General features: G+C 59.4%; 38 protein-coding genes and 4 pseudogenes (1 of these 42 running past the window's edge). 21 read left to right on the forward strand and 21 right to left on the reverse strand.

Annotated elements, in window-relative coordinates; genetic code table 11:
* The first annotated feature begins 956 nt into the window (after nucleotides 1–956).
* From AAC645_RS07205 to AAC645_RS07225, 6 genes and pseudogenes are all read left to right on the forward strand, one after another.
* On the forward strand, nucleotides 957–1,520 hold the full coding sequence (locus AAC645_RS07205; protein WP_340314901.1) for a VOC family protein: 564 nt from the start codon (nucleotides 957–959) through the stop codon (nucleotides 1,518–1,520).
* Nucleotides 1,521–3,007: 1,487 nt separating this feature from the next.
* Nucleotides 3,008–3,325: pseudogene (locus AAC645_RS20410) on the forward strand (TonB-dependent receptor plug domain-containing protein); the annotation flags it as partial.
* Between the two features lie 120 nt (nucleotides 3,326–3,445).
* The gene (locus tag AAC645_RS07210) at nucleotides 3,446–5,500 is read left to right on the forward strand and encodes a TonB-dependent receptor (RefSeq protein WP_340314903.1); all 2,055 of its coding nucleotides are present in this window, start codon (nucleotides 3,446–3,448) and stop codon (nucleotides 5,498–5,500) included.
* Between the two features lie 338 nt (nucleotides 5,501–5,838).
* Nucleotides 5,839–7,545 carry a CocE/NonD family hydrolase gene (locus AAC645_RS07215; RefSeq protein ID WP_340314904.1) on the forward strand — a complete coding sequence of 569 codons (1,707 nt, stop codon included), beginning with the start codon at nucleotides 5,839–5,841 and terminating at the stop codon, nucleotides 7,543–7,545.
* A gap of 106 nt (nucleotides 7,546–7,651) precedes the next feature.
* Nucleotides 7,652–9,244 (forward strand): tannase/feruloyl esterase family alpha/beta hydrolase, encoded by a 1,593-nt coding sequence (locus AAC645_RS07220; RefSeq protein WP_340314905.1) that lies wholly within the window; start codon nucleotides 7,652–7,654, stop codon nucleotides 9,242–9,244.
* A gap of 9 nt (nucleotides 9,245–9,253) precedes the next feature.
* A pseudogene (locus AAC645_RS07225) lies at nucleotides 9,254–9,450 on the forward strand (Tn3 family transposase); the annotation flags it as partial.
* Nucleotides 9,451–10,418: 968 nt separating this feature from the next.
* Here the strand turns inward: AAC645_RS07225 and AAC645_RS07230 are convergent.
* The 4 genes from AAC645_RS07230 to AAC645_RS07245 all read right to left on the reverse strand — a co-directional run bounded on the left by AAC645_RS07230 (nucleotide 10,419) and on the right by AAC645_RS07245 (nucleotide 17,107).
* Nucleotides 10,419–12,806 carry a TonB-dependent receptor gene (locus tag AAC645_RS07230; protein ID WP_340314908.1) on the reverse strand — a complete coding sequence of 796 codons (2,388 nt, stop codon included), beginning with the start codon at nucleotides 12,804–12,806 and terminating at the stop codon, nucleotides 10,419–10,421.
* A gap of 398 nt (nucleotides 12,807–13,204) precedes the next feature.
* Complete coding sequence (locus tag AAC645_RS07235) at nucleotides 13,205–14,491, reverse strand: alpha/beta fold hydrolase (protein ID WP_340314909.1); 1,287 nt, start codon at nucleotides 14,489–14,491, stop codon at nucleotides 13,205–13,207.
* Between the two features lie 145 nt (nucleotides 14,492–14,636).
* Entirely contained in the window at nucleotides 14,637–15,812 is a 1,176-nt protein-coding gene (locus AAC645_RS07240; protein WP_340314911.1) for an alpha/beta hydrolase, read from the reverse strand.
* Nucleotides 15,813–15,868: 56 nt separating this feature from the next.
* On the reverse strand, nucleotides 15,869–17,107 hold the full coding sequence (locus tag AAC645_RS07245) for an acyl-CoA dehydrogenase family protein (RefSeq protein WP_340314913.1): 1,239 nt from the start codon (nucleotides 17,105–17,107) through the stop codon (nucleotides 15,869–15,871).
* 208 nt (nucleotides 17,108–17,315) lie between these two features.
* Between AAC645_RS07245 and AAC645_RS07250 the strand changes: the two genes are divergently transcribed.
* Nucleotides 17,316–17,723 (forward strand): nuclear transport factor 2 family protein, encoded by a 408-nt coding sequence (locus tag AAC645_RS07250; RefSeq protein ID WP_340314914.1) that lies wholly within the window; start codon nucleotides 17,316–17,318, stop codon nucleotides 17,721–17,723.
* 263 nt (nucleotides 17,724–17,986) lie between these two features.
* Here the strand turns inward: AAC645_RS07250 and AAC645_RS07255 are convergent, their stop codons facing one another.
* Genes AAC645_RS07255 through AAC645_RS07265 form a run of 3 tightly spaced genes read right to left on the reverse strand, consistent with a single transcriptional unit; the run spans nucleotide 17,987 to nucleotide 21,023 of the window.
* Nucleotides 17,987–18,688 carry an NIPSNAP family protein gene (locus AAC645_RS07255; protein ID WP_340314915.1) on the reverse strand — a complete coding sequence of 234 codons (702 nt, stop codon included), beginning with the start codon at nucleotides 18,686–18,688 and terminating at the stop codon, nucleotides 17,987–17,989.
* Entirely contained in the window at nucleotides 18,685–20,385 is a 1,701-nt protein-coding gene (locus tag AAC645_RS07260; RefSeq protein WP_340314917.1) for an FAD-dependent oxidoreductase, read from the reverse strand. The genes AAC645_RS07255 and AAC645_RS07260 overlap by 4 nt, the downstream gene beginning before the upstream one ends.
* Complete coding sequence (locus AAC645_RS07265; protein ID WP_340314918.1) at nucleotides 20,382–21,023, reverse strand: VOC family protein; 642 nt, start codon at nucleotides 21,021–21,023, stop codon at nucleotides 20,382–20,384. Before AAC645_RS07265 ends, AAC645_RS07260 begins: the two co-directional genes overlap by 4 nt.
* Before the next feature lie 201 nt (nucleotides 21,024–21,224).
* Here AAC645_RS07265 and AAC645_RS07270 point away from each other — a divergent pair, with 201 nt between their 5' ends.
* Both AAC645_RS07270 and AAC645_RS07275 read left to right on the forward strand, forming a co-directional pair.
* Nucleotides 21,225–22,733, forward strand: a complete 1,509-nt coding sequence (locus AAC645_RS07270) for an AMP-binding protein (protein WP_340314919.1) — start codon at nucleotides 21,225–21,227, stop codon at nucleotides 22,731–22,733.
* A 312-nt stretch (nucleotides 22,734–23,045) separates the two neighbouring features.
* A complete protein-coding gene (locus AAC645_RS07275) occupies nucleotides 23,046–23,993 on the forward strand; it encodes a flavin reductase family protein (protein ID WP_340314920.1) in 948 nt (315 codons plus the stop codon).
* A gap of 36 nt (nucleotides 23,994–24,029) precedes the next feature.
* On the opposite strand, the gene AAC645_RS07280 is transcribed toward AAC645_RS07275, so the two are convergent.
* From AAC645_RS07280 to AAC645_RS07310, 7 genes are all read right to left on the reverse strand, one after another.
* Nucleotides 24,030–24,878 carry a helix-turn-helix transcriptional regulator gene (locus AAC645_RS07280; protein WP_340314922.1) on the reverse strand — a complete coding sequence of 283 codons (849 nt, stop codon included), beginning with the start codon at nucleotides 24,876–24,878 and terminating at the stop codon, nucleotides 24,030–24,032.
* A gap of 119 nt (nucleotides 24,879–24,997) precedes the next feature.
* Complete coding sequence (locus tag AAC645_RS07285) at nucleotides 24,998–25,396, reverse strand: EthD domain-containing protein (protein ID WP_340314923.1); 399 nt, start codon at nucleotides 25,394–25,396, stop codon at nucleotides 24,998–25,000.
* Between the two features lie 144 nt (nucleotides 25,397–25,540).
* Nucleotides 25,541–26,149: a 3-isopropylmalate dehydratase small subunit gene (leuD, locus tag AAC645_RS07290; protein WP_340314924.1), complete on the reverse strand. Its 609-nt coding sequence runs from the start codon at nucleotides 26,147–26,149 to the stop codon at nucleotides 25,541–25,543.
* Nucleotides 26,150–26,151: 2 nt separating this feature from the next.
* Nucleotides 26,152–27,576, reverse strand: a complete 1,425-nt coding sequence (gene leuC / locus AAC645_RS07295; protein ID WP_340314926.1) for a 3-isopropylmalate dehydratase large subunit — start codon at nucleotides 27,574–27,576, stop codon at nucleotides 26,152–26,154.
* The gene (locus AAC645_RS07300) at nucleotides 27,573–28,493 is read right to left on the reverse strand and encodes a hydroxymethylglutaryl-CoA lyase (protein ID WP_340314927.1); all 921 of its coding nucleotides are present in this window, start codon (nucleotides 28,491–28,493) and stop codon (nucleotides 27,573–27,575) included. Before AAC645_RS07300 ends, leuC begins: the two co-directional genes overlap by 4 nt.
* Nucleotides 28,490–29,716, reverse strand: a complete 1,227-nt coding sequence (locus AAC645_RS07305; RefSeq protein WP_340314928.1) for a CaiB/BaiF CoA transferase family protein — start codon at nucleotides 29,714–29,716, stop codon at nucleotides 28,490–28,492. Before AAC645_RS07305 ends, AAC645_RS07300 begins: the two co-directional genes overlap by 4 nt.
* A 91-nt stretch (nucleotides 29,717–29,807) precedes the next feature.
* Nucleotides 29,808–30,746, reverse strand: a complete 939-nt coding sequence (locus AAC645_RS07310) for a LysR family transcriptional regulator (protein ID WP_340314929.1) — start codon at nucleotides 30,744–30,746, stop codon at nucleotides 29,808–29,810.
* A 372-nt stretch (nucleotides 30,747–31,118) separates the two neighbouring features.
* Here AAC645_RS07310 and AAC645_RS07315 point away from each other — a divergent pair, with 372 nt between their 5' ends.
* The gene (locus AAC645_RS07315) at nucleotides 31,119–32,339 is read left to right on the forward strand and encodes a cytochrome P450 (RefSeq protein WP_340314930.1); all 1,221 of its coding nucleotides are present in this window, start codon (nucleotides 31,119–31,121) and stop codon (nucleotides 32,337–32,339) included.
* Nucleotides 32,340–32,699: 360 nt separating this feature from the next.
* Here the strand turns inward: AAC645_RS07315 and AAC645_RS07320 are convergent, their stop codons facing one another.
* Nucleotides 32,700–33,197 carry a nuclear transport factor 2 family protein gene (locus AAC645_RS07320; protein ID WP_340314931.1) on the reverse strand — a complete coding sequence of 166 codons (498 nt, stop codon included), beginning with the start codon at nucleotides 33,195–33,197 and terminating at the stop codon, nucleotides 32,700–32,702.
* Between the two features lie 295 nt (nucleotides 33,198–33,492).
* Entirely contained in the window at nucleotides 33,493–34,311 is an 819-nt protein-coding gene (locus AAC645_RS07325; RefSeq protein WP_340314933.1) for an SDR family NAD(P)-dependent oxidoreductase, read from the reverse strand.
* Nucleotides 34,312–34,753: 442 nt separating this feature from the next.
* Between AAC645_RS07325 and AAC645_RS07330 the strand changes: the two genes are divergently transcribed.
* Nucleotides 34,754–35,146 carry an EthD domain-containing protein gene (locus AAC645_RS07330; protein WP_340314935.1) on the forward strand — a complete coding sequence of 131 codons (393 nt, stop codon included), beginning with the start codon at nucleotides 34,754–34,756 and terminating at the stop codon, nucleotides 35,144–35,146.
* Nucleotides 35,147–35,279: 133 nt separating this feature from the next.
* Here the strand turns inward: AAC645_RS07330 and AAC645_RS07335 are convergent, their stop codons facing one another.
* Nucleotides 35,280–36,257: a zinc-binding dehydrogenase gene (locus AAC645_RS07335; RefSeq protein WP_340314937.1), complete on the reverse strand. Its 978-nt coding sequence runs from the start codon at nucleotides 36,255–36,257 to the stop codon at nucleotides 35,280–35,282.
* Nucleotides 36,258–36,897: 640 nt separating this feature from the next.
* Between AAC645_RS07335 and AAC645_RS07340 the strand changes: the two genes are divergently transcribed.
* On the forward strand, nucleotides 36,898–38,046 hold the full coding sequence (locus AAC645_RS07340) for a homogentisate 1,2-dioxygenase (protein WP_340314938.1): 1,149 nt from the start codon (nucleotides 36,898–36,900) through the stop codon (nucleotides 38,044–38,046).
* Nucleotides 38,047–38,297: 251 nt separating this feature from the next.
* On the opposite strand, the pseudogene AAC645_RS20415 reads toward AAC645_RS07340, so the two are convergent.
* From AAC645_RS20415 to AAC645_RS07355, 4 genes and pseudogenes are all read right to left on the reverse strand, one after another.
* Nucleotides 38,298–38,444, reverse strand: a pseudogene (locus AAC645_RS20415) (Arm DNA-binding domain-containing protein); the annotation flags it as partial.
* Between the two features lie 614 nt (nucleotides 38,445–39,058).
* Nucleotides 39,059–39,307: pseudogene (locus AAC645_RS07345) on the reverse strand (TetR/AcrR family transcriptional regulator C-terminal domain-containing protein); the annotation flags it as partial.
* A gap of 1,018 nt (nucleotides 39,308–40,325) precedes the next feature.
* A complete protein-coding gene (locus tag AAC645_RS07350) occupies nucleotides 40,326–41,729 on the reverse strand; it encodes an aldehyde dehydrogenase family protein (protein ID WP_340314939.1) in 1,404 nt (467 codons plus the stop codon).
* Between the two features lie 180 nt (nucleotides 41,730–41,909).
* Entirely contained in the window at nucleotides 41,910–42,668 is a 759-nt protein-coding gene (locus AAC645_RS07355; protein WP_340314940.1) for an SDR family NAD(P)-dependent oxidoreductase, read from the reverse strand.
* A gap of 541 nt (nucleotides 42,669–43,209) precedes the next feature.
* On the opposite strand from AAC645_RS07355, the gene AAC645_RS07360 reads away from it, so the two are divergent.
* The 9 genes from AAC645_RS07360 to AAC645_RS07400 all read left to right on the forward strand — a co-directional run.
* Nucleotides 43,210–44,193, forward strand: a complete 984-nt coding sequence (locus AAC645_RS07360) for a cupin domain-containing protein (RefSeq protein ID WP_340314941.1) — start codon at nucleotides 43,210–43,212, stop codon at nucleotides 44,191–44,193.
* A gap of 156 nt (nucleotides 44,194–44,349) precedes the next feature.
* Nucleotides 44,350–46,812: a TonB-dependent receptor gene (locus AAC645_RS07365; protein ID WP_340314943.1), complete on the forward strand. Its 2,463-nt coding sequence runs from the start codon at nucleotides 44,350–44,352 to the stop codon at nucleotides 46,810–46,812.
* Between the two features lie 401 nt (nucleotides 46,813–47,213).
* Nucleotides 47,214–48,701 carry an NAD-dependent succinate-semialdehyde dehydrogenase gene (locus AAC645_RS07370; RefSeq protein WP_340314944.1) on the forward strand — a complete coding sequence of 496 codons (1,488 nt, stop codon included), beginning with the start codon at nucleotides 47,214–47,216 and terminating at the stop codon, nucleotides 48,699–48,701.
* 360 nt (nucleotides 48,702–49,061) lie between these two features.
* Nucleotides 49,062–49,508, forward strand: a complete 447-nt coding sequence (locus tag AAC645_RS07375) for a nuclear transport factor 2 family protein (protein WP_340314945.1) — start codon at nucleotides 49,062–49,064, stop codon at nucleotides 49,506–49,508.
* A gap of 294 nt (nucleotides 49,509–49,802) precedes the next feature.
* Nucleotides 49,803–50,477, forward strand: a complete 675-nt coding sequence (locus AAC645_RS07380; RefSeq protein WP_340314947.1) for a pyridoxamine 5'-phosphate oxidase family protein — start codon at nucleotides 49,803–49,805, stop codon at nucleotides 50,475–50,477.
* A gap of 791 nt (nucleotides 50,478–51,268) precedes the next feature.
* Nucleotides 51,269–52,726 (forward strand): MocR-like pyridoxine biosynthesis transcription factor PdxR, encoded by a 1,458-nt coding sequence (pdxR, locus tag AAC645_RS07385; RefSeq protein WP_340314948.1) that lies wholly within the window; start codon nucleotides 51,269–51,271, stop codon nucleotides 52,724–52,726.
* A gap of 633 nt (nucleotides 52,727–53,359) precedes the next feature.
* Nucleotides 53,360–55,363 (forward strand): hydantoinase/oxoprolinase family protein, encoded by a 2,004-nt coding sequence (locus AAC645_RS07390; RefSeq protein WP_340314950.1) that lies wholly within the window; start codon nucleotides 53,360–53,362, stop codon nucleotides 55,361–55,363.
* A gap of 17 nt (nucleotides 55,364–55,380) precedes the next feature.
* Nucleotides 55,381–57,168: a hydantoinase B/oxoprolinase family protein gene (locus AAC645_RS07395; RefSeq protein ID WP_340314951.1), complete on the forward strand. Its 1,788-nt coding sequence runs from the start codon at nucleotides 55,381–55,383 to the stop codon at nucleotides 57,166–57,168.
* Nucleotides 57,169–57,466: 298 nt separating this feature from the next.
* A protein-coding gene (locus tag AAC645_RS07400) for an AMP-binding protein (RefSeq protein ID WP_340314953.1) crosses the window boundary here: on the forward strand, nucleotides 57,467–57,671 show its start. 1,385 nt of this gene lie beyond the right edge of the window; 205 of the gene's 1,590 nt are visible here — the first part of the coding sequence; the start codon lies at nucleotides 57,467–57,469; the stop codon falls past the right edge of the window.

Raw genomic sequence — 57,671 nt, forward strand, 5'->3', positions numbered from 1 at the left:
CGCGGTCTGGACAATATTGGTCAGCGTCTCGGGGGTCAGGTCATTGAAGGATTGCGGCACAAGCATGTCATTGTCCTCAAGTCTTATTATTATCGAGTAGCAGTTGGTCGTCACCCGATTGGGGCCGGCGCCATTCCATATATTTCCGTGGCGAGAGCGTCCATCTCCCGGTCGGGCCGGGCCTTGCGTTCCGCTATGGGGTACTCTGCATCCGCCCCGAGAAGGTAACGCGGTTCTGGATCGGGATCTCGATAAGCCGCGCCGATCTTTTCGGCGACCTGCGCGGCAGAGCTCATCTGCGACCAGTCCGCTCCTTCCGAAAGGGCGACGAATTCCATACACTCTCAGAAAGGGTAGAGTGATCCGGTCGCTGGTGGAACTGACGAGGACCAACCGGCCATGCTGTCGTCGAAGGGCCGGCATGCTTGCTTGATACACCGCAAGGCAGGCCAAGGCGTTTATCTCCAGTGCCGCTCGTGCCGCGGCGAGAGGAATGGTCTCGAGGGGACCCTGCCCATCGGTCGCTGCACAGACAATGACACCGCCAAGGTCGCTGTTACCGCCACTCAACAGAACGGGTTGTTTCACATCGAGCCTCTGATTCCACGTCTGAAATTCCGCATTTCCGGTCAGCCCGATCGCTATTGTGGTTGCGAGGCCTCACGCTGTCGCGCCCCAGGTGCTCCTTTCGCTATGTTGTTTTGGAGTTGCGACCGCACCGATGCAATCTCGCAGCTTTGACACTCGGTCCACTTTGTCAAACAGATCGACCTCTACCGTTGACGAGTGGCGACCGCTGAAGGAATTACACCTTCGCAGATAGCCACGGCGATGCCTCGTTATGATGATCGGAGGCAGTTCTTGCAGGGCCCATATGGAGCGGGAACACTGATAACAGCCTCCGGCCAATTGCGCGGCAAAAAGAAAACCTGAATGGTAAAGAGAGAGAGTAAGTTATGAGCAGATTTTTCGGCTCCGCAATGCAGACTGCATTCGTTGTTCGCAATATCGACGAACAGATCCATCGCTGCGTTGAGGTCGGCATCGGCCCCTTCTTTGTCGATCCGAATCTGATCCTGCGCATGCGCTATCGCGGTCAGCGTCGCGAAGTTCCGGTTTCCATAGCCATCGCCTATTCGGGCTCGATGATGTACGAATATCTCCAACCGCTTGACAACACGCCGTCTCCCTACAGTGATTTCCTGGCGGAACATCCTGAGGGCGGCATGCATCACCTCGCCTATTTCTGCGATGATTACGATGCGGCCCTCGCCCAGGCCAAGTCACGCGGCGGGGATTTTGATATCGTCATGGAACTTTACACTGCTGATGGCAACCTGATGGAAACCTACCTTGGACCGAAAAATCGTCCCGACGCGATCCTGTCGCAGTTGAACGTGGAGAGCGTGTTCGGCGATTTTTTCAAGAAAGCGGAAGCCGTCGCGGCCGAATGGGACGGAACGCGTCCAGTGCGTTCATTCATCGACCTGCTGCCGGTTTTGCCGCCACCTGCGACCTGACGGCTGACACGTTCAAATCTATTCACCTTTCAAGGACGCTGCGTTCAGCGTGGTGCAGGATATCTATAATTTGGTGGGCCGTGATCTGACCTCACGCCGGGAGGAAGGCTGCCGACGCCTTCAGTGTGGTTATTCCATCAGTGCTTGGCTTTGCCGCATCCGAATTGCCCGGTGGATACGTAACGCGGCCCGTAATTACGGCCAGATGCGTCCGCGCCAGGCTTAGCAGTCGGTGACTGAACGGCCTTGGCGCGGCTCTTGGGCTGAGCTCAGGGTAAGCTCCTCCGGAAAGAATAATCCATCATTTTGCGTCCATAACTCCTTTGGCCTCTCTGGACCAAGTTCACAAATCCGTTCACGCCCCTCGCCGAAAGGCCCCCCACGCTGATCGGGCATCGGCGCGAAGATTCTGGTCTAACACGCGGAATGGCACATCCGGGATTTTTGACCCGGGTCAGCATCTTTTTGATCAGCTCACGCTCAACAGCCCAGAAGGCTGAATCTCCATTCCCATTTCGGCACCGAGTGCGAGAGCCTTAATGGTTGAGGGAGTCACTGGGCTGCTTTGCCTACCGCGTGACATCGCTGAATATGCGGATCATAGCAGGCAGCAGGTGGATCGCGATGAACTGCGTGTCCAAATGGGAAGCGCAGCTCCGCAGGCGAGCCAGGCATTCGCATGGGACGCATCCCAAGCTGAGTTGATGCAGGAGCTTTCGATCAACATCGGTTCAAGCGGCTCGCGAGCTCCGATATCATACCACGCCACCGCCCTGCCGTTGCTCCGCGGGCTTTCAACCGGCGTGCGCGTGGCGCCAAGCCGACGCGGACGAAGCGGCGGCCTATAAGCGGCGTAGAAACTGCCGTTGTCGCTAGCCTCTCAACGATGTGCGGCCACCTGTTCGTCTTCGACGCGCTGCAATCCGAAAAACCAACCTTGTCTAATGCGGCGGGGACAGCATTGCAGCGCAAATGCCTTCATTCAGATAACGGCTCCGGTTTGTGAGGGCCCCGGATTGAATGTCGCGTTTTACGACTGCTTTCCGGGCGTAGTGGGATTTGTTCAATCAGGGGGAGAAGGACATCAACCGTATCGTACCTTCTGCGGCAGCCGGTGCCCTGAGTCGGAAATCGCCAATCTCGCGCTGGCCGCCCTTGGATGTCGGCTACGCGCAGATCCTCAAATCATTCTGCGCGGGAACAGAATTTTGATCCAAGGCAGCGGCTTCAGCGCGCGCGCTGCATGGGAGGTTACGTGCCCCGACGTCGATGCTTGTACTGTAGCAACCGCGTCTCTGGCTAAATCGAGCGGCAGGGAAAAGATCCGCCGCTAATCACATCGAGAGGGGATGATCATGATAGCAAGGAATTCATGCCTGTTTACACTGGCGACGTTGGCAAGCCTTTACCCGGCTCATGCCCAATCGGCGGCCGTCACGCGCGGGACCTCTGAACCGCCTTCGGCCACGAGCGACGAGATTATCGTCATGGCGCGGCGCCGCGCGGAGAATGTGCAGAGTGTGCCGATTGCCGTAACAGCACTTAGCGGCGCTAAACTCGATGCCCTTGTCGTGAACAACCCCAACGATCTGAACAAAATCTCCGGTCTCGCGACCAACACTTGCAATTACGGCCGAGACTGCTTCAATCCCTCCATTCGTGGACAGGGCGCCAGCTTCAACACCGGCCAACAATCGGTGGTAGCCTATTTTGCCGAAGTGCCAAACTTCGAGCCATCCTTCTACGATCTCGAGAGCTTCCAGGTTGTGAAAGGGCCCCAGGGCACCCTGTTCGGCGAGACGGCGACCGGCGGCGTCATCCTCTTCCAGCCGCGCAAACCGACCGACGAGTTTTCAGGTTATGCCAGCGGGCAACTCGGCGACCGCTCCTATAAGCAGTTCGAGGGCGCCGTCGGCGGTGCGATCGTGCCCGACAGGCTGATGGTCCGGGTCGCCGGGCAGTGGCGCAAGCGCGACGGGTTCACCACCGGGATACCGTCCTACACTCCGGAACACACGAAGCTTGACAACATCGATAAGGCGCAGTGGCGGGTATCCGTGATCTGGCGGCCGACAGATACCATCGAAAACTACACGGTCTACGCCGGCAGCCACACGCGTTCCAACGGAAATGGCGCGGCACTCGTCTATTCAGACCCCCGCTTCCAGAACCCTTTCGCGCGTGATTTCGCGCCGGCGACGTTCCCCTCGACGGCCGCGGCGTTCGAGTTTCTCGCGGGCTATGCGCCGCCGGCTGGCAAGACCTACGCCCAGTTCGCAACCGACGCGCTCGCGCGGCAGACTCTCGCAGGACCGCGAAAGACCTTTTATAATTACAATTTGCGCGGTCACAGCAGCTTCACCGGCTTCGTGAACCAGACCCGATGGGAGATCACGCCCAATGTGACGCTGAAGAACATATTCGGAGTTTTCTGGAGCAAGTCGACGAGCCCGGGAGCAGATATCGATGGCGTGGATGTCCCACTTCTCGATACTCGCGGCTTTTTTGCAGCCGGCACCACTTCCAGCACGTCTGGACGCCACAATACGCGCGGCGGTTTCCCCTCACGACAGTGGCGCAACGAAATTCAGCTGCAAGGCAAGGCTTTCGACAATCGCCTCGATTGGCAGACCGGCTTCTACTACCGCCAAAACGCGATCCGAGACTGGAATCCGAATCAGGGATTTCTCGTGGCCTATGGCGGCGTGATCGGCGATCCGATCAATGGCCCCATCAACCCCGCCGACGGGACATGTGCCGCGGCCCCAGACGGTATTTGCAGGACGACGTTGGCGCGAAGTTCCGCAACGAGTTACGCCGCCTATGGCCAGGGCACCTTCGCGATCACGCCCGAGGTGCACGTCACCGGTGGCTTCCGCCATACCTGGGACCGCAGCCGTTCCGACATCACGCTGACCCAAAGCTATCTGGTCAACTTCAAGGGCAATTATTTCAGCCTGCCGGTCATGGGCCGCGATTCGCTGCCGGGCGCGCCGATCACTACGACCAGGGCGCCCACGGCTACCGCGAACACCTATACGATTGGCGCCGACTGGCAGGTCAGCCGGGGCTTGTTCCTGTACGCCACGCACCGCACCGGATACAAGGGAGGCGGAATCAACGGCAATGCTCCCCTTAATAACCCGCTTCGCATCTTCGGGCCGGAGAAAATCAAGGATGTGGAGATCGGCGCCAAGGCCGATTGGGAACTCGGCGGCATGCGCGGCCGCACGAACATCGCCATCTACAAGGACTGGTACAGCAGCATTCAACGCAATGTGATTCTGCCCAATGGCGGCGGCCAGACGGTCACCAGCAACGTGGCCGACGCAACCATCCAGGGCATTGAATTCGAGACTTCCGTCAATCCGACGCCGTGGTTCCAGCTATCCGGAAGCTTCGTACTGACTGACGCCAAATACTCCAAGTGGATCGACAATACGACGTGCGCTGCCAACTATTGGTATGAGCATTGCGCCGGGCTGCCCGGAACTACACCCGTCGTGATTGATCATGCCCGCGGAAACCTCACAATCGGAAGCTTTAGCAAGAAGTTCAAGCCTGACGTCTATGGTGATACTTCCAAATACATGTGGAATATCCAGCCGTCGCTTCTATTAAAGCCTTGGATCGATGAGGACATCACGCTGACGGCGAATATCTACCATAAATCCAGCTTCATCGGCGGTGACAATCCCACCAACACCTCCGTTCTGGCCGACACCTCTCCTCTTACGGTGCAAAGCGCGCTCGGTCCGAACAGCGATCCCTATCTCCGCAAGGGCTATACAATAATGGATTTGCGGTTTGATTGGCGAAACATTCGGGGCAGCCGATTCAGCGCGGCTGGCTCGATGACCAATGTCACCAATAAGACGTACATCGTCAGCGGCATCAGTTCGTTCACCCTCACCGGAACACAATATGCTCAGCTCTCCGAGCCAAGGAGCTGGTATCTTCAGCTGCGCTATGACTTCTAGAGCAGCCGAACGCCGGGTTCTGCCCTAGGACTGGAGCGGCCCAGCGGATAACGCTGGGCCGCTCAAGCACCTTCCCACTGACCGCGCCTGATTGAACCGTGGCATCAAGCGTCAAATAAATGCAGCCACGTGTGAGCCCCGGCCTATCACCGCGACCGCGAGATCGGAGAATGGAAATGGCGGACTCAAAGAAGAAGACGATGTTGATGGCGGCAGTACTGCTCGCGTCGTCTGCGGCACCGGGAATTACCCAGGGTCCGACCGCCGGCGATATCGCCGACTATCAGCCGGGCGCGGCAACCTATAACGGCTGGGTAAAATCATCGGAATATGTCTCGATGCGCGACGGGACGAGGCTCGCCGTAGAAATCTACCGTCCAACCGACCGCGGTGTGGTGGCATCGGTGCCTCTGCCGGTGATACTGCACGCGACACCTTATCATCGAGCAAGCGACGATCCTAAGACGCTCAGCCTCTCCTCCGGCGCGTCGCTTGCTAACGAACTGCTTCGGCACGGTTATGTGATCGTCTCGGCCGATATTCGCGGGCGTGGCGCTTCATTCGGTCAAGGGGTGATGACCAACTTCGGCGACACCGAGCGCAACGACATGTACGATCTCGTCGAATGGGGGGGGCACCAGCCGTGGAGCTCGGGCAAGGTCGGAACGATGGGGTGTTCTTACCCCGGTCTGACGCAACTTTGGGCTGCGAGCGCGGCACCGCCCAGCATGAAGACCATGGCGGCGAGCTCGTTCGTCATCGACAGCTTTCCCGCTTTCATGGTCAACGGCGCGACACAGACCGCGTTCTTCGATGTCGTTGAGAAGACCATGTACAGGCTTGACGTTACGAACGCGGGGCCGCGGGTGGATACCGATACTGATGGCAAGCTGCTCCAGGCGGCGACCGAGGATCACAAGCGCGGCTGGGCTGCGGGGACGCCATCGATGCAGAAGGTGCGGGAAGCAGCGCCGTTTCGCCTTGACCCGGTTACTGATCCAAAGCTCGCCCGCCCGCTGGCCGATCATTATACGATGATCCCCAACATGCGCATGGCAGGCATCAGCGAACTGCAGTTCTCCGGTTGGCGGGATATCGCCACTGATCAGGCATTTGCGTTCTATGGCACAGCTGCCAGCGCCGGAATCCGCCAGAAGATGATAATTGGGCCATGGAAACACTGTGAGTGGTATTCGTCTGACAAGTATAACTTGTCGGCGGAACATCTTCGCTGGTTCGATTATTGGCTGAAGGGCACCCAAAACGGAGCGATGGACGGGCCGCCCATCCGCTATTACGTCGGCGGATCCCCAGCCGGGCAGGAATGGCGCACCGCCGACCGCTGGCCCATTCCAGATGTGACGCCCACCAGCTTTGCCCTCTGGAGCGACGCGGCGGGTGACGCGGGCGGCGCGCTTCTGCCTGCCGCCAGCGCCAGCGCCCGCCGCGGGCGCTATACCTATACCGCAAACTACGAAGCTTCGACGCGCGCTATCCGCGGACGGTTCAATTTGTTTAGCGATCCGGCGCACCCTCTCACCGACGACACCGCGACGCTCGACGCGAACGCGGTCCTCTTCGCTACTGAGCCATTCGCGACGGATACCGAGATCATCGGCTACCCGCTGCTCAACCTCTGGATTTCGTCGACGGCCAAGGATCAGGATTTCTTTTTCTATCTCGAGTCCGTCGATCCGTCAGGCAAAGCGGAGCTGATCGGGGACGGGGCGATCCGGGCATCCAATCGCGCAACACGGCAGGCCCCGTACGAAACATTCGGACTCCCCTGGCATTCGAGCATGCGCGCAGACCAGAAGCCGCTGGTGCCGGGTAAGGTGGAGAAGCTCGAGGTCGCGCTCTATCCGATGGCGCAGCGAATCCGCGCCGGTTATCGGTTGCGGCTTGCCATCACAAATTCTGATAAGGGCAATTTCGATACGCCCGTCGTCACGCCAGCACCGAAGGTCACGATCTACTTCGACAAGGATCACCCGTCTGCGCTCACGCTTCCAATCAAACAGGCAAGTCAAAGCGCAAGCCGCTAAGCTCCCGGCGCGCCACGGAAGCCCCTGACGCCGTGGCGCGACCGGAGCGGCAAAACCGCCTTTCATTCGCCAGAGTCCTAATCACACGCTTTGCTAGGAGAGCGATATGTCAAAGAAGCGCATCAGTCTTTATGTCGGTGGATTGACTTTGATGGCGGGCGCAGCCGTCCCGGTGCAAGCCGCTACGCCAAGCGGGCAAGGCAGCGATGCCGGACGCTGCGCAGCGCTCAAGGACATCGATCTTGGGCCAGACACACGCGTGACAAACGCGACGATGGTTCAGACCCAATTCAAGATTCTCGAACCCGATTATGGGAGCGGAGAGGCAACGCCGCCGCCCGCCACCACAAAGCCGTTTTGCCGGGTAGAGGTGCTCGCTAAGCCTGACCAATCGGAGATCCATTACGAGGCATGGCTGCCGGTGCCAGCGGACTGGAACGGCCGCTTCTATGGGGTGGGGGCGGGTGGCTTCGGCGGGAGCATATCGCTCAGCGGCCTGGCGAAAGCCATGGATCAGGGTTACGCCGCCATGGCGACAGATTACGGCCACCGCTCCGCGCCCGCTGGGCTGATGTGGGCAGCCGGGCAGCCGCAAAAACTCGCCGATTTCGGCTATCGAGCGGTCCACGTCTCGACGACCGGCGCAAAGCGGATTGCAGAGAAGTTCTACGGCAAAAAGCCGAACTATTCCTACTGGAACGGCTGCTCGCGCGGCGGAGCGATGGGGATGGTCAATGCCCAGCGCTGGTCTGCGGATTACGACGGGATCGTGGCGGGCAATGCAGCGCGCGACTGGATCCGCTCGATAACATCGTCATCCGCCTATATCTTGCGGCAGGTGCGCGATCCGGCGGCGCGTATCCCGCCGGCGAAAATTCCATTCATCCATGCCGCCGTGATGCAACAGTGCGACGCAAGGGACGGCCTGAAGGATGGCCTGATCAGCCAGGCCGGTCAGTGTCACGTCGACACGAAAAGGCTCCTCTGCAAGGCCGGCGAACGGGAGGATTGCCTGACCCCGGGGCAGGCAAGTGCTCTCGACGAGATTTACACCGGTATCCGTAGGAGCAATGGAGACCGGCTCGCCTATCCCTATATGCCAGGTTCCGAGCAGGGCTTCGTGTTTTTGGGAGCGACGAGCTTTGCTCCGGGCGGTTTCTGGGGGACGTCAGCGAATGCGGAGTTCTGGGCCGGCTTTCTCTATGAAAATCCGGCCTTCGATCCGGGCAAGTCGCTCAATCTGGAAGAAGGCTACGACTATGCCATGAAAAAGCTGAGCTGGATACTCAGCTACCAGGATCCCGACCTCTCGCCGTTCAAGCGCGCGGGTGGCAAGCTCATCATGTATATGGGTGAGGCCGATCCGCTGCTTTCGCCCCTCCTAGCCACCGAATATTACCAGGATGTCGTTAAGACCATGGGACAGGAGGCGGCAGACGAGTTTGTGCGCTACTACGTCGCGCCGGGGGTAGGCCATTGCTCGGGCGGCGATGGTCCCGATGTGTTTAACATGCTCAAGCCAATTCAGGACTGGGTAGAGAAGGGGATCGCGCCAGCGGCGGTGATCGCATCGAAGTTCAACAAGGAAGGTCAAGTCGTGCGCACTCGTCCGCTCTGCCCCTTCCCGCAGGTCGCGCGCTACAACGGCAAGGGCAGTGTCGATGACGCAGCCAGCTTCTCCTGCGCCAAGCTCGACTAGCAGGAGCAACTCGTCAACGTCGCGCCGCATGCGGCGCCCTATGTGCTCGACGGCCTCGCAAGCCATGGAACCGATCTGAGGATCGTCGAGCACTATAACCGCCACCGGCGGTGCGATCGATTATACTTCGCCCTTTGCGCCATGCTGAACTTTCGCTTCTGCCCGCGCCTGCAGGATATCCGGACAGGCGCCTCGCGACGCTCGCCACGGCCGGGAAGATCGACCTGAGCTTTTCTCCAAGAGCGGCTCGGGGCGATCTAGGAGGATAGAACCCATCCAACGCCGCCGTCGACACGACTGGATAGCAGGGCTGGCGATCCTCAAGCACATGACGATCTCGAACGATACCCTGTGTGCCCACCGGCTCGAGAAGCGAAGAATTCTTCCAGCACAAGCCACCGCCGACAGTTCATAGCTGACCCGCGGGCACCAGCGCGTGGGCGAGGAACGGCTGATCGCGGTGGTCCAAGAGAGCCTGAGCGTCGCTACCCGGACCGGAGAGGCCAGGCTGCCGGAATTTTCAGGGATCATCGTCGATACGGCGGTGCAGGCCAAGAACGTGATAATTCCGACTGACGCCCGCGGATGCAGCTGGCGCTCGAGCGGCTGTGCGGCTCGCCATGGTTCATGGCAGCATCCGCTTGGGGCAACCCGAGGTCGAATGCATCGGCAAAGGCAAGGCGGGTGTGCCCTATGAGTTGGGCGTTTAGGTCGGCGTGACCAACCTAATGGCCGCTGCAAGGGCGGCCAGTTCGTCGCCCAGGTCGCAGCGCTGCCGGACAATCCGCAGCCTGTCCCCCGGCGACGGCCATAGCATCGTCAAGGTCATTCCCGCCGGCGAGGCGCAGATCGGCGCCGGGCACGCCCGGATCGTCGCCGATGCCGGCTACCGCGGCCACAACGCCCCCGAGGTATCGCTTCCGGTCTTCACCTCAGACCGGAAGCGCGCGTCAACCAGACCATCAAGCGCGAGTTGCGACGACGATCCGCCGTCGAACCCTTCATCGGCCTGCTCAAGGCCGAGCCCAGCGGGCCGCAACTATCTCGCCCATCAATCCGGTGATGCCGCAAACGCCATCTTGCCGCAGCCGGATACAACGTCCGGCTCCTGCTCAAGTGGATGGTCCTTCTTTCGAATGGCTTCTCGGTGATGGGCGAACCGCCCGGCCTTCTGTTAGAACTTGAGCACCCCCTGTAGACGAATTTGCCGACCGCGCAGCACAGGTGCCGCCAAATCCGCCTGGCCACCCGCCGTCGCCGTACCGGTACGAGCAGCGACACCCGTAAGTGATACGCCATTGGCGTCCGTGAATACGGCCTGATTGGTCAAATTCTCTCCGATCAGGGCGAGTTCGAAACGATCCTCGGCCAGACGGAGACGCGCGCTAGCGCTGAGCGTCACATAGTCATCCTGGTGGCTGCCCGCCGCGAGCGACAGGTTGGTCCAGTAGCCCGAGTTGTAATTCGCGTCAGCTGTTATAGTCAGCCCCTTACCTCCGGGCAGATCCGTTGAATAAGAGAACCCGGCCGCACCCGTCCACGTCGGGGCGAGCCGCAGCGGCCTGCCCTTTAGATCCTGTTTTTGAAATTGACCGGTGGCCTTGGGAACAAGATTGCAGCCCTCGGCGATAGTCTGACCGGTGAAGCAATCGGCGATAAAGAACGTGTAGCGCGCCTTGTTGTAGTTGGCGCTGCCGTGGATCTCGAAGCCTGGCAGTTCGCTGGGACGATAACCAAGTTCGGCCTCGATTCCCTTGATCCGCGCTGCGCCAGCGTTGGAAACATTCTGGACGAGAGTGACCGGATTAAAGGCCGAGACCTGCAGATCGGAATATCTGTAGGTGTACCCGGTCAGGCCAAATCGGAACGCACCGCGCACGCCCTTGATACCCGCTTCGAAACCACGCGCTTTTTCGGGGCGGTATGACAAATCAAGATTTGGAGTGCCGCCCGTATTTGCGGTGTTGAAGCCTCCCGAGCGGAAGCCATTCCGGAAAGCGCCGAAAATGTTGAGCTGCCTGTCGGGGCGCCACGAAAGGGTAACTTCAGGAGAGAGATTGTCGAAGGAGACGTTCGGCTTCGCCGTGGCCAGCAGAATACCGCGCTGGAACGGGCTGAGCTTCTTCTTTTCCTTGCTCCAGCGAGCACCGCCCGCCAGTTCGAGTTGCGGAGTGATAGCCCAAAGCCCCTGACCAAAGAATGAGTAGGCCGTGCCGTTGATCCGAAACTCGCTGTTTGCCGTCAACCTTCCGGTCCCGGGAGCGGGCGCGGCTCCCAACGCAAAGTTGTCGAGGATGATATCTATTCTATTATAGTACTTCAGGTCTTGGTAGAAGGCGCCAATCGTGAAGTTGACCGGCCAATCCGAGCGAGACGTAACGAGGCGAATTTCCTGGGAAAGCTCTCTACGCTTGGACTGCGGATTCACCATCGCAAGCGCAACCGGCATATACGTGGCATCGCCGATGTTGCGCTCCTTCAAATCGTAAATACCGGAAACCGATGTGAAGGCGATCTGCGGTGCCACATTGTAGTTAATCTCAAGGCCGCCCAGGTGCTGGCGCGATCCCAGCCCGTTGCGGCGCAGCGAACCCGGAAATTGAGCGACGATGTTAGGGCTTGGGTCAGCGACATAATTGACGAAGTCTGGCTTGCAATCGTCGACGGCGACAGGGAGACCGACGACTTGCGGCGCACCTCTCGGGCAATAGATGCGCTGGTTCATGGCCAGCGTCGAAGATCCCTTGAGACGATTGTAGGAATATTTCGCCCGAACCAAGAGATCGGACGAGGGGCGATAGAGTGCGGTGCCCCGGACAAAAATCTCGTTGGCGGCCGGATTCCGGCGCCGACTAGGCTCAAACGCGAGATTGGGAACGAGCGGCGATTTGTTGACGATATACCCTTCCATGTCGCGGTACGCGACCACGGCCCGGACACCCAACTCATCGGTGATGGGGCCGGAAGCGATAAATTGGGCCGTCTTCTCCCGCGCCTCGAACTCATAGTCGACCTTGGCTCCAAACTCCGTCTTCGCTCCCGGATCGGCGCTTCGCATCGATATAATGCCGCCAGGGCTGTTCTTCCCAAAGAATAGCGCCTGCGGACCTTTCAAGACTTCCATCTGCTGAAGATCGATCAGGCCGAGGCGAACGAAGTGGCCAGTGCCCACCGGAACGGAATCTATGACAAACGAAACGGCCTGATCCGTGGACGGGTTGTTCAGTCCGGTCGTGACGCCTCGGACTGCCACACCGCCGCCAGAGCCAGAATTGGCGCTCGTCACGACGAGACCGGGCGTCTGGCTGCTCAGGGTGAGCAGATCGGACGCCCCATATCTTTCCAGTTGCTCGCGCCCCAACGCCAACATGGAGACCGGCACCTGGATACTGGTCTCGTTGCGCTTTCTTGCGGTGACGATAATTTCGGCGCCAGCATCATCTCTCGGGATGGCAGCCTCAGGCGTCTCTGTGCTTGCAGGGACGGCTTGCGCCCAAGCGGATGCAACAAGCGCGTTCGTGCAAAGCAGTATTGCCGAACTGCTGAAAACCCTAAAGTTCATCTACCTCTCCCAGACAGCAGCCGCTGCAGTTGACGCCACGCAAAGCGCGGCAACCGATTATTTCGGCGTCCTCCAGATTGTCCTTTCTCACGGCAGATATTGAACAGATCACCGTGCTAAGTAGAAAAGGCCAGGAGATTTTTCGTACAAACGCCCGGTACACTCACTGAATATCCGTAGAAAACGACATAGAAACCCAACGTGATGTGCTACAATCTCAATGATGTCATCTGGGTCGCAATGCTGTCCCCATCTCAGTAGACACCGGTCATTCCTGGATAATGCCGCTCGGCCGAACAAAGCCACGGGATCTCGCCCTGTTACAAGTGATCCGTCAGTTCAGAATATGGACGTCCGACGGACGGTTCGCTGACGATCCCGAACTTTGACCTGGACGCCTAGTCGATGCCGAACCGGTCACGAACCCAATCGACGACCATTGCGGTCCCTTCCCACATGCGGGGGCCTGGCTGGCCGTCCGGCATTATCTTGAGCCCGTAATGATCAATACCCTCGACGATCTTCAGGGTTTTGTCCGACGCGGCCGCCATGGCGTACATCTCTTCGACTTCACTCAACCGGGTTCCGCAATCACCGGCATAATGAACTATCAAAAGCGGCGCCGTCTGGTTCTTCAGGTTGCGAACCGTGCATGCCTTTGAATAGTTTACACTCCAGGTACTCAACCACGCCCTCGGCGTAATATATCGCGCGAAACCACTGGCCCTGTAATTCTCTTCATGCGGTTTGCCCGTGAAGTAGCTCATCACGTTCCGGCCGTCGGCTTCGATGCCGGTGTCGACGAAGGCAGGACATGCCGTAGTCCTGTATATGACCATGACCTGCTCGATCTGAGCCGCTCGCTTCTGGGCGAGAGAGGCGCCGTCACCCAGCTTCCTGGCCAAAGCAGCGGCCTCATGGCTTCGCTCGATCAGAGACAAGGCGCGCGCGTCGATTCGACTCACTCTCTCAGCTTGCGCAGCATCGTAGCGAGCCAGAAAATCGGCGCCGTAATGACTCGATGCGGGCGGGAGCACGAAGCCGTTCCGTGCATCGTACATGTCTAGTCTGGCATCGGTCGCCAGCGGATCTCCCTCGTCGACGACCGCGGCGTCGATGAGCTTCCGCATGACCCCGCCTTGGCCGATATGCCCTCCGATGATCGCGAGGCCATCTGCCACCGGCAAATCGAAATCATTCAGGTCGAGCGGGTCGCCCGCCGGCGTCGCCCGCAAACGTTGACCAGGGGCCGCACTTGCTTGTTCCTGGTAGAATGCCGCCAGCGTCCCGCCTCCGCTGTTGCCGACCAACACAATTTTTTCGCAGCCAGCCTCCTTCAGGCGTCGAATACCCGCAGCCATGTCGAGAAGGAGATGCTCGTGCGTCGTGGCGCTGTCGTTGTTCGGCCATCTACTGGATCGGCCCAGCGCTGCACAACCCGCCCGGACAAGCGGAATGATATTGTAGTTCGTCGATTGGTCTGCCCGAGGGTGCATCATATGGATACCCACCTTTGGCTTCCGACCTTTCGGCAGGTACAGCAGCCCGCGTGACGGGGCGCGATCCTCAGCGCTTAGCTCTACCGGGCGCAACTCCACGTCATCGGGAACATGCGATAGGCTGGTCCAACCGAATGAGGGGTTCTGAACGCTATTGCCGACGTAATTCTGGTCCTGCACAAGCATGGTTTGGCCCTTCGCAAAATATATGAGGTCGGATACCCGCCGAGATGGTCACAAAATCTTGTGTCCTCCTGATTCTCTTGACCTGATCCGTCTTGCGGAGGTCACTGGAGAGATCCCGTCAATCATATGCAACACTAAAGAACGACTAAGAGATAAGCCTTCGCGCGCTGAGCCACCCGAGCGTTTCCTCTGTCGCTCGGCGTAGAAGTTCCGGCTGCCCCGCGTAATAGTGGGTTGCCCCCCTAATGACTTCGTAGGTCTTATCCTCCGACCCAGCCGCCTTGAAAACGCTCGGGCAGTGATCCTGCGGTACAGCATCATCAGCAGAATTTTCGATGACGAGGAGCGGGACACTTATGTTGGCTGCGCAATTCAGGCCGTCCGCATTTGTGTCATCGATCGACCACTGGGATAGCCAGGCGCGCAAGGTCGAAAAGCGTGCCAAGCCGACAGGGCCCGAATTGGCAGTTTCGGGATGGCCCAAGTAGCACCAGCCGACCGTCCGATCATTCGGATCCAATCGCGGATCGAGAAAGCGAGGGTCCGCCAAGGTGCGATGGGTCACAAAACCACGCTCCAACTCCAGGCCGTTCGCCTCTTTCAAGGTTTCCAGCCGCGTTTTCACCCAGGATGTGATCCGTCGGACCCGCTCGAGTTGTGCAGCTCGATACTCAAGCATGAAGTCCCGGCTGTAAGGCGGCTGGTTGGGGTTCTTGGGATTGTAGATGTCGAGCCACCCATCCCGGATGTCCGGATCCTGCTCATCCCGGACCGAAGGATCGATGATGTCGATCAGGAGACGCGCTCGCGAAATATGTGCCGCCTGGAAGATCACGGCCTCCGCGGGGAGAAGCCCTGCTGCCGCAATGTCTATGGGATCTCCCGCAGGCGTTGTGGTGATAGAGGGGTTCTCCGCCTGCGCTTGATACATGAGAGAGAGCGAGCCTCCGCCACTCCAACCCACCAGGACGATCTTTTCGTACCCCAGAACCTGCTTGGCATGGCGGATGTAAGCTCCGAGATCGAGCAGCACCTTTTCCAGTATGCACGCTGTGTCGTTGCGCGCGTACCGGCTGCCGGCGCACAGAACATGTGCTCCGTTTCGAGCCGCTTCACGCGGAACCGGCAACAGTTGCAGCGTCGATGCCGGATGCATGAAAATCAGCAACGTGCTCGAAGATTTACCCTTTGGCCGGATCAGAACGCCTTCGAGGTTGATAGCGCCCTGGTTGCCGGAAAAGCCGTATGTCTCAACAAACGCCGACTGCTCTTGGTAAGCAACGTGGATCCATTCGAATTCGATATCATATCCGGCGGTCAACGATCTCTCCCCGGGCAATTTTCGGCCAGTTGAGCGGATGCCCTCCGCAGCGAAGGCTATTTGCCGTCGACCATCGAGTTGGGAGCCAATCCGATCAATGAGCGCCCATAGGCTTCCGAGGCTCCGTCCCATTCAAGGAGAGCATGGGTTGAGATGACATTGAGGTCCCGTGCAAACCGCTGCACCGGGTTGTCCAGCGAATGGGATCCGGACCCTGCGATTTCGCTGATACGCCGGACGGCGGTCCGGCACAGTTCCACCGCATAACAGATTTGCGCCCGCATCTCGACCCGCTGGGCCAAAGTCGCCGGCACGCCACTCTTCGCGATAGCTTCGACGCGGTGGCCTACAGCACGCATGATAGATTCAGCCGAATGCGTTTCGAGGCGAGCTGTTCCCAACCTCATATGTGCCGCTGGCCGTTCCGTAAGCTTTGGATCACCGCCGACGAGCCGCTCCTCCAAATATCGGACGGACCGACGCGCTCCGCCGAGCGAAGCGATCGCCGCTGTGAGGGCGAGCAGCACGGGCATAGATACCTGGAATATCCAACTTCCATGAAGCTTGGGGCCCCAAGCCGTTCCAGAGCGCAAAGCCGCTACTGCTAGCGTGCGATGTTCGGGAACGAACAGATTGTTGATTAGAATGTCGTTGCTTCCAGTTCCCACCATTCCATCGACGTACCAGGTATCAAGGACTGCTACCTCGCTGGTCGGCATGAGGAAGAACCGCAGTTCGGGGTCGCCCCCTTCCTGCGCAGCCATAGCTCCGACCATTATCCAGTCGGAATGCATCACACCGGTTCCCCATTTCCAGCGCCCGGTCAGGCGGTAGCCCCCCTGCGCAGCAACGGCATTACCGGGAGGATAAAGCGTCCCAGGCGCGGTAATGTATGGAAATTGGCTGAAGATCTCCTCCTGCGCCTCTTCGGGAAAATTGGCGAGCAGGTAATTATGTTCCATGCAGAACGCCGTTACCCAGGCAGTCGAGGCGCAGCCCTCGGCAACTGGCAGCACGGCATCGATAAACGTCCCAATGTCGAACTCGAGGCCGCCATATTTCTTGGGAACGAAATGGTAGAGAACGCCCGTCTTACGGATCGCAGACCAGACATCGTCAACGGGCCGGCGCAGTCGCTCTGCTTCTCGGGCATTGTCCGCGACCAGCGGTGCCAAGGCCTTCATGCGCTCAACGAGGATCTCTGGCGTGATCGAGTTCAGCTGTTCCTTAGATAGCCAATCGCTGTGCTGCGAATTTGGAATGAGCACTTCCTGAACCGCTTGCCTTACCGGCATCACTCTCTCCACCTTGGAACCAGTGAATCGACCTTAGCCGCGGGCTGTCCCGTGGTAAGTCTCCATTGACAGGGACCTTCGCGAGGAAGAGCCTGCAACCAGCCGATTCCGCGGCACCGTCCCGAGCCGAGGCTCGTCTATTCGAGCGGGGACTTTCAGTTGCGTTCAGCCGCAGCGCTCAGCGCGACGTTCCGGAAGGAAATAAAAGGTGACGGCAGGCGAGAACAAGGATCTTATCCGGCGCTTCGTAGCGTCTTATGAAAAAGGCGACATCGAAGGCCGCTTGGAGATGATGCACGACGATGTCGTCTGGTGGACGACAGGAGGGGATCTATTTCCCTATGCTGGTGCCCGCAACAAGATCGAGTATGCGGCTACGTCTCGGGCCGTAGCTGCCAAGGTCAAGAATTCTTTCCGTCTGGAGATCGTTGGGATGGTAGCTGAAGACGATTGCGTTGCCATGGAAGCAAAGGGTCACGGCGCCACACCTGCCGCCCTGCCCTACAACAATCTCTACCATTTCTTGTTCAAGATCAGGGATGGTAAAATTTCCGAGGTCAAGGAGTATATGGATACCCTCTACGCCAAGACCATCCTTTTCCCGCCAGAGGGCTAGAACTCGGAACAATTTTGCCGAAATGCTTCTTAGCCGGCATAAGCTATGTCGGCCTGTCAGGCCTCCGCTAGCGAAAATCGCTCCGCGCTCGACAAGGTGATCGAGTCACTCTGCACAGACGGCCAAGGTCCTGAATAACGCGGCGAACGATAACGCGCACTTCGTCTCGGCTATGAGTGCCGAGCCGGAACCGGAAAATCGGCAAGCGCAACAGCACGTCCGGTCGTGGCCCCTGCCCTCATCAATTTCGACATCATTGTTCCTCAAGCGTTTAAGGAGGTGCCCGCTGAGCGGAAAGGCAAGGGATCGAGCATCCACAGATCCATAGGTCCAATCGCAGGCCTGCCCAGCATGCGGCGCTCGGTTGCCCTCGCATCGCGCAACTCCGCATCCTCACGCAATTGTCGCCATCCCCGGTTCCGAGCGATCGCGTCTGGCCAGGCGAACATCATCGCCAACTTCGGCAGGCGCGATCCCGTAATACAATCCGACACCAGCAGAACCTTCCCGCCAGCTCGCCCGATCGCCGGCAGAAAGGCGTTTTGGAGAAAGGCATTTGCGGCAGTGGCTTGGCCTACTGCGACTTCAGCAAAAACAAGATCGTGACTTCCAGGGATATGATCCAGTTGGACTGTCGAAGGCCCGGGCATCCAGGCGGCATTCGACCGCACGAGGTGGATGTCGAACCGCTCGACACATTCCTCATCTCCTTGCGTTGTCGCTCTGACATGGTGCCAGTCGGCATCTCGATAAAATGCCGCCCAATGTTCTTCTCGCTGAGCCAGACTTTCATAGGCCATGGCATACACAAAGGTCGGTCCTGCAGCTCCGGCCGAACCTGTCCAGCATCCAACACAATCAATGGCGTGCCGCTCGAACAAGGCCGGCATATGCTTTTCGAACCGCTCGATCTCCACCTCTTCTCGACCCTGTATGATCGTGTAAACGCGGATCTCGTGGATCATGCCCGCTCGTCCGCACTTTGGGGCGATTCCCACAGGGACGCAGCATGGCTGCCGGCCAGATAGCCAAAGGTAATCGCAGGGCCGATCATCGTTCCCGCCCCGGGATAATTACCGCGAAGCACGGAGTTCATATCCAGGCCGCAGGCGTAGAGCCCTTCGATTGGTTGTCCAGAACGCCCCAGCACCTGCGCGTTCTCGTTTGTGCGAAGCCCCAATGTGCTGCCGCAATCCGAGGGATATAGGGCTAATGCAAAGAATGGTCCGCTGCGATCAATAGACCCCAGGCACGGATTTAGACCATGCTCCTGGTCGCCCAAAGCGCGTGTGAACATGTCCCCCCCTTTGCCGAAATCCTCATCCACGCCACTCATTGCGAAGCGATTCATGCGCGCAACCGTATCGAGCAAACCTTGGTGGTTGATCGACAGCTTCGCAGCCAGTTCAGTTAAAGTGGCACCCTCGATCAAATAGCCTTGCCGGACAAACTTACGGTACGGATAAGGAAAGGGTCGAGCGATCCCCATGCCGTATTTCCGGAGGAAGCGCTTGTCTCCGATCAACCAGGCGGGGACGGCTCCCCGCGCGTGCATGGCCCGGACCAGGACGTGATAGGGCGCTGCCTCATTTACAAAGCGTTCGCCCGACTTGTCGACAATCAGCGCGCCCGGCTTGCATCGATCGAAAGCAAAATGGGGATATCGGGCGATTTTTCCGCTGGGGAATCGATGGCTCGAGGCGGGCATCCAAATGCCGTTATCGGCATTCTCCTGATCCATTGTAGCGCCAACGGCCTGAGCCATTTGAAGGCCTTCGCCCATGTTGGCGGATGGCATCACGCGGAGATGCTTGTCAGGAAACGGAAAGTGTCGCTCAACAAGAGCCGGATTGGCGGAAAAACCCCCAGTGGCCAGGACGACGCCTCTGACGACCTTGACGTCTACCAGCGACGATGATCGGCGCGCCCGCACGCCAACCACGCGGCCCTTGACGTACAGAAGCTCCTCTACCTTGGACGATGTCTGAAACTCCACGCCCAGATCGATTGCGGACCGCAATAATCGCGCGATGAGCGCCTGCCCGCGGATCATGCGGGTGCCTCGGCGATACCGCAATAAATCAATGGCATAGCGCGCCATAAGCCTCGTGGCGACCTTGAATGAACGCCACCGCTTCCAGGAATATTGAAGGTCGACAGCTTCTGCAGCGTCGACCTGCATGCCACCAAAAACGGTCAGCTCGGGCATTGGCCCGCGCATCAGTTTCAAGAACGATCCCAGTTCGCGTCCATCATAGGGCAGCGGGAGCAGGCTCCGAGCTCGGGGGGTCGCGCCGGCTAGTTCCGGATGATAATCCGATCCGCCATAGCTCGAGAACCGAACCGCAGTCGTTCGAGTCTCGAGATGTGCGACCACCTTCGGCCCCTGCTCGAGAAAGGTTGCAATCATCCGCTCATCCGGCAGATTCCCAGCGACTGCCCGAATATATGCTTGGGCCGCGTCAAAACTGTCGGGAACGCCATCAGCATCCATGAGGGGATTGCAGGGCACCCACGCAGCCCCGCCTGACCAGGCCCCTGTGCCACCCAGCAAATCTGTTTTCTCGAGAACGAGAACACGACTTCCCGCCAAGGCTGCCGCGATCGCCGCGGTCAGGCCGGCGGGGCCCGACCCGACCACAATGACATCAGCCTCGCTCATTTTCCTTCTGAGCCCGGCTCCTCGTACCGCTGCCGCTCGTTGCGGATCAATTCGACCAACGCCTCCGAAACGTCCCGCCCCTCAGCCTGCGCCGCCTTCTTGGCATCGCACCACATCTTGAGATCGGCGCGCCCCTGTTCACCATGGCGGTTCCACTCCCGGTCCAGCGGCGTAGTGATCTCAAGGCGAATACCATTTGGATCGTGAAAATAGATGCTGAAGATGAGCCCCTTGTGATCCGTCGGGCCGATTACCGGAATGTCGTTACTCCGAAGCCATTCATACCAGCGCATGACTTCGTCGCGATCCTTGGCTTCCAGCGCGATGTGATCGAAGATTTCGTATGCGGGATGCGCCACGGGAGAGCGGGCCGGAAGACCGGGCGCTTCAAAAAATGCGATCGTCGATCCGTCCTGCATCCGGAAGAAGATGTGGAAATAGGGAAAGGCGTCGCCGGTCGATGGTACCTGATCATCATAGACCGTGCTGGCCAGCTCCATTCCCATGATGAAAGTGTAGAATTGGGCCGTGGCCTCAACGTCATGCGTGACCCAAGCGGCGTGATTGAGCATCAACGGGGTAAGCCCCGGATTCTCCGGCTTGAGCAACAAACGGCCTAGATCCGAAATTGGGTCCATACCGGATCACCTCCCAACGAGTTCACGATTGTGCTGATCGGCTTCTAGCTCGCCACCGAAGGTCTGGCTGTCCCCTCAAGCAGAGACGACGCGTCAGTTCTGTGAGTATGACTCCGAGGGGATACGCAGCAAGCTCTGCGCCCTTTAGGATGCGCCCGTCCAGTTCACTAATGATGGCTGCAGTGTCGGAGCACGGATCGGATGAACATATTTTCGCTGCTTGATTTTGGTGCCAGCCGCTATCCCACCGAGCCTGCCATATTTTCTGGTTATGAACGACATTGCAGTTGGGCCGAACTGCGGAGCCGCTCTCTAGCTCTGGCGCAAGCGCTGAAGGAGAGCTGTCAACCAACCGCGCGGGTAGCTATTATTGCAGATAATTGCCCCGAATATATCGAAATTTTGTTTGCGGTCTGGGCAGCAGGGTTGGTCGCCGTACCAATCAATGCAAAGCTTCATCCTCGCGAAGCCACCGATATTCTGACCGACTGCGCCGCCACGGTCTTGTTCATCGATACCAATCATCTGCGAGAACTCGAGGAGATTGTTCGATTGGCCGCGCCTGAGCTGCGCCTCATCTGCATCGGGGCGAGCGGTTACAATGGGTTGATCCAGGGGGACTCTACCGATCCGGCAATTGTCGACCCGGAGGACATCGCTTGGCTCTTCTATACGAGCGGCACGACAGGGCGCTCCAAAGGCGCCATGCTTTCGCACCGCAATCTTATGGCGATGACCATCGCGCATCTGGCGGACTTCGAAGCCTTGAGCTTCCGCGATTCCATTCTCCACGCCGCTCCTATGTCCCATGGCTCGGGATTGTATATCCTCCCCTATGTGGCACGCGCAGCGCGGCAGCTGATCCCTGCTTCGGGCGCATTCGATCCCAGGGAGGTCCTGAAAATCTGCGCACATCATAAGCGGGTAGGAATGTTTCTCGCGCCTACCATGGTGCAACGGTTGCGGCTCACGGTCGAGGAAAGCGGCTCAAAGGCGGAAGGGCTCCGCCACATCATTTACGGTGGCGGACCGATGTACCTCGACGAGATCAAGCGATCGATTTCGACCTTCGGCCCCATTTTCTCCCAGTTGTACGGCCAGGGAGAAGCACCAATGACTATCGCCGGCCTCCGAACCAGCGATTACGAAGGGGCAGATGACGCGCTGCTGACGTCTGTGGGATGGCCTCGTTCCGGCGTCAAAGTGGCGGTCGTAGATGATCGTGGCGAAGCACTGCCATCCCGTGAAATCGGCGAGATCGTATGCAGGGGAGACGTCATTATGAAAGGGTACTGGAACAACCCTGGCGCGACATCCGCCGCCTTGAGAAATGGCTGGCTATACACGGGCGACGTTGGTTCCCTTGATGCGGACGGCAAGCTCACTCTCAAAGACAGATCGAAGGACGTAATCATATCGGGCGGGTCAAATATTTACCCCCGCGAAGTCGAGGACGCCTTACTGACCCATCCCGATGTCCGTGAAGCTTGCGCCATCGGGCAAATCGACGCCGAGTGGGGGGAGATCGTTGTCGCATTCATTGTCAGGGAACATGGTAGCCAGTTAAGCGAAGCCGAACTCGATCAGCACTGCCTGGCTCAGATTGCCCGTTTCAAACGCCCAAAGCGCTACATCTTCGTCGATAGCCTACCAAAGAACAGTAGCGGCAAGGTGGTAAAAAGGAGTCTGGCCAGCACGTTGGCACCGTGACCGCTTCACGGCGGTCTGTGCCGAAGGGGACTGCAGCCCCCGCCAGCCTCGTTATCCTTGGGGGTAGTAGGTTGGATCGCCGTGAGAGACGTCAATTACGATGCCCCCTATCAGCGCCAGGGCAAATTTTCGCCCAAAGGCATATCGAGTTCCGAAACAGGTAGGCTTCGATTTTTGATTATCGCCAGCGTCAGCCGACCGCATCGCAGGTGCCTTAAAGCAGCAGTGGCTTCTGCGGCTGACCGTCGTTGTTAACGAGTGCTCATAGTCACGGTTGTCTTTAGACGTTAAAATCGACAAACATGAGGGACCATGCCTACAATTGATATCAAAGAGTTTAGAAAGGCACTTGGCGCTTTCGCGACCGGCGTAACGATCATTACCACCAGGGACGCCGACGGCGTCGATCGCGGCCTGACGGTCAACAGTTTCAATTCTCTTTCTCTAGACCCCCCTATGGTCCTGTGGAGTTTGTCCAAAACATCGTCGGCTCACGGAGCTTTCGCCAAGGCTGCGCATTGGGCTGTGCATGTACTCGCGAATGAGCAGGAGGAGCTCGGAGTTAGATTCGCCTCCAAGCGGGAGGACCGATTTGATGGCCTGCCCATTGAACGTTCAGAGTCGGGGATTCCACTGCTCCTGGGATGCAGCGCTCGTTTCGAGTGCCGAAAATCCTTCCAATATGACGGGGGCGACCATGTCCTGTTTGTTGGCGAGGTGACGGATTTTCAGCATGAGCGTCGCACACCGCTCGTTTTTCACGGGGGTACGTTCTCTACCACATCACGCTTTCCTACCTCCGACTTGGATGTACTGTCGTCCGATCTCGCCTATTTGCTCGTCCGAGCATTCTTCCTGATACGAGCACCCGTCAGCGAACGGACCTCAGCCGTCGGCCTGAGCTTGGACAAGGTCCATATCCTCGCCTTGCTTATGCGCTGCAATCGGACTCGCGCCACCATCGACGAATATCTGCGAGATTCGGTTAGCGGACCATCCCAGCAGCTGATTGACGAGCTTGTGGCCGACAACCTCATCAAAGAGGACGGCCAATCCATCGTGACGCTTTCCGATCGCGGGCGGGCGACATTGCTCGAACTCGTAACCATTGGACAAGCCCGTGAAGCCGACATCGTGACGGACCTCACACCCGAAGAGGTCATAGTGCTGAAGATCTTGCTTAGCCGGCTAACAGGGAGTTCCGCACCAGCAGACAGGAAATTACTGGAAGCGTTATGGGCGCCTGCAGGCGGGGTATAACAACGGCTGGAGTCAGGTTGAAAAGGCCGAACTTTCCTATTGGCAAGAATACTCCAAACATCCATGGAGTGCATCGGACATGCGCTCCTCCCAATGCGCCAAATACCAAATGAGCAGTTCGCGCTGACTTCCGATGTGGAGGCGCTCATAGATGCGCTTTCGGTAAGTCATGACGCTGCCCTCACCAATTTCGAGCTCGAGCGCTATACCAGCCGTCGTCATGCCATAAATGAGCCGCGCGCAGACCTGAAACTCCCTTCTGGGAAAGCTGGGTGAAGATCCAGCAAGACAGGCTTCTACATTCCGGAGATTGGTCACCGCCGCCGACAATCGGGGCAACTTCCAGGATATAGCCGAATGCTTTCGTAGCAATGCTATCACGGTAGCGACGCAGTCACCGATCCGGTCGATGCTTGCAGCGGAGAAGGATCCCTCTTCTCCTGGGCAAAGGGTCACGATTATGGCGTCGTCCGGCTTCCCGGCGCATAGGAACACTCGCTCCTGGATCGCCGGATTGGTCCAGAAGCTATCCAGCAACTGATCATCGGCGACATCAGCCAGCCCGATCCGCATTAGACCGTACTCGTTGGCTGACAATATTTTCCGCGTCTCATCGATCCGCGGATCACTCTGCCAGTACCCGCTGGCCAGAAACATGTCCTGGTGCCGAGAAGCTGTTGCCCGATCGATGCTTGCGGCCCCTCTGCCGGACAAGGTCGCGCGCTGAAACTCGTAAACCGAGCAGTGAGCGGCGCCGCTCAGATCATGCAGATAATCGACGAGATAGTTCGTAAAATCCCGCGTCCCAACCGCAGCAATCAGCTCAGGCAGGCCCCCGTGAGGAGTAGCGCCGGCAATTGCGAAGGGAGCCAACTGGACGCCCATTTATCCTCTCCTCGGTGCTCGTTATAATTCTATGAGCCAGGGAATACCGGGTTCAAACTTAGTCACGTTTTCGTCGTCGAGCAAGACACAGCTCCTCGATCATTATAGGAAGGCGGCCCTCATTCGAAGGTTCCGAAGCTGAACTCGGTCGATAGGGGCAACTGCCCGGCGATCTGGACATATTGCACGTCCACCATAGACACACGGGTCGCGGCTGGATCCAGAAACTTCAGTTCGTCGGGATGCATGACGTCCTTGAAGATGGTCTGGCGGTGCATCTCCTCCCGCGCCTCGGCAGATTCGAACCATGCCTCGGAAAACCCGTCGAACTCCAGGGATTGAGCCCCCGGAATCGGTGGATTTCGCGGCCTCAGATGATGCTGAACATATCGCTTTATATAGCGCGACGCCTGCGGTGTATCACGAAGCAAAGGTCCATGAACATTACGCCAGTGGTCGGAAAACTGCTCCCATGTCAGATCTGGACGGCGTTTGTAGAACCCCAAAAGGATTATCATTCGAACCTCATGTTGATCGACTCGCCCTATCGTATTTTTCGACCTTCAAATTTACACTTCGGCGCGCGCTATCGATGTCTCCTGCGAAGGGGACTTGCCTTTGAAGCGATCGCCCTGTCGCGCGAGCAGGCCCCTGCGGCGCTGTTACAGGGCTGCCGGCCCGACACGCCTGAGCCATGGCTGATCCTGGAAATATTGAGCCTCAAAGGCGTCGATCGCTGACCTTTGGTCCAATGAACGGCTGATCTCATCGATACCACCGATCATGTCGGCCTTACGCCCGGCATCAACATCGAAGGTCATGACGCCCGCAGCGCTTTGTATTGTCTGATCGACCAGATTGATCGACATTCGAGCGGTCTCCGGATCGGACGCGATGGCCATCAATCGATCAACCGTAGTCTCGCTAAGCATGATCGGCAGAATACCGTTTTTGAAGCAGTTATTGTAAAAAATATCGGCGAAGCGAGGCGCGATGATGCATCGGATTCCGAAGTCGAGCAGCGCCCATGGCGCATGCTCACGGCTGGACCCGCAACCGAAGTTATCGAGGGTGATCAGGATACCCGCATTCCGCCAGGGCAATTGGTTTAGGACGAACCCTGGATCCTGGCGAAGCGACCAGAATAGCTTGTCGCCCAAACCCTCGCGGCTGATTGTCTTAAGAAAACGTCCGGCCAGGATCTTGTCGGTATCTACATTAGCAAGCGGCAAGGGCGCCGCCACCGCATCAAGGTTGATAAACGGCTTCATCGCTACACCTTGCGACAATCGACAATGGCTCCCGCAACCGCGGCAGCGGCGGCCATTGCGGGGGACATAAGGTGAGTGCGACCTCCGGGGCCCTGGCGGTTTTCGAAATTGCGGTTGGATGTCGATGCGCAGCGTTGTCCAGGTTGCAACCGGTCGGGATTCATGCCCAGGCACATCGAGCATCCGGCGTCTCGCCATTCGAAGCCGGCTTGCAGGAATAGCCGGTCTAGCCCTTCAGCTTCGGCCGCAGCCTTGACCTTGCCGGATCCCGGAACAATGAGCGCGCGGACACTCGGTGCCACCTTCCTGCCGTGGAGCATCGCTGCGGCTGCTCGGAGATCTTCGATACGGCCGTTGGTACAACTACCGATAAACACCACGTCTATCGCCGTTCCCGTCAATGGAGCGCCGGGCTCAAGACCCATATAGTCGATCATCGCTTGCGCCTGGCGCCGCTGAGCGGCGTCGGTCATCAGGAGTGGATTGGGGATCGTGCCGTCGACCGCTATCACCGCCTCGGGGCTGGTACCCCATGTGACCATCGGTGACACGTCGCGTGCGTTGATAACGAAAGTACGATCATACTCGGCGCCCTCGTCGGACCGAAGGCTCTCCCAATGAGCCCTGGCGCGGTCGAGCTCGGCTCCCGTCGGACCATAAGGGGTACCGGCGAGCCACGCGTAGGTTTTCTCGTCTGGCGCAATCATGCCTGCGCGTGCGCCTGCTTCGATGGACATATTGCACAGGGTCATCCGACCGGCCATGTCGAGCGCGGTTACCGCCTCTCCGGCATACTCGATCACATGCCCCGTCGCACCTCCCGTGCCGATCTTGCCGATGATGTAAAGGATAAGATCCTTTGCCGTCACGCCGTGGCCCAGTTGGTTGTCGATGCGGACGAGCATCGATTTCGCGCTCTGCTGAAGCAGCGTCTGCGTTGCCAGCACATGTTCGGCCTCCGACGTGCCGATACCGAAGGCCAGCGCGCCGAATGCTCCATGGGTGGAGGTGTGACTGTCGCCACAGACGATGGTGGTCCCCGGCAGGGTCAACCCCAACTCCGGCCCGATGATATGCACGATCCCCTGTTGGGCGCTGCGAAGCGGCACGTAGGGGATGCCGAACTCGGCCACGTTGCGTTCCAGGGTCTCGACCTGAAGGCGGCTGTCGGGTTCGCTAATCGCGGAAACCCCTCCCGATCGGTTGTCGGTGGGCACGTTATGGTCAGCGACAGCGATCGTGCCCTCGGGCCGACGTACCCTGCGGTCCGCTAATCTCAACCCTTCGAAGGCCTGTGGGCTGGTAACTTCGTTTACCAGATGCCTATCAATGTACAGCAGGACCGCCCCATCGCCCATTTCTGCGACCACATGCGCATCCCACACCTTCTGGAACAGCAAGCGGGGCTTGCGAGCGTCCTGGATCATGCGGGCACCTTGCAGCTACGTGACATCATGGCGTCACGCACTCGACCGCCTTTCTGGCCGCCAGACAGTTCAGTCACCTCGCGGGCCGTTTCCACCAACATGTGCAAGTCAATGGCGGTTTCGACGCCCATTCGCTCAAACATCCAGACCAGATCCTCTGTCGCGACGTTGCCGGTGGCACCCGGAGCGAAAGGACAGCCGCCAAGGCCAGCCACTGAGGCATCGAACACTCGGATGCCGACATCCCAAGCGGCAAGGACATTGGCCGTTCCCAGGCCATAAGTATCGTGAGCATGGAACGCCCATGCGCTCACCTCCGGAAACCGGTAGCGCGCCGCATCAAACAGCGTCCGGACATGTGCTGGATCGGCTCGACCAGTCGTGTCGCAGAGCGCTATCTCGACTTCTCCCGTCACCGCGACGAGATGGTCCAGCAAGGCAAGCACCGCATCAGGATCAATGCGTCCACGATGGGGACAATCGAAGGCTGTCGCGACATTTAGCCGCATCGATGCACCGGCGGGTAACAAGGCGATAATGTCCGCATATTCGGCGACCGATTCCATGGGCGTCCGGCGAACATTGCCCATATTGTGTTGCTCGCTGACCGAGAGCACTGCGCTCAAGCGCGTCGCGCCCGCCGCCAGCGCGCGTTCCGCGTGACGAGCGGTCGGTACGAGCACTTGTGGGTCAAGACCGAGCAGGCCATTGGAAAACGCGACAATTTCCGCGGCGTCTGCGAACTGAGGCACGGCGCGAGCACTGACAAATGAGGTGGTTTCCATCCTCCGCAGCCCAGCAGCGTGCAGCTTCTCGATGAGCTCAAGCTTATGCGGGGTCGGGATGAACGGGTCGACTGACTGGAAGCCATCCCGAGGGCCCACTTCGACGATGGTGACCGCCTTACTGCCGCTCACAACACCGCTTCCTGCATTAGAACGTCGATCTGTTGCGCATCAAGCCCGAGCAGGTCGGTCAACACCTCGCGCGTATGCTCACCCACCTCGGGGCCGGTCCAACGGATCTGCCCCGGGGACTCGGGGATGTGAGGCACCATCCCCGCCTGAAGGACAGTGCCGAAATGCCGATCGGGAACATCGCGCACCATGCCCCGCGCACGATATTGTGCGTCGGACGCGCAATCCGCGGCTGTGTAGGCTTTGGAGTTGGGTATGTCACTTGCATCCAGCCTGGCAATCAGTTGCTCGGCCGTATGTTTCTTCGTCCATTCGCCTATCAGCAGGTCGAGCGACACGACGTTCGCAACGCGCTCGGGGTTGCTCGCATAGCCTGGTGTGCCGATCAACTCCGGATGATCGATCAGCGTCATCAGCTTCGCGAAGAGCGGCTCAGAATTTGCTGCGATAAGCACCCATTCGCCATCGGCTGTCGGATAGGCATTGCTAGGCGCCGCGGTGGCGATGCCGCCGCCAGTCGGCTGCTTGATCCTGCCGAGACTGCCATATTCGGGAAGCATTCCCTCCATCATGCTTAGCACGCTCTCTGTCAGCGCGACGTCGATCGTCCGCGCCTGCCCGTCGCCCCGCGATCTATCGCGTTGCCACACCGCCGCCATCACCCCAAAGGCCGCATAGAGCCCGGCAATAGAATCTCCGATGCTCACGCCAACCCGCACGGGTGGCAATTCACATGTCCCGGGAACGTGATTGGTGAGGTAGCGCAAGCCGCCGACTGCCTCGCCGATCACGCCAAAGGCGGCCCGGTCTGCACCTGGGCCGTCTTGGCCATATCCGGAGATGTGAGCGACTATAAGATCGGGTTTCGATTTCCGTAGTTCGTCAGGCCCCAATCCCATCCTCTTGAGCTGGCCAGGTCGAAAATTTTCGACGACGACATCGCATTCCCGCGCGAGCTGCAAAACCAGCTCGCGACCTTTTGGGGATTTCAGGTCGATCGAGACGCTCCGCTTGTTACGTCCGTGCATTGACCACCACAGCGATCGGCCATCGACCATCTCTCCCCATGTTCGAACGGGATCTCCGGATCGAGGCTCGACCTTGATCACGTCGGCTCCAAGGTCAGCGAGAAGCCGCGTGCAGAATGGCGCGGCAACAAAATGGCCGATTTCCAGGACGCGAAGGCCAGACAGAACCGGCGCAAGATTATTTTGCAAGGACATCCGATCTCCTAGTGATCGAGGGTTTCTTCCTATTGTGGATCCGATGCGGTCGGTCCATGCCGTTTCCGGCAATGCTGTGTTGCGACTTTCTTTATCGACCCCGAAGCAGATGGCCCAAGAATTTGCTGGCAGCCGACGTCATCTGAGATCGGTCGCGGACACATATGACGAGTTGGCGCGCGGCCCAAGGCTCGTCCAGTCTGCTCACCACGATGCCAGCCGCGCTGCCCACCCGTGCAACGGCCGCAGCTGGAAGAATGCTTATGCCCATCCCTGCGGCAACCATTTCGCGCACGCCCTCGAAAGTACTGACTCGCGCGGCTTCGTTTAGCGGTCGCCCCAACGCGGCCGCTTGCCCACGGAACAGCGTCTGCAAAGAGCTGCCCGCCTGCAGGCCCACAAAGGCATAATCGAGAACCTGACAAAAGCGGATGGCGCGCTCGGACGCAAGGGCATGCCCACTCGGAACCACAACCGTTAACTCGTCAACCATCCAAGGATAGCTGTCCAGTGACCCGGCATCTACCGTGCCTGACACGAAACCAATGTCACATCCGCCAACCTGCAAGGCATGCATCACGTCCGAGCTGTTAGCCTCATCGACGATGACTTCGATGCCAGGATGTAGCTCCGCGAAGGCGGCGATCTCTTCAGGCAGCTTTCCAATGATAGCCGTAAGGTGGGCGCGCACGCGTAGAACGCCTTTGTTGCCCGCTTTTGTTTCACCGAAATCCTCCACCATCTGGTCGATGAGGTCGAACAGGCTGCGGAGACGATGCAGGTTCGCCGCCGCTGCATCGGTGGGGCTAACACCGCGATCATGGCGATGGAGCAACTTGACGCCTATCCGGCCCTCGAGATCCGAAATGCGACGGCTGACCGCCGACAGCGAGATATCGTCGCGAGCCGCCACCTTGGCGAGATTGCCTTCTTCGATGGCTGACAAGAGCAGTCGCAGGGACACGAGATCGTAATTTCGGAGGAATCCCGCCGTTAGACCGGATTTCCGCCCACGTAACGGCGCGCTCATCTCATATCCATCTTCCGCCTTCCAGAGGGGGCTGAGTCGATCTTAGCTACGCTACGTTTCGCCTTTGAGCATCGTTCGTCTATCTCCTCCGGACGGTACGTAGCCGACTATCCTGTTGGCCAACGAACCCGGGCTTCGCGTTGGAGCGCAGCGTGTAAGCATCCACTTTCTACGATCGATGATCGCAAAGTGCTCACCGTTGGCGACAGTCTCACGACGCCCGGGGGCTACTCTCCGACGTTGGACGAGCACCATCTGAGAATCTTTCCAGGCCCGTCCTGTGACACCCTCTGATTGTCTCCCGCGCGCTGGACAACCTCCGGTGATTATTCATGATAATGCTAGGAGTACAGCGTGAGCAGGAGAGATTTGATGCCGGGAGACGTTACCGACCCTCTGGACGATGAGATCAGGTACTTCAAGCATTGGAACGACGAAGGCCTCAGGACACGCGGTTTCGACCGTTGGAACGAAATCAGGAGCAAGGTGGGCGACGTTTTCACGACCGAGGCAAGGACGCCCGGTTCACAGAACGATAAAAAATGGTGGTATGTCCTTTCCTACGGAGAGACCAGAAACGCGCTAATGTCGCCGGAGCTGTTTTCGAGCAGCAGTCCCCATGCTTCACCTACCGCGCAGAGGTTGATCCCGGTCGGCATCGATCCGCCAGAGCATACGAAATTTCGCAAGTTGCTGATACCTCCCTTTGCAGGCAGAGAGATGAAGGCGCGCGAGAGCGAAATACGTGCTCATTGCCGCAGCCTGATTGAAGAGTTTGCCGGGCGAGGCGAATGCGACTTCGTTAGGGAATTCGCTGTCAAGTATCCCACTGCGATATTCCTGAAAATGCTTGGATTGCCGCTCGACAAGCTGTCTCACTATGTGTCGCTGGTCCATACACTGACGTCGATCTCACCCGACGATGACATGGATGGCAAGATAACAGAAACAAAGTACGCCGAGTTGAATGGTATCTTCGAGGCCCTTCTGGAGGAACGGCGTCGGAAACCGACCGACGATTTGATGAGCTACCTGATCGCCGCGAGAATCGATGGCGAACCGATTAGCCAAGTAGATCTTCTGGCAACGTGCATGCTTCTGCTAAGGGGCGGGGTCGACACGGTGGCAGCGCAGCTGGGGCATACTTTCCTTCATCTTGCCCAGGACGAGGATCTTCAACAACGCATCAAAGAGGAAACTCCCGATGGCTTGACCCGTATCAACGATGAGTTTCTACGATATTATGTCGCGGGCAATCTGATCCGAACTGCAACCCGAGACACCGAAGTGGGCGGATGCCCAATCCGGCAAGGGGACAGAGTGATCATGCCTCGGGCTGCATGTCACAGGGATGCAGCGGAGTTTAACGATCCTGACACTTTCGATCCCGATCGCCGGAGTAACAATCACATTGCTTTTGGAACAGGCATCCACGCATGTCTCGGAGCCCACTTGGCTCGGCTCGAGCTACGCATAGCGCTGGAAGAGTGGCACAAAATCATACCACGCTACCGGATCAAGAGAGGGACATCTCCGACGCGCCGTACGACGGACTTGATGCTGCTAGTCGACGATCTTCAACTGGAATGGTGAATGCGCGCTTTCACGGGCAGCTAGGTCCTCATGACGTAGCTGCCCAAGCTGCCTAACTTCCTCCACTTGGGATATGACGCCGCATTGGGCGCTCGCGTTCAGCACTCCCGAACGGATAACTTGCTGACGCGCTGGCCTCGGTGAGCATGAGGGCCGCGATTGTTCTCGACCCCGTGAGCGCCTGGCGGTCTTGCGGTCGAGGCCTCAAGCTTGTTTTGTCAGACATGAAGCCCAGGATGACGAAGCCCCTCTTTATCTGCGGAGCCGTATCGCAGGAAGTGCCACCACACTTCGAAGCTCATCGAGATGAAGTGCCCAATGTCAACCGTTACGGGCTTGGGGTGTCCGTCGTCGACTGCTTCAGCGAGCATAGGAGGGATCGGTACGGTCGCGTCGACTGAGCGGGAGATCGGTTTGGGACCGAGGCTCGCTGACGAGCTGGTCGACGCGTTCTGAGTCAATTGTCATCCGCCGGTCCTTGATGCGCCAATCCCCGTTCCTACGCTCAAGACGGTCGAGGTAACGCATGTTCACGAAGGTATCGAATGCAACGCCATCCGCACGGCGCCGACGATTTATTGATTGCGTGTAGTGCTCAGCCCAAGCAGTATCACCGGTGATTTCCACGAGCTGGTTTCCTACAAAATGCGTAGTGCTCTCAAGGCCGGCCAATATGGGCTGGATCCACGCGATGAACTCCGTCGCGGTACCTGAAAACCCGTCATGGTGATCCAGTCCGTCCGGATGATAGCAGGACTGGACCAATTCCCAGTCCATCCTATCAATTCCCCGACAATATCTGAGATGTACATCTTTGATTTTCTCACGCTCGACCATTTCTGTAATACTGTCGTTCATAATGCACCTTCTCGATCGAATGCCTCTATGCAAGGATAGGCTCTTCTCTTCGACTTACTCAAACCGGTCACGAAAGCTTCACACGCAAAACAAAGTGCGGCATAATGAGTTTTTGAACTGTACCTCTGCCTCACTCCGCCTCCTTATCCTTTTGCAGCAATCCTCTGCGCCTAGCTCGCTCTGTACCCGGCGAGAGCAGATCCATCCGGCGGCATGAGCTGTGCTAATCCTTGGATGAGGCGGCTCGCGGCGGATGATTTCGATGGGAGGTTACGTTGCGCGTCTCTCGACAGGGTCAGGCGGTCCAGCCGCCGTCCACATTTATGGCTTGGCCAACTACGAAGCTCGCCTGATCACTGAGTAGGTAGCAGACAGTATCGGCCATTTCCTGGATTGTCCCTAGCCGCCCGAGCAAGCCGAATGAAGCGCGCTGGCGCAACTGGTCCTCGGCGTCTTGTGGGGACAGGCCTTCTAGCGATTTGTCGGTCATCGGCGTATGCACCGCTCCCGGGCATATCGCGTTGATCCGTATGCCCTGCGCTGCATAGTCCACTGCTGCTGCGCGGGTCATTCCCAGCACGGCGTGTTTTGACGCGGTATATGCCGCCAAGCCCCGCATACCGCGCAGCGCACTGATCGAGGCCATATTCACAATGGCGCCGCCGCCCCCAGCAAGCATCGGCGGAATTTGGGCTCGCATGCACAGCCATGTTCCACGGACGTTCACGCGCATCACAGCGTCCCAGGAGTCGATGTCGATATCCGCCGCGGGAGCCATGGCGTGAGCGATACCCGCGTTATTGAAAGCGCAATCGAGCCGTCCGAAGGCGCGCAATGCTTCAGAAACCATCGCGTCAACCGAGGATTCGTTTCCCACGTCGGCGGCGATCGCGATGACGGATCCGCCGTCATCTACGATCATCTGCGCAGCTGCCTCAACCGCCGGTTTGTCGCGATCGACTAGTGCGACGGCAGCGCCCGCCTGCACAAGCGCTTGCGCGGTGCCAAGACCGATTCCAGAGGCCGCCCCCGTCACCAGCGCCACCTTGCCTTCGAACGAGGGGCGATCACGGCTTTTTCTGTGGTGTGCGAACGGGTCCGCGGCAGAGGGCATGGGCATTCTCCGTTAGGCAGCGCAGCTTCGGTCCAGCCGATCTAGCCTAGCCAGGTTAGAATGCGAAGTATCAGGCAGGCGGGACAGGTGGACCTGGTCCGGCCGCCGCCAGGAACCGATCAGCAGGCCCGGGCTGCTTGATCTGGGCCAACGACGCCTATGCCCTCGTACGATGTCCTCTATTGTTGACTGTCTATCGGGACAGTTCCCGAATGCATGCAAGTTCCTTGCGATCCCGCTCTCCGTCCCGCACTAGATGGCGCTCATCGGTGGCGCCCAGGGCTAGCGCGTAGGATGTGCAGTTCTCCATGATCCATGCACCTTGCCTCTCGCACCGCCGCCACCCAGTATGGGGGATCGGCCCGTCCCAGCGAGGGGAGACAGACAGGGATAGCGTCCTGGGGCACGGTCGAGGAGGATGCCGCCGGCTCAGGAGATCACGATGTTCAAGGTCATCACGTTCGTCAAGCGCAAGCCTGGACTGACAATGGAAGAGTTTGTCGATCAGTACGAGCGGCTGCATGCCGCCCCGGCGGCGGAACGCGTCCGCGGCAAGGCGGAGCGTTATTTTCGGCGCTATCTCACCCCCTACGAGCATGCACTGTTCGCGGGAAACCAGCCCCCCGACTATGATGCGATCATGGAGATGTGGTTCAAGGATAGAGCGCAGTGGGAAGCGGCGATGAAGATGATGGAGCAGCCCGACTACGTAAAAACCGTCGTCGAGGAAGGTGAGATCATGTTCGACCGCTCCAAGATTTATCAGTGCATTGTGGAAGAACGGGAATCCGACATTGCCCCCCTGCCGACGCAGCGGACCGAGAGTGCCATATGACTGATCTTGGTGGGCGGCAGGTCCGCCGCGCAAGCCCAGCGGGTTGAAATAGGCAGTCGTCGGTGCAGCCCAATCGACCAGGACTGCACCAAGACGAGAAGAGCCTTCGCCACCCCGCTTCGCCGCTGAACGCTCACGGACGCAGCAGGATCTTTCCAAAATGTCGGTCTGCGGCCATCCAACTCTGCGCCTCAACCGCATCGGCCAATCGGAAGCTTCGGTCGATCGGCAACGCCAGCCGGCCTTGCTCCACCAGCGGCCATATGTCAGCCTGAACCGCAGCCACGATTACAGAAATCTCCGCGATCGACCGAGTCCGGAAAGTGGCCCCGATCAGGCTGATCCTGTCGCGCGAATGCAGGTCAAGATCGATCTCCGCGTTGAGTCCCCCGAGCCGCCCGACATTCACTACCCTGCCGAGCACAGCGGCTGCCATCATGGTCTCGCGCAGCTGCGGGCCGGTGATCATATCGATGATTACGTTCGCTCCCTTGCCACCGGTCGCACTGCGGATCGCGTCGGTCCAGCCATTCGCCGGATCGAGCACCAGGTCGGCGCCCATGGCGGCGAGCCGGTCGCGTTTTTCTGCGTTGCGCGCCGTCGCCGTAATGTGCCCGGCGCCGAGCAGGCGGGCGATCTGGATCGCCGCCTGTCCGACTGCCGAGCTTCCACCATGAACAAGCACGGCATCCCCCTCAGACATGGAGCCCAAAGCTCGCAAGGCGTTGTCGGCGGTCATAAGGGCAAGCGGCAGCACCGCGGCTTGCTCGAGGTCCATCGCTCCGCTCAAGCGAATGGCTCGAGTGGCGGGCGTCACAGCGAACTCGGCATAGCCGCCAGTGCCCGAGCAGGCGACGCGATCACCGACCGCGAAACCGGTCGTGCCGGCACCGAGCGCTACGATTTCACCTGACCATTCCATGCCGATTGGCTTGCCGTGGCTCCCCGCGGTTGCCACTCCAGCGCCCTTGGCCGCGTTGAGATCGGCGCGGTTCAAGCCCGCGGCGTAAACCTTGACGAGGATTTGACCTGAATCAGGCTGCGGGACCGGGACTTGTTGTAGGGTCAGGCCGTCTGGACTTGCAACGCCGGCGAGCATCATCTGGCTCATGACTGTTCTCCCATGATCGAGTTGTAGTTCAATATTGGATCGTAAAGCGGACGGAGGCCGTCGAGTTGGACCCTATCCCGTGGTGCCCGGCTGTCCTGCCAGGCAAGCAGAACGCCTCCGCGAGCGAGTGTGGATCCGGCAACGACGTCAGAAACGAGGATCACCTTGCCGCCTGCGCTTCCGATTGCCGGAAGGTTGTGGTGAAAACGGGTAGATCGGTCATGGCACGCAGTCCTCAGCCGTTGATCGCTACACCTGGCTGTAGGGGCCCTCGCGCGACTGCGCTGTCCCCGCTCCGTGAGACCCGGCCGGCAGCGTCTCCTGCGCTTTCAGGCGATCCTCGGCTGAACTTCTCGCCTCATGAGCCGGGCATCCAATCAGGATCTCCCCCCCTGCGGATGACAAGTCGCTCGTAAAGCCGCCTGCGTTAGGTGAACACCCTGCCCTCCCCGAAATCAACTATAGCGAGATCCCGATCCTGTTCATGCCATAGATCAGACGCGTGCAAGCTTCGACCGGGAGCTGACCGCGGGCCGAGGTATATGCCGACGGAGACAGCGAGAAGCTGCCGGACCAATCTATTGGGACGAGGCGGCACGCGAGCCGCTTTCAATGCCCGCGTGGGCGCAGCGAGGTCGAGATGGCTTTTTACCAGCGTCAGGGAAGCATCCCCCACAAGCGGCATACTCAATTCCGCGATGCTCAAGGAAAGCTTCGCTACGAAGAGCTGTTTTCGACGCGGGGGTTCGAAGGTCCGTACGCCTTGCTGTATCATGAGAGCTTTCCGGTGGAGGTTCTTGAGGTGCTCCCGGCGGGCCAGATAGATCTTCAGGAATGGGAGCTCGACACTCAAGAAAATCGCTGCATGTACACCGGCCAGATCGAGAGCGAAGGCGACATTCTATCGAGCCGCAGGGTCATGGCCTTCAACGACGATGTCGTGATCGCGATTGCCAATCCTGATCGGGGTTGCGACGGATTTTATCGCAATGGATTGTGCGACGAGATGATCACGGTGATAGAGGGCGAGGGCGTTCTCCAGTCTATCTTCGGGATACTCCCCTATGAAACCGGCGATATAATCCTGGTGCCGCGAGGCACGACCTACGATCTGCGACCGAGCGGACAGAGCCGCCTGATCGTGATGGAGTCCCGTACCCCTATCCGACCGCCTAAGAAGTATGCCGTCGACAATGGGCAGCTTTCCGAACATTCCCCGTTCTGCGAGCGCGATTTCAAGACACCGGTGCTGCCGGCGCCCATCATTGAGCGGGGACGGTTCAAGGTCACCGGCAAAGTCGGCAACCGGCTCACTACCTATGTGATCCCCAATCATCCCTTCGACGTGGTCGGGTGGGACGGCTCACTCTATCCCATAGCGCTCAACATCCGCGATTTCGAGCCGGTTACCCGCCGGATTCACACGATGCCAGATGAGCAACAGGCGTTCGAGACGGTCGGAGCGGCGATCTGCTGCCTGGTGCCGCGGCTGGCCGATTATCACCCTGAATCGATTCCCTCGCCGCCGCTTCATTCAAATATCGATTGCGACGAGATCCTGTTCAACTTGGGCGGAACCTTGCTCGGCTGGGGTGGGGGCGGCTTGATGACGTTTCACCCGCGTGGCGTATTTCATGCAGCAAAAGTATACGAGGAGACAATCGGCATGGAGAGGTTCGACGGCCTCGCGTTGATGATCGATTGTTTCAAGCCGCTGAAGCTGACGGCCTTTTCGAAGCAATGTGCCGATCCGGAGTACAACAAGGTGTGGTTGAAAGCTGACGCGTGAGCTGGTCCGGAAGAGACCAGGACCTGGTGCGCCAGGCCTGCTGCTAGAAGCGACAGCGGGCCTGAAGGGCAGGGACTCGACGAACGGGGTGCGGTGGCGGTCGAGTATCTCCGACTGTTCGCACCCGGTCGAAGATGACCCCGTTTATCGGAGATCGTTCGAGGCTTGAGCTTCTTGCCTTCGACGCCGTCCATATAGAGCGTATGTGCCGCCGCGATCGTCATCGCCCTCCGGGCCTTCTCGGCACGCGCTTCTTCGCGCGGATCAATCCCGCGTTCGATCTTCGCGTTGAGCGCCGTTGCCCATTCGCGCGCCTCGGCGATCGAAACCGCCGGGTACGCACCATGCTTCAGCGACACGATCTTGCTCGAGCCAGGCAAGCAGCGCCGAAAGGTCAAACCTTCCGCTTGCCCGCTGTCGGCTCGATGCTCAAACCCATGACGACCGGGTCGGCCCGCTTACCGGCGGTAAGGCGGTCCAGCGCTGCTGGGGTGAAATCCTGCCTTCTCATGAGTAGCTCGACATGCGAGGCGACGAAATCAGTTCACAAATCAGTTCACAAGAGCCGTCCAAATGGGTCTACATGAGCCCAATTGTTACCGATCGGTACATACGAGTCTGCGAAACCTCGACGCCCAAGAAGCCGCGTAGAAGCGGGAGAAATGCGAGGTTTTGGCTGTGATTCGCAATGGTAGCGGAGGAGGGACTTGAACCCCCGACACGCGGATTATGATTCCGAAGCCGCTCAAACAACGCGGCCAATATCGGCAGAAATCTGCCGGTTTCTGTTAGTACCAGAGTAGCAGCTTCAGGTCAACGACACAGGATTGAGCACAAGCCCGCCGGCAGGCTCCTCCGCTCAATGGTTCCCATAGAGTTTTAGACATCCCCGCGAGAAGCCGCGGCTCCCGATAAAATGCAGTTTACAGATTGAACTGGGACGGACTAAGTCCGGAGGTGACGTCGTCGAACGTAACTATGCAGGGGACGACGCTGATTGCCCTTCAATGCTTCAATTTCCTTCCGGACCGTAGATCTGCAAGAAAGCGTCGGCCACGAGCGTTGCGACCCGTTTGATCTCCCCGGTATCGGGGCCCGAGCTCGCGCCGATCAGCCGCGGCTCCAGCAGATCGCCTTCGTTCAGGCCCTTCCAATGCATCGCCGCGTCCCACGGATCGGCCTTTCTCAAACGCCCCTCCTCCATGAGGACCGAGAACCGCTCAGCGAGCAGCTGCCATGCCGGCTTCAGCACGGTCGCGAAAAACTCAGCCCCATCGCGGAGTCACGGGGAAGGCTTGCAAGCGTCCGCATGTTGGCAATGGGGAGCGCCGCGAGCCGCCCGGCCAGATATTGGGCGCCCAGCCGAGCCAGACCTTCGCGCAGGTCCGCTTCCGCTCGGAATTCATGAAGCACGAGCAATGCCGCGCGCCACGCTTGAGAAAGTCACGAAGAACATGCTTCGAAAGCGCCTAATTGATATAGCCCCCTAACTTCAACAGCTGGAGGGTGTTGCGAATTAGTGCTGGAACCACCTCGTTATCCCGTTTCGGCGTTTGTCTGCCGACACTCATGGCCAACCTGCCCAAACGCCACGAGTAAAAGGAGGGCTTGCTACCTGAGACGCAATAATTATTCCGAGTTCAACCAAAAAATCGCGGAAACCTAGCGATTTCGCAGGTAGTTGGTGATCTTCGTACCGCCCATCAACACAGAAGCTGGCACATTCACCGCGCGGGTCACCAGAGGGCTCGTGAGTCCAGCCACGCCTGAACCTCCGCGAGCTTGAAGCGAGGTCGGCGGCAATTCCGTGTCGGCGCCGCGCTTAGCCCGAGGTCATATTCGGTGGGAAATCCCGCTGGCCGGGATTGCCTTAATCGGCAGAGCGTGCGTCGCGATATGCGAGCAATTTCTGCAAACTCATCAATCGTAATGAAAGCCGGCGTGGATTGCAGCTCCGTCGCGCGACCTACCTTATCGCCCCGTGGCGGCATGGCGGACTCCTACCCCGCGCCGGATTTAAGCTGCGCGAGTTCGACCGCCAATATCTCACGAAAGGCCGAATCTGATCAGAGCCTGTTCGGTGACGCGAGATCACTTTCTGGGGGCTCTCAGTAGCAAGGCGAGGGATCGAAATCCTGTGCTATCACTATGGTTCGCTACATAGTTTATGTCGATTTTCTGCTGATACCCTGAAATATACCTCATTGATATCGATCGAATTTAATGAGATCGGGTCTCGCCGGTCCGAAATCTGTGCCGGATCGGCGGTGAGGAATGGCCTATCGCGCTTCGTTGATGACATGAATCTGGGTGAACTCGTGGAATCCTTCTTCCGCGAATTCGGCGCCGATTCCGGACTGCTTGGCGCCCCCGAACGGAATTGTCGGACCGAAATCCAGATGCTTGTTGATCCACACGGTGCCCGCTTCCATACGGCTGGCGAGATCATAGGCGGCGGCGCGATCGTTCGACCAGATCGAACCGCCGAGCCCCATCGAGGATGCATTGGCGCGGGCAAGCGCGTCTTCCGGATCGTCGAAACGAATGATCGGAAGAACCGGCCCGAACTGCTCCTCATCGACCAGCCGCGCACCATCCTCGATATCGCGGACGATGGTTGGCCGGACGAAAAATCCGGGCCGATCGGGAACCATGCCGCCGGTCACAATGGTACCAGTGCTTCTGGCGTCGTCCAGGAAAGCCTTCACTTTCTCGTATTGCGCCTTGTTCTGAAGGGGGCCGACCTGCGCCCCCTGTTTCAGGCCATCATCGACAACAGCCTCCTCGGCGAGACGGGCGAGTTCGGCGCACAAGGCGTCATAGACATCCGAATGGGCATAGACGCGCTTGATTGCCAGGCAGACCTGGCCCGCGTTGAGAAACGCGCCTTGGAAGATGCCCGGCGCCACTTTCACGGGGTCGGCATCCGGGAGCACGATCGCGGCGTCATTGCCGCCAAGCTCAAGGGTCAGGCGCTTGATCGAGGCGGCGGCGCCGGCCATGACCTTGCGACCCGTTTCGGTTGACCCGGTGAAGCTGATTTTCGCGACGTCGGGATGGCTGGTCAGGCGCGCGCCGAGATCGTTCTGGTCCGTGACGATATTGACCACACCCGCGGGGAAGATGTCCGCCATCAATGCGCCAATGCGCAATGTCGCGAGCGGCGTGGTCGGCGCCGGTTTCACCACAAGCGTGTTGCCCGCGAGTAGCGCAAAGGGCAGCTTGAAGGCGAGGATCAGCACGGGGAAGTTCCACGGAATGATCGCACCGACAACGCCGAGCGGGCGGCGCTGCACTTCCACGCGACGATTGTCGTTGTCCTCCAGAACCCGCACCGGCAGTTCATGGGTTGCCATCTGGCGGATAAAGGCCTCGCTATAGGCGATTTCAGCCTCGGCTTCCGCGAGCGGCTTGCCCTGTTCCTGGGTCAGCAGGCGGGCTAGCGGACCGGCATCGGCATGGATCGCCTCGGCAAGTCGCAGGATCGCCTCGCGACGCTCCTCGATCGGAGTCCGCGCCCACGCGGGAAAGGCCGCCTTGGCAGCCGCGACCGCCTGGTCGAGCTGCGCTTCGGACGCGCGCGGGCATGACGCCAGCACCTCCTCCGTGGCGGGGTTGATGACGTCCATGACCCCTGCACCATCGACCAGGCGACCATTGATGAGCAGCTTGTATTCAGGCATGAAATCCTCCGGTGCGCTGGGGCCGAATTCTCGAGTAGGCCTTCTTGCATGTTAATCGCGATACCCCGAAGAGGGCCGCGCTGCGAAACTTCACGGGGATATGGTCAGGTCGCGCCTGCCTCCATATCACGCCAGAATGGCCACGATCCGAACGTGCCGACAAGGGGGCATCAGCCTGGCTCAGGTCGTCGTATACCCGCCGTCCACCGAGATTGCGGCGCCGGTCACATACGAGGCCTGGTTTGAAAGCATCCAGATAACGCTGCCCGCCATTTCCTCCGGCTGTGCCAGCCGACCCATCGGAATTCGCGACTCAAGGAAGGCCTTGGTTTCCGGTGCCGATTCGAAAAGCCCTTCGAGCATCGGGGTCAACACTGTCCCCGGCATGACGCAGTTCACCCGAATGTTGTGCTGTGCGTAGTCGAGCGCAGCGGCGCGCGTCAGCCCCAATACCGCGTGCTTGCTGCTGACGTAATCGGCGGCGCGCGGGAAGGCGACGACGCTGCTCCCCGAGGCGGTGTTTACGATCGACCCGCCACCTGCGCGGAGAAGCTCCCTGATCTCATATTTCATACACAGGAACACGCCCTTCACGTTGACGGCGTAGACCTGCTCAATTTCATTCCAGGTGAGGTCATGGAGATCTTTGCCTACGCTGAGGCGGCCGGCGTTGTTGAGCGCGCCGTCCAGCTGTCCGTACCGGGACACCGCGGCGGCAACGAGCGCCTCGACATCGTCTTCCTGCGCCACATCGCACCGCAAGAATTGCGCCGTTCCCCCGGCAGCTTCGATCTCATCGACGACGCTGGCCCCGGCTTCTTCGGTGCGGTCCCCCAGCGTCAAATTCGCGCCAAGGCTGGCGGCGAGTATCGCCGTCGCACGCCCTATGCCGCTGGCTGCGCCGGTAATAATTACGGACTTGCCGGTGAGATCGATCAACTTTGTCTTCCTTGATTGCCGAAGTCGCTAAGATCGTCACGGGACGCTACAGCTTTCATTTTCATCGCGACAATCAGAAGAGCGCCGCGCGGATCTAGCTAAAGCACGTCTGCCCCCGCGACCTAGGGCCATTTCGGGCATTTTTGACGGAGCCAGATCAGCCTGCGAAGCTTGCCCGAAGATTTCCGCTAAGCGACGTGTCGCCGCTCTGCGCTCGCCTTTCGACAGTCCCGTTGGGACGGTCACCTGGACGATCAAGCGCACATCAACGGCAATGCAGATCTCGAACGCTAATGCCATTCGCGATTGTTGCGCGCAAATCGCGATACGTCCGTTACCGCGCCTTTCCGACCTCGCTGGGAAAAACCTCGCCAGCATCCGGCCGAAGACGGCGCGGGTAGTCCAAGCAGGGCACCAGAGCGAAGCATGCCCCCGGATTCCTCGGGGTCCCATCTACTGGGAGACTAACGGGGCTAAGGTGCAACGCGCGCCGCGGCAGGCGAAATGGCACCATCGAAAACATAAATCATGGTTCTAGGACATGGCCCGCTTTTACATCAATATTGCAACATGGGCTGGCGCCTCTCGTGGCCGCACAGCACTTAAAATCAGTGAAGGCGCAATTCCCAGTGAAGGCGCAATCCAAGAAGGCGAGAATATGGCCACCGGTTCATTGCACGACGTTCAGTCCGGACCGCGTTATACGGTACACCGCGGTGTCCAGAATCCGCCGGCCGATCAATGGGCGCCGTTGGAGTGGATCGAACCGGGTCTTGGCAAGCAGGTCCACGGCGAAGTGACGATCAGCCGGCCGGAAGGTACGTCGGGATCGCTGCAGGCCGGGTTCTGGCGGACCGGGCCGACCGCTCCGGGCGCGAACGCGGACGGATCTCACACGTTTGTGAGTTCTTCGCCGCTCGGCGATGAACTTGCCTGCGTGATCGACGGCAGCGCGACGCTTGCGGTGATTTCCACCGGCGAGAGCTTTCGCGTCGGCCCCGGCTCGGTCATCAACGCGCCCAAGGGCCTCGAAGTTAGATGGGACATCGAGGCGCCGGCCTTCAAGATGTACTGGTGCATCTGGAACGGCACCGAGGCCACGGCAAATCCACCGCAAGATCTCAAGGTCACCAATATCAGCGACAATCCAGACGACTGGGAGGTTTTTCCCTTCGTCGAACCCCAGGAAGGCGCGCTGATCGCAGGTGATTACTACGCCATCAGGGCCCAAGGTTCGACCGGCTCGTTCATGTCCGCCGTATGGCGTTCGGGCAGGGGAATTGCCGGCAGTTTTGTCGATGAAAACGGCACGCTCACAACGCCCTATACCTGCACGAACGGCGATGAAACCATCCTTCTCCTCGAGGGCGAGGTAGACGTGATCGAAACCGAAAGCGGCAGGAAACACTCCTTCAGGGCGGGCGACGTGATCGGCCTTTCGGCCGGCCAGCACATCACATGGACATCCAAGGGGCCGTTCTGCAAGAAATTGTCGGTCGTCTCCCGCGATAGGCTCCCGGAATAATTACTGGCTGCTGCTGACGGCGGCCCTGCGCGAACCCGCAGGCCGCCGTCAGCCCGCAACGACCCTGGGGGAGCGACAAGCACAATGAGCCAACAAGGCTCTTATCCAATCCAGAGTCCACCACTCATATTGATAATTCATGACAGGGGGAATACAATGAATATCATCTCACGGTCCGGCCTGCTTGCTTCTGCGGCCGTCGTCTTCACGGCCAGCGCCGCACCAGCCTGGGCTCAAGCCGCCGACGCATCGTCCGCCGAGGCAAGCGCGGAATCGACCGGCGAAATCATCGTCACGGCCAACAAGCGCAATGAAAGCATCAACAAGGTCGGTGCCAGCATCGCGGCGTTCGACACCTCGCTGCTCGAGCGGCGCAACATCGGCAAGGCCGAAGATCTGGTCAAATACGTTCCGGGCATGGCGCTGGCGCCGTCCACCCACAGCACCCCGGTCTATACCCTGCGCGGTATCGGCTACAATGCCGACGCGTTGGGCGTCTATCCGGCGGTCAGCATCTCGATGGATCAGGCGCCGCTGACCTTCCCGGTCCTCGCCGGCCACTCGCTGTATGACCTTGAGCGTGTTGAAGTCCTGAAGGGCCCGCAGGGTACGCTGTTCGGCCAGAACTCGACCGGTGGGGCGATCAACTACGTCGCCGCCAAGCCGACCAAGGATCTCCAGGCCGGTTTCAACCTCGACTATGGCCGCTTCAACGAAATACACGGCAGCGGCTACATCAGCGGGCCGATCAGCGACACCGTGCAGATGCGCTTGGCGTTCGATGCCAAGCATCGCGACGCCTGGCAGTATAATTTCCTTAATCCCTCGCAGAAGAATGGGACAGAGAATTACTTTGCCGGCCGCCTTATTACTGCCTGGCAGCCCAGCGACCGGCTGAAATTCGAGCTGAATATCAACGGATCGGTCGATCGCTCGCAGCCGCAGGCGCTGCAGCTGATTGCCTCTCTGCCGTCGACTACCGCGACGCCGACCTTTGCGGAGCTGAATTCGGTCCTCGCGCCGCGAAACCTCCGTGCCGCGAGCTGGTCGACGATTGCCCGCACCCCCGGTCCGCTGACCGGCGGGCTGCCTTTCCCGCTCAATCCCGCCCCGGGCTACACGCCGGGCTTCCAGTCCATTACGAAGCCCGCCGTGCCGGCGGGCGACCGCAACCTGTTCCAGGCCACCCTGCGCGCTGACCTGGAGTTGAGCGACAGCATCGCCATCACCTCGATCACAGGCTTCAGCCGGCTCACCCAGAACATGTCCTTCGACCTGGACGGCTCTCCCTATCAATTTGTCGACAATCCCCGCGACGAGGGCACGATCAGCGACTTTTCGCAAGAAGTGCGGATCTCCAACGCCGCGGCTCCCGGCCAGCAGTTCCGCTGGACCGTTGGAGGCAATTACAACCACAGCAAGGTGGTTGAATCCCAGGACATTCCCTTCGGTGACAACGGGGTGTCCAATGCGGCTGTCGCCTGGGCTCATATCTCGACCATCGACAGCCGGGGCAAGATGGACAATGTCGCCGCCTTCGCCAACGGCGAATTCGATTTGACCGATCAGCTCACCCTGAAAGGGGGCATCCGCTACACTCACTCGGTCAACCACGAGCGGTTGTGCAACAGCGACAACACGCCCGATCAGCGCGCTTCGGTCGCGTTCGGTCTCGGCATAAACAATCCCGGTGCCTGCTTCTCGCTCTTCCCGGATTTCTCGAACGGCAAGCCTTACCTTGACCGCCTTTCCGAGAATAACGTCTCGTGGAAGGTGGGTATTGACTTCAAGCCGACGAGCGACCTGCTGGTCTACGCCAACGTCTCGCGGGGTTTCAAGGCTGGCAGCTTCCCGGTGCTCACCGCCACCACGACCGACACTTTCAAGCCTGCCAAACAGGAACAGGTCACCTCGTACGAAGGCGGCTTCAAGGCCAGGTTCCTGGGCAACGCGGTACAATGGACTGGCGCGATCTTCTATCAAGACTACCGGGACAAGCAGATCCAGGGCACGTTCCAGGACGTGAACTTCGGCCTGCTCCAGCGCCTCGACAACGTGCCGAAGTCGCATATCTTCGGCGTTGAAACCGACCTTGTCGTCCGGCCTGTGTCAGGCCTGACCCTGACGGGCTCGGCCAGCTACCTCAAGACCAAGGTGGATGAATACACAGCCACCACGGTGTTCGGGAACATCGGCGGTCCGAACCGCAATCAGCCGTTCAATTTCGCCGGCAACCGTCTGCCCTTCGCCCCGAGCTGGAGCTTGACCGGCGACGTCGATTACCGCGTCCCGACGGGCAATGGTGGATCAGTCTTCGTCGGCGGTTCGGTGAACTATCGGTCTGATGTCGATGCCTATATTGGCGGCAGCGTCCTGCGCATTCCCGGCGCGCCCGCCCGGTCGCTCAAGCCCTATCCGTTCCGGATCGATGGCTACACCCTGGTCGATGCCCGTATCGGCTATGAGTTCCCCGGTGACCAGCTGACCATTTCGGCCTGGGGCAAGAACGTGTTCAACACGTTCAACGTCCAGAACGTCATCTCGTACAACGACATCATCACCCAGGCCACGGGCATGCCGAGCACTTACGGTGTGTCGCTGAAGGTCCGCTTCAAGTAACCCTGCCTCAGCGTCGGCGCGGACGGGCGAAAGCCTGCCGCGTCGGCGTCTTTTCCGCCCGTAAGTCTTACCTGAGCCAGCCCTAGCTGGAATCCGCCCATCGTCCCGCCCCGCTGAGAGCATAGGCTTCGAACCATCGGGCAGGCAGGCCCGGGCGCAGGCGGACAAGGTCCGCGGCCCTCTTTGTTGTAGCCTATGAAAATGCCGGGCGGCTGACGGGAGTATTGGGCTGGAACGCGTTTAAGCCACTTTAGCTGTGGCGAACTCTTCCCAGCGAGTCGTTTTGAACGTCGGCTGTAGCGACCGCGTTCCGGGACCTCATGCAAGCTGGCACATTGCAAATGCTTCGTGAACCCACATGGCGCGGCGCTTCGAGTTGATTCTATTGGACCGGTACGCCTATGACGTCACAAGCAAAGACCACAAGCCGCCCGCTCGATTTGGCCGACGGCTCACTCCTGCGCGGCGCCTGCTATATCGACGGCGCCTGGACGCTGGCTGACAGTGGTGCCACTTTAGCGGTGACGAACCCCGCAACCGGCGAACTGTTGGCGACCGTACCCGACATGGGGGCGGCCGGAGCCAACCGCGCGATTGCCGCCGCCGACGCAGCTTGGCCAGCTTGGCGCGCGCTGACGGCAAAGGAGCGGGCCGCGCTGCTCCGCAAATGGTTCGATTTGATCGTTGCCAACCAAGAAGACCTGGCAACGATCATGACGGCCGAGCAAGGCAAGCCGCTGGCGGAGAGTCGCGGCGAAATCGTGTATGCGGCATCTTACGTCGAGTGGTTCGCCGAGGAAGGAAAGCGCATCTACGGTGATACCATTCCAAGCTTCGCCTCCGACCGGCGTATCGTCGTCCTGAAGCAGCCGATTGGAGTCTGCGCGGCGATCACGCCGTGGAACTTCCCTGCGGCAATGATCACCCGGAAGGCCGGGCCGGCGCTGGCCGCGGGTTGTGCGATGGTGGTGAAGCCGTCCGAAGAGACGCCGCTTTCGGCCTTGGCGCTTGCGGTGCTGGCCGAGCGAGCGGGCATTCCGGGCGGCGTCTTCTCGGTCTTAACCGGGTCCGCGACCGAAATCGGCGGGGTAATGACCTCGAGCCCCATCGTGCGCAAGGTGACCTTCACCGGATCAACCGAAGTCGGCAAGAAGATCATCGCTCAGGCTGCGTCGACCGTGAAGCGGACGTCGATGGAACTGGGCGGCAACGCCCCCTTCATCGTGTTCGACGACGCGGACCTGGACGCGGCCGTAAAAGGGGCGCTCGCCTCCAAATACCGCAATGCCGGGCAGACCTGCGTTTGCGCCAATCGCTTGTTTGCGCATGACCGGATCTATGACGCTTTCGTCGCGAAATTGACCGAAGCAGTCAACGCCCTGAAGATTGGGAGTGGTTTTGACCCCGACGTGACCATCGGGCCGCTGATCAATGAGGATGCGGTCGAGAAGGTCAATCGCCACGTCAAGGACGCCGTGAGCAAAGGCGCGCGCGTTCTGACCGGCGGAGAACGCCATGAATTGGGACGGACGTTCTACCGCCCGACGGTTCTCGCCGATGCAACGCCGGACATGCTGATCTTCAGGGAAGAGACATTCGGCCCGGTCGCGCCGGTGTTTCGCTTCAGCTCCGAGACTGAAGTCGTCAAACTCGCAAATGCCACCGAATTCGGTTTGGCCGCCTATTTCTATGGCCGCGATATCGGACGGATTTTCCGGGTAGCCGAGGCGCTGGAATACGGCATCATCGGCATCAACGAAGGGCTCATATCAAGCGAAGTCGCCCCCTTCGGAGGGATGAAGGAAAGCGGCAACGGGCGTGAGGGATCGAAGTACGGAATCGAGGACTATCTCGAGATCAAATATCTCTGCCTGGGTGGGATAGGGTAGTGGCCAGAAGGATCAAAATGACAGAAGGCCGGCCGGCCTGTAAGCGCCGGCTCCCTCCTGAACCTAGCCATGCCAGTCCGTGCGTCCGTGATCGTCATGGCGCCATGATCCTCATCGGCTCGATCGTTGTCGAGGACGGCTGAAGAGCGCCGTTGCGACGCATTCACTTTCGCCGCGCCTCGTGCGTCTGATCCAAGCATACGAAGCCATTGTGTTTGGCTCCGTCGAATTGCATCCAATTGGACCTATTGGATCGGGGTGCCAGCGAATACGAACTTTGGTGCAGCCCACTTTTTGGCTCGCTTCACTTGCCGTGCCGCCTTGCCGCTTAGGTAAGCCAAGCCGCGACGAGGTATATGTGTGTCCGACGCCAAAAGTGGCCGTCGGTTGCTAAGAAGGGCGATGGCTATGAACGGACAGATGAATTGGCTCGGTGTCGAGGCCGAGAAGTTCCGCGGCGTTCTCTCAGCTTTGCGATCATATATGGATGGCTTCTACAATTCCGACGCCGACCTGCTATCGAAGGTGTTTCACGCGTCCGCGCACTTGTACTCGCTGGAAAAGGATGGCCCGCGGTCTCTCGCGATCGCCGCATATCTCGATATGGTGCGGACCCGCAAACCAATCGAGATATCCAATCGATTGGAGGAGGTAAGGTCGCTTTCCTTCATCGATCGCGATCTGGCCATCGCTCGGGTTATGATCGAGAACGCTACGTCATATTTCGAAGATACACTTATCTTCGCTAGGGATGCGGCAACCTGGAAGATCCTATCGAAGACCTATGCCACACGGCTCAAAAATTAGCCGCCACGCTGGCGCTGACGGTCTTCAACCTGAGAACCACGAAGGACAAATCACCAGACTCGGTTGGTCATGGGACGACTGCGGCTGCTAGCTCACACCCAAAGCAGATCGCTGCACGACCGAGGCGGCCGATGAGTTATCGGAGCGGTGTTGATCGACCCGGAGTGGAGTGCACCGTTTTTGACGAAGTGGTTCTTACGCGGAACTGCATGACGGGCATACTCCAGCGACAAACGTTCACGCCGTTACGCAGGTCCTGCCAACGCTAGATAAACTCCACGGAAGAAGGTTTCTATGCAAGACACTACAACCCCTCCCAAGACGGAACGTGTGCGGGCGCGTCGGATGCATCAGCGCGGGAAGTACGACAAGCAGTCGCTTTTTGACGTAATCGATGCCGGCTTCCTGTGCCACGTCGGCTATGTGATCGACGATGCTCCATTCGTTACGCCCACGCTATATTGGCGCGAGGGGGATTACATCTATTGGCATGGTTCCGCGGCCAGTCGGATGCTGGAATCTGTGGAAGGCCATCCGGTCTGCATCACGATTTCACACTTTGACGGGTTCGTGATGGCCCGCTCGGCCTTCAATCACTCGGTAAATTACCGTTCGGCGATGTTGTTTGGCGAGGCCGAACTGGTGGCTGATCCCGGTGAGAAGACCGAGAGCTTGAAGCATTTACTCGAAGGCCTGTTCCCCGGACGTTGGGATATGATGCGCCCGATGACCGCGCAAGAGTTGAAGGCGACTTCCGTTCTGCGCATGAAGATTGACGAAGCGTCGGCCAAGTCGCGATCAGGACCTCCTGGCGATCCGGAAGATGCCGCTGTTCCGGTTTGGGCCGGCGTACTGCCTATCTCTTTAGTGGGCGGAGTTCCACAACGCGACGTACTCGTTCCGGAAGATGCGACGGTGCCTGAGCACGTTACGGCATTTGACGTCAGCCGCCCCTATAAGGGCGGCTGACTGATCGGACGCTTCCCGCGAAGCCGGGATCAATTTGCTAACGACCGCGCGGCCCAATTCTGGCAGGCCGCGCGGTCGGCAAAGTCCTAGAAGGACTTGTCCGTTGGGTAGGGCGTCACCCATAGAGTGCCGTTGAAATCGTCCGACCCCGTTGCTGAACCTCATCGGATGGCCATATCCCTTTCGATCAGCCTGCGGCCGATGCCCTCTCTCAAAGTGTCTCGCGCGGAGATCTGAGAAATGCTCGATAGTCTCGAAGCCGTTATTGCACAGGTCGAACCCATCTGGCTAGGAGTCGATCCGTTTGATCTTCCGGCTCCGTGCCGTGATAGACAAAGGCATAGCGACAGATCAAGCCGCTACGCGAGCATGTCAGGTCGCTTGTAAGGGCGGCACTCCATCGCGTCGTCCCTATAGGATTTCATCCCATTTGTTCTGTCATCGGGTGTCAGAACTGAGTGGGAAGCTTGCGTTTCTCCCATGACTGGGCCACCCGGTTCCAGTCGTCCCTTCCCCTCTGAATGACCTTTAGCGTCGCACGACCAATAAGCGCATCCCGCCAGTCTCGGCACCAGCGTGGCAGCCGCCGTCGGTGATATTGGGACAACGCCCCTTCAATATCCGGGTGGCACCAAAGCACCGCGTTGCGGCGCGCAAGTGGTATGGAATTTTGTCCTTTTTAAATCGCCGATTAGGGCCATTTTTGTTGACGACCATCCAAACGGCGCGCATTCTTCGTGGCCGCGGGAGAACCATGCTTCGTATCTAGGATCTTTGATGGGGCCATTTCGATGCTGCTGAAGACGGATGGAATCGGAGCGCGGTATCAGCAGATTTATCGAGCTATTCGAGATCAAATTCTCACCGGCGTTCTTCCAGAAAAGGCTCGCCTCCCCTCTACGCGTGATCTGTCCCAAGAAGCAGGTGTCTCTCGCAATACGATTTTATTGGCATACGAGCAATTGCTCGCCGAAGGATACATCGTAGGCGAGGTCGGGTCGGGTACATTCGTCAGTCCGGACTTGCCCGATGCGCCCTTGGACAGTTTGGCGGCCCCCGCAGAAAGCGAGAACAGCGGTCATTTCGGCTTGTCGGCTTATGCGACCCGAGCGCACGTCTCTCCGACGCCTTTCTATACGCAGCGGACCACTCGATTGGACTACGATTTCCGGTACGGATTGCCGAGCATTGCCGATTTTCCTTTCGATCTATGGCGGAAGTTGCTGACGCGTCACGCGCGCAATTCGGCCATCGATTCGCTGAAGTACGGCACGGCGGCGGGGCAACCCCGGCTTCGTTCGGCTATTGCCGACTATCTTCGTCGATCGCGCGGGGTCAATTGCACCGATGAGCAGCTCGTGATCGTCAACGGATCCCAACAGGCGCTCGACCTTATCGTTCGCGCACTGATAGATCCGAACGATGTAGTCGTTGCCGAAGACCCGTACTACCCCGGCGCGCGAGAAGCCTTTCTCGCCGCCGGCGCGCGTATCGTCCCCGGACATGTCGACGCGAACGGTCTCTGCGTCCACGAATTGCCTCATGCAGCGCGGCGCGCACGTCTCGCCTACGTTACGCCATCGCATCAGTTTCCGACCGGAGTGGTCATGTCGCTGGCTCGGCGCCTCGATCTTCTCGCATGGGCGCGCGAGACGGGCGCCTATATTTTAGAGGACGATTACGACAGCGAGTACCGCTACGACAGTCGGCCGGTGGAAGCCGTTCAAGGACTCGATCGACACGGGCACGTCATCTACGCAGGCACGATGTCGAAGACCTTCTTCCCTGGGCTTCGCGTGGGATATCTCGTGCTGCCTCCCGCATTGATCGACATCGTCAAGACACTCAAACACATCGCCGACAGGCACACCTCTAGCCTGCAACAAGATGCACTAACAGACTTTATCGTCGAGGGGCATTTCGAACGGCACCTCAGGCGAACCCGAAAGCGCAATGCGGAGCGCCGGAGGACGCTACTTCAATGCCTAACTCAGGAATTTGGCAATGAAGTCTCGGTTTCCGGCGCTGACGCAGGGCTGCACATGCTCGTCTGGTTCGCGAACCGGCGCAGCGACGAAAGTTACATGATGGTCAAGCGTGCGGAAGAAGTCGGCGTCGGCATCTATCCCGTTACCGCCTACTATTCGGCTCCGCCAATCCGGGCAGGATTCGTTATGGGATATTCGGCCTTGGAAGAGCCAGCAATTATCAAAGGCGTCAAGCTCATGGCCGGCGCACTAAAAAGATAGGGGCTGGGCCGAAGTCGGTCCGTGGTACAGATCTCGCGGCGGCCGATCTTGCAGGCTTACATCCGCCATCGCCAAGCCAGCCTCCTGCTCCTTCGAGATTGCGAGGATCTGCTCCTCGCTGAACCTGCTGCGCCTCATTCCGTCCGACTCCTCCACAGTGGCCCTGTCAACTGCGCGAAAACTGGACCTTCCTCTTTCCCGGCGCGAGGTCAGACTACATCACAGATTTTTGATAGATCAATCAGGATCTCCGGAGGAAGCGCGTGGAATGCGATCCGACGAACAACGAAATCCGGCTCGGCCGGGGTGGAATGCCGTCGGGGCATGGCCGGAGCACCACGCTCCTCCACTCAATCCCGATCAGCGTCGTGCGGGTGGCAAGCCCGCGGAGATTGTCCTTCGCGGGCAGCGCGGTCCGTACGGGTCGCCGCGTGCGCTCATCGAACGAGGCCACCGTCATTTTTCGAAGCAACAGGGAAGTAACAGGGGCGCGTCGATCAGAGCGCCTTATGCACTGGAACGTAACAGTCCGATCAATTCAATTGGTCCCAACGCAGTCGGCTCGTCTCTCGAGACTTCCGTTGACGTTGGGTAGTTTTGCAAACAGGAAGGTTTAATATGTGGCGAGTTGGCGTGGACGTCGGCGGTACTTTTACCGATTTGTTTGCTTGGAACGAAAAGACGCAGGAGCACCGGACGGGAAAGGTGCTAACGACCAAAGACAATAGGTCGCGCGGCGTCATCGAGGCCGTCGAGAAGGCCGGCGTGCCCTTTGCCGAGATCAACTTCTTCATGCACGGCACGACCACCGGCACGAATTCGCTCATCGAACGAAACTACCCCGATGCGGCATTCATTACCACCGAGGGTTTCCGCGACACCATCGAGATCGCCAGGCAGCATCGCAAGTCGCTTTACGATCCCTACCAAACCAAGCCGATGCCTCTCATCAAGCGTCGCAACCGGTTCAGCCTCGCTGAACGAGTTTCCGCGAGAGGAGAAATCCGCCGTCCGCTCGATGCGGCGGATGTAAAGAAGATCGCGCGGACTATCGCCGAGCGCGAGTTGCAGGCCGTCGGCGTCGCCTTCATCAATTCGTACGCGAATCCCGTCCATGAGGAGCGCGTGCGGGAAATCCTTCTGAAGGAGATTCCGAACGTTCACGTCGCGATCTCCGCAGAAACCCGACCTGTATTCCGAGAGCACGCTCGCTTCGTCACGACGGCCATCCGCGCCTGCCTTATGCCGGTCATGACGTCTTACTTCGACCAGCTCGTCGAGGCGCTGCGCGCTAAGGGCTTTGCCGGATCTCTTTTGATCCTCAAGAGCAATGGCGGCGCCATGGGCATCGAAAACGCGAAGAAGCGCCCGGAAGAACTGATCGAGTCCGGTCCCGCCGGAGGTGTCGCCTACGCATCCTACCTCACGCGTACGACCCAGATCCCGAACATCATTCATACCGACGTCGGCGGTACGAGCTTCGATGCTTCGATCATCGAGCAAGGGCAAGGGCTCATCACGCGAAACTACGAGATCGAATGGGAAACCCCGGTCAGCGTTCCGATGCTCGACATCCATAGCGTCGGCGCCGGCGGCGGTTCGATCAGTTGGGTCGACGAAGGCGGTTCGCTCCGCGTGGGGCCGGCGAGCGCGGGCTCCGAACCGGGACCTGCCTGCTACGGACGAGGCGGCACGAAGCCGACCATCACCGACGCGAATCTGATCCTCGGCCGTCTGCATCCCTCGCTGAGCGACAAGTTCGAGCTGGATGTGTCGGCCGCAGAGCGGGCGATCGATTCGCTCGCCGCCCAGGTCGGCATGTCGCGGCTCGAGGTCGCCGAAGGCATGATCCGCATTAACTGCGAAAAGATGGGGCAGGCCGTGAAGGGCGTCGTCGTCGCGCGTGGCCGGGATCCAAGAGACTTCACTCTCGCAAGCTTCGGCGGCGCAGGTCCGATGCATGCCTGTTTCGTCGCCCGCGCCATGAACATCCCGAAGGTCATCATCCCGGCACAAGCGGGCGTCGCTTCAGCGCTGGGTGCAACCGCGATGAATCTGCGGCACGACCTGGAGGCGTTCATCTACTCGACGATCGACGAGGTCGACCTCGAGCATCTCAACCAGATCCTCAGCGATCTCGACAAGAAGGCCCGTCAGCGCCTCGCCGAAGACGGCATCCGCGGCGAGGGGATGGCCCTTAAGCGTACCGCTCAAATGCGCTACGTCGGTCAGACCTACGAAGTCGACACCGATCTTCCGGACGGCGTCATCACGAAATCGGATCTTCCGGCCCTCGCCAAGGCGTTTCATGCGGCGCACCAGCATGAATACGGCGTTAGCTCGACGGACTTCCAGATTGCCTTCGTGGCGGTCGGCATCACCGCGGTGGGCGAGCTCAAGCAGCCGCCGGAGTTCAATTTCACCAATCCGAAGCCGGACGCCAAGGCCGGCACCCGCGCGGTCTACTTCGACGGCAAATGGGTCGATACCTCGATCTACAGCTGGCGCGACCTCGCTCCGGCATCGAAGGTCAAAGGACCGGCAGTCGTCGAATACAGCGACTCGATCGCGATTGTGCCCCCTCACTGCGAGGGACTCGTCGACACCAGTGGCAACCTGATCGTTTCGATCAACTAAGAAATACCGGAGGTAACATGAAACTTCAGAACGGAAGCGCGCCGGTGGTCGCGAGCAAGGAAATCGACCTCGTGACATTCGAGGTACTGCGCAACATGTTCGACTACGCCTGCTCGCGTATGACGACCGTGCTGCAGAGGACTTCGTTTTCGTCGATTCTCGCGGACATGTTGGACTTCTCCAACGCAATCTACGATCCGGAGCTGCGGCTGCTGGCCCAGGCGGCCAACTGCCCGGTCCATCTCGCGGCGATGCAGTACAGCGCCGATGCCTCGATGAAGCGTTTTCCGATCGAGACGCTCAAGCCCGGCGACATCATCGCGCTCAACGACCCCTACTGCGGGGGAACGCATATCAACGACATCAATTTCACGATGCCCATCTTCTACGAGGAGGAGTTGATCGGGTTCGCCGGCAGCCGCGGACACTGGATGGATCTGGGAGGCGGCGCAGCGGGTGGACAATCATTCGGCACGCACATCGCGGCCGAAGGCCTTCGCCTCCCGCCGATCAAGCTCTACGAGAACTACGAGATCAACGAGGACTTCCTCGCGATCATTATGAACAACACCCGCACGCCGCACTTCATCAAGGGCGACCTGCAGGCCCATCTCGGAGCATTGAAGGCGTCGGAAAGCGAGCTCCAACGTGCTGCGGCCCGTTACGGCGTCAAGACCCTCAAGGCGGCGATGCGCGAGTTGATCAGCTACACCGAGCGGATCGCCCGTAAGGCGATCGAGGAAATTCCGGACGGCGTCTACGAAGCCGAGGACTTCGCGGATACCGACGGCTTTTCCGAGGATCCGATCAAGGTCAAGGTCACCCTCACCATCAAGGACTCCGACATCACGATCGACTTCACGGGGTCCGATCCCATCTGCAAAGGCGCGATCAACTCGCCCTTCGCCAACACGGCTTCTGCCGCATTCTACTCGGTGCAGTTTTTCCTGGCGCCGCATGCCCCGTCGAACGCAGGCATGTTCGCACCGATCAGGATCGTGTTGCCCGACGACTGCTGGCTGAACGCCAAATGGCCGGCACCGACGATCGCTTGTACGACCCTGACGTCGTCGAAGATCACGAGTGCCATCTGGCAAGCGTTGGCCAAGGCGATTCCGGACCGCGTGACTGCATCGACTTTCTCCGAGTGCAACTGGTTCGTGGCTTCCGTGGTTGATCCGCAGGGACGCTCGGACGTGTTCTCCGACTTGCCTGCCGGAGGTTGGGGAGGGACGCCATTCAACGACGGCATGAACGTCACGATGGATCCGCTCGGAAACTGCATGAATTTGCCGGCGGAGGCGGCCGAGCTGTTCTATCCGATCGAATATGAAGCGTTCGAGCTGCGGCAGGATTCGGCTGGCGCGGGTAAAAACCGCGGAGGCTTGGGAGCATCCTTCCGGGTTCGCTTCCTGTGCGACGCCGAACTCGGCATGGAGACATCGCGGACACGCGAGGGTAGCCCAGGTGTGAACGGCGGCGGTCGCAGCGCCGTGCAGCGATCGACGCAGATCTACACCGACGGGTCCGAGCTCGTCATCGGCGGCCTATCCCCGGAGGGTGCGTGGACCAGTCCGCTGCTGGCCGGCCATCAGTTCGGGTATGACGAGTGCTTCAAGTTCGAGAGCACCGGCGGCGGCGGCTGGGGCAAGGCGAACGAGCGTCCGGCGGCGCGCGTCCTCGAAGACGTTCTCGACGAATACGTTTCGATCGAGGCGGCGAAGGAGCTCTATGGCGTCGTGATCGATCCCAAGCGCATGAAGGTCGACGAGTCCGCGACGGCGCGCCTGCGGGAGAACAGGTAAGGAGGCTTGCCGCGTCAAGGTGCGGCTGCGTGCATTCTCTGACGGAACGGGCCGCGTGGTGGCGCTGTCAGAGCAAATGCACCAGCTGGCGGCGGCGATCCCGACGGGGTAGGCTGTGGTATGTCTCGCCCGCGAAAGCCCCCTAATGCATTGAGATCGCTCGATGCCACGAAAAACGGCTCTTTCTTGAGCCTGAACGACTGGGATGAGGACTATGAGGACTTCGTCGTCATCGCACGCAACTGGCCGATCTGTTTCTTACGCAGAGGCTACCGCCACATTCGACACGTCGCTGGCTATGGCGATCCTGTCGATGGGTGGTGGAGTGCATGGGAACGCGGCAGAAATTTGTAATGAACGTTTCGCCAGCGACCGGGAGCGCATTGCACTGAGACACCGGGGGCTATCCGGGGAGACGCGCGACTGGACTTTCACCGATCTCAAACGCCGGTCCTCACAATTCGCTCATGTTCTAGCGGACCTTGGTGTTGGTAAAGGTGACC

The organism is Rhizorhabdus argentea (assembly GCF_037861105.1).
Lineage (GTDB): Bacteria > Pseudomonadota > Alphaproteobacteria > Sphingomonadales > Sphingomonadaceae > Rhizorhabdus > Rhizorhabdus argentea.

Bases quoted from the DNA above. Each gene is read 5' to 3' on its own strand.
- AAC645_RS07205 (WP_340314901.1), top strand. From the start codon at position 957: ATGAGCAGATTTTTCGGCTCCGCAATGCAGACTGCATTCGTTGTTCGC.
- AAC645_RS07215 (WP_340314904.1), top strand. From the start codon at position 5,839: ATGCGCGACGGGACGAGGCTCGCCGTAGAAATCTACCGTCCAACCGAC.
- AAC645_RS07220 (WP_340314905.1), top strand. From the start codon at position 7,652: ATGTCAAAGAAGCGCATCAGTCTTTATGTCGGTGGATTGACTTTGATG.
- AAC645_RS07230 (WP_340314908.1), bottom strand. From the start codon at position 12,806: ATGAACTTTAGGGTTTTCAGCAGTTCGGCAATACTGCTTTGCACGAAC.
- AAC645_RS07235 (WP_340314909.1), bottom strand. From the start codon at position 14,491: ATGCTTGTGCAGGACCAGAATTACGTCGGCAATAGCGTTCAGAACCCC.
- AAC645_RS07245 (WP_340314913.1), bottom strand. From the start codon at position 17,107: ATGCCGGTAAGGCAAGCGGTTCAGGAAGTGCTCATTCCAAATTCGCAG.
- AAC645_RS07255 (WP_340314915.1), bottom strand. From the start codon at position 18,688: ATGATCCACGAGATCCGCGTTTACACGATCATACAGGGTCGAGAAGAG.
- AAC645_RS07260 (WP_340314917.1), bottom strand. From the start codon at position 20,385: ATGAGCGAGGCTGATGTCATTGTGGTCGGGTCGGGCCCCGCCGGCCTG.
- AAC645_RS07265 (WP_340314918.1), bottom strand. From the start codon at position 21,023: ATGGACCCAATTTCGGATCTAGGCCGTTTGTTGCTCAAGCCGGAGAAT.
- AAC645_RS07270 (WP_340314919.1), top strand. From the start codon at position 21,225: ATGAACATATTTTCGCTGCTTGATTTTGGTGCCAGCCGCTATCCCACC.
- AAC645_RS07275 (WP_340314920.1), top strand. From the start codon at position 23,046: ATGCCTACAATTGATATCAAAGAGTTTAGAAAGGCACTTGGCGCTTTC.
- AAC645_RS07280 (WP_340314922.1), bottom strand. From the start codon at position 24,878: ATGGGCGTCCAGTTGGCTCCCTTCGCAATTGCCGGCGCTACTCCTCAC.
- AAC645_RS07285 (WP_340314923.1), bottom strand. From the start codon at position 25,396: ATGATAATCCTTTTGGGGTTCTACAAACGCCGTCCAGATCTGACATGG.
- leuD (WP_340314924.1), bottom strand. From the start codon at position 26,149: ATGAAGCCGTTTATCAACCTTGATGCGGTGGCGGCGCCCTTGCCGCTT.
- leuC (WP_340314926.1), bottom strand. From the start codon at position 27,576: ATGATCCAGGACGCTCGCAAGCCCCGCTTGCTGTTCCAGAAGGTGTGG.
- AAC645_RS07305 (WP_340314928.1), bottom strand. From the start codon at position 29,716: ATGTCCTTGCAAAATAATCTTGCGCCGGTTCTGTCTGGCCTTCGCGTC.
- AAC645_RS07310 (WP_340314929.1), bottom strand. From the start codon at position 30,746: ATGAGCGCGCCGTTACGTGGGCGGAAATCCGGTCTAACGGCGGGATTC.
- AAC645_RS07315 (WP_340314930.1), top strand. From the start codon at position 31,119: ATGCCGGGAGACGTTACCGACCCTCTGGACGATGAGATCAGGTACTTC.
- AAC645_RS07320 (WP_340314931.1), bottom strand. From the start codon at position 33,197: ATGAACGACAGTATTACAGAAATGGTCGAGCGTGAGAAAATCAAAGAT.
- AAC645_RS07325 (WP_340314933.1), bottom strand. From the start codon at position 34,311: ATGCCCTCTGCCGCGGACCCGTTCGCACACCACAGAAAAAGCCGTGAT.
- AAC645_RS07330 (WP_340314935.1), top strand. From the start codon at position 34,754: ATGTTCAAGGTCATCACGTTCGTCAAGCGCAAGCCTGGACTGACAATG.
- AAC645_RS07335 (WP_340314937.1), bottom strand. From the start codon at position 36,257: ATGAGCCAGATGATGCTCGCCGGCGTTGCAAGTCCAGACGGCCTGACC.
- AAC645_RS07340 (WP_340314938.1), top strand. From the start codon at position 36,898: ATGGCTTTTTACCAGCGTCAGGGAAGCATCCCCCACAAGCGGCATACT.
- AAC645_RS07350 (WP_340314939.1), bottom strand. From the start codon at position 41,729: ATGCCTGAATACAAGCTGCTCATCAATGGTCGCCTGGTCGATGGTGCA.
- AAC645_RS07360 (WP_340314941.1), top strand. From the start codon at position 43,210: ATGGCCCGCTTTTACATCAATATTGCAACATGGGCTGGCGCCTCTCGT.
- AAC645_RS07365 (WP_340314943.1), top strand. From the start codon at position 44,350: ATGAATATCATCTCACGGTCCGGCCTGCTTGCTTCTGCGGCCGTCGTC.
- AAC645_RS07370 (WP_340314944.1), top strand. From the start codon at position 47,214: ATGACGTCACAAGCAAAGACCACAAGCCGCCCGCTCGATTTGGCCGAC.
- AAC645_RS07380 (WP_340314947.1), top strand. From the start codon at position 49,803: ATGCAAGACACTACAACCCCTCCCAAGACGGAACGTGTGCGGGCGCGT.
- pdxR (WP_340314948.1), top strand. From the start codon at position 51,269: ATGCTGCTGAAGACGGATGGAATCGGAGCGCGGTATCAGCAGATTTAT.
- AAC645_RS07395 (WP_340314951.1), top strand. From the start codon at position 55,381: ATGAAACTTCAGAACGGAAGCGCGCCGGTGGTCGCGAGCAAGGAAATC.